We start from the raw sequence: 56,195 nt of genomic DNA on the forward strand, positions 1-56,195 counted from the left end.
GCCCACTGCTCGGCCAGAGCTGCCGCCGAGGACGGCCCGTCCGGCCGGAACGCCACGGAGCGGCCCTCGGCGGTGGCGGCGCGGGCGGTCTCGGGACCGACCACGGCCAGGCGGGGGCCGCCGGGGAGGGGCGTGGCCCCGACGGCCTCGACGCCCGCCGCACTCGTGATCAGCACCCAGTCGAACGCGCCGGCGGCGAGCGCGGCGAAGGCGTCATCGCGAGCGGCGGTGTCCACGGGGGCGGCGGTGGCGATCAGCGGAGCGATCACCGGGACCGCGCCGTGCGCGGTCAGCTGCGCGGCCACACGCTCGCCCCAGCGGCCACCACGCGGCACCAGCACGCGCCGGCCCTGCAGGGCGCCGCTCACCCGCGGGCCTGAGTCGGCATGAGCTCGTCGACACCCGCCGCCCGGAGCTCGGCGACCACGGCGGCGGCGAGGGCGTCCCGCGCGGCGTCGGAACGGACCTCCGCCGCGGGCAGTTCGGCGCGGACGGCACGGATCACCCGCGAGCCGTCCGGTGCATAGACCTCGACGGCGAGCTGGGCGGTGTCCGCCACAGCGGCGCGGATGGCGACCGGGGCCGCGCAACCGGCCTCGAGGTGGCGCAGAACGGCCCGCTCGGTGCGAGCGGCGGCGTCGGTGTCCGCATCGGAGACGGCCGCGACGGCGGCGGCCACCGCGGCGTCCGCGCTGCGCACCTCGATCGCGAGCGCGCCCTGCGCGGCCGACGTGGGCCAGTCCAGCACCTCGCCGATCCGGTCGTCGCGGCCGATCCGCCGCAGGCCCGCCTCCGCCAGCACGATCGCGTCGTACTGACCGTCGTCGAGCTTGCGCAGCCGGGTGTCCACGTTGCCGCGGATATCCAGCACGCGCAGGTCGGGTCGGCGGGAGAGGATCTGGGCGGCGCGACGCGGAGATCCGGTCCCGACGCGGGCGCCGGAGCGCAGCCCGGCGAGCGTGATCGGGGCTCCGTCCGGTCCGCACAGCGCGTCCGCGGCCGACGCGCGCACGGGCACGGCGGCGATCACGATGCCCGGCGGTTGGGCGGTCGGCAGGTCCTTCATCGAGTGCACGAGCAGATCGCACTCGCCGCCTAGCAGAGCCTCGCGCAGCGCGCTCGCGAACACGCCCGTGCCCCCGAGCTGAGCGAGGCTGCCGGTGAGGCGGTCGCCGTCGCTGGTGATCTGCACGAGCTCGACCTCCGCGCCGGATGCGGCGGTGATCGCGTCGGCGACGAGGCGCGACTGGGTGAGGGCGAGCAGACTCGCGCGAGTGCCGAGGCGCAGGGTCATGCGGACACCTCCAGGGTCGGGGCGGACAGGGGTTCCGCCGAGTGATCAAGCACCGCGCGTGCGGCGGCGCGAGCGTGCGGGATCACGGCGGCGAGGCCGGTGCCGGACGCCGCTGCACCGACCGCGACGATGCCGTGCTGTCGGCAGGCGGCGAGCACGTCGGCGTCCGGCCCGCCGAGCGCGTCCGGCCAGTGGGTCGACGTGAGCTCCCGGATCGCCGCGGATGCGACGGGGACGCCGGTCAGCGCGGCGATCTCCGCAGCGATCTGCGGTGCCCCCGTCGGTGGGTGGGCGGCGTCGCGCGCGGACAGTCGAACCAGGTGCTCGCCGGGGGTCAGGCGCTCCGCCGCCCACGCCCACTTCGCCGAGACATGGGTCAGCGCCTTGGCGCGGGTGGGGACGTCGGGCGCGACGATCACTCCGGTGCCGACCGGGTGCGTGTCCAACTCCGGGGCGCGCAGGCGCGCCGTGACGTTCTCCACGACCGCGATCGGCCGCGCGGGCGGCAACCCGAGCAGGGATCGCGCGGCCTCGGGCCCGGTGGCGAGCACGACGGTCTCGGCGGGCAGCGGGTCGGTGCCGAGCACGACACGATGCCCCTCGACGCGGTCGACGGCCGCTCCGGAGCGCAGGGTGACGCCGAGGTCGGCGAGCACGCGGCTCAGCTCGTTCGCGAGGCGCCAGACGCCGCCGACGATGCCGCGCACCGCCGCACCCGCCGTCGCATCCGGCGCGAGTGCGGCGACGGCTGCGGTCAGGGACCCGGAGCGGGTGAACGCCCGCCACAGGGCGGGGTGAACGGCGGACAGACGCACGTCGCGCGCGGAGCGGGAGTGCACGCTGAGGCAGAGCGGCTGGACGAGACGGTCGGCGACCGCGGCCCCGAAGCGCTGCGTCGCGAGCTCATAAAGGCTGGGTTCGGTCCCCGTGGGCGGCGCGGACGGCTCGAGAAGGGCACGAGCGACACCGTCCGCGCCGACGATCGCCGCGACGTCGAACGCGGCCGGATCGGCGGGAAGTCCGAGAATCGTCCGACGGGGCAGCGGGAGGCGACGGAGGGCTCCGGACGAATCGAGGTCCACCAGGTGCGCCGGAGCGGGTTCCGGCGCGACGACGGTGAGGTCCAGTCCGACGTCCGCGATGAGGTCCACGACTCCGGTGGTGCGCGTGGCGAAGGACTCCGCACCCCGGTCGAATCCGACCTCCCCGCCGGGACGGAGCTTGCCGCCGAGCACGGGCGCGGCCTCCAGCACGGTGACAGCGCGGCCGGCTCGGGCGAACTCCCACGCCGCGACCAGTCCCCCGATGCCGCCGCCGACGACGAGAACGTCGGTCACGGACGCCACGCGTGCACCGTTCGCACGACCGCGCCGAGCACGTCCGGGTCCGTCTGCATCGGCACGCCGTGACCGAGGTTGAACACGTGCGCCCGGGCCGCGAGCCCGGACCGCAGGGCCCGGTGGATCGCGGCGGTGCGCACCTCTTCCGGCGCGAACAGCATCGCCGGGTCGAGGTTGCCCTGCACCGTGACGTCCCGCCCGATGCGACGCAGCGCCTCATCCAGATCCACCCGGTGGTCCACGCCGATCGCGTCCGCGTCGACGTCCGCGAGGTCGGCCAGCAGCTCACCGGTGCCGACGCCGAAGTGGATCAGCGGCACCGTGCGCGCGGGATCGAGGGCGCGGACCGCGGACAGGGCCGCCCGCGAGTGCGGCAGCACGTGCGCGCGGTAGTCGCGTGGCGTGAGGCTGCCCGCCCACGAGTCGAAGAGCTGTCCGGCGCTCGCTCCGGCGGCCACCTGCAGAGCCAGGAAGTTCCCCGTCACGGCGGCGAGCCACTCCAGAAGTGCGGTCCAGGCCACCGGATCCGCGTGCATCAGCGACCGGGCGGCGAGGTGATCCTTGGACGGACCGCCCTCGATCAGGTACGCGGCGAGGGTGAACGGAGCGCCGGCGAACCCGATCAGCGGCAGCGGCTCACCCCGGTGCTCGGACTCCTCCGCGAGCAGCTCCACCGTGCGTGCCACACCGTCCGCGATCGCGCCGCCGGCGGAGAGCACGGTGTCCGGATCCGTCCGCGTCAACGCGGCGATGTCCGCTGAGGTGCGCGCCGGGTGCGCGAAGACCGGACCCCGGCCGGCGACGATGTCGACCTCCACCCCGATCAGCCGCAGCGGAATCACGATGTCGCTGAAGAACACCGCCGCGTCCACCCCGTGCCGGCGCACCGGCTGCATCGTGATCTCCGAGGCGAGAGCGGGGTCCCGGCACGTGTCGAGCATCGAGCCCCCACCGGCGGCGCGGAGCTCGCGGTACTCGGGCAACGAGCGGCCGGCCTGACGCATGAACCAGACCGGGGTGACCGCGGGACGATCCCCGCGCAGCGCCCGCACCAGGCGTGATTCGGCGGTGCGGTGGGCGATCAGCGGATGAGCGGACGTGAGGGTCGTCGGCACGTTTCTCCTCGAGGGCTGGAGTGGATTAATCGATATACTAACTCTCGTCCGGAAGGGATCTCACACGTGCTCGTCAGCCTCGGCGCCCACCAGCGCACCTCCTCCTTCGCCACCCTGGAGCGCCTCGCCGCACTCGGATCCGACATCGGTACGCGGATCGAAGGAGCCCATCCGGGCATCGCCGGCGTCGTGATCGTGAGCACCTGCAATCGGTTCGAGGCGCACCTGGACATCGCTGACGAGCATGCCGCCTCACCCGTACCGGCCGTCGACGCGGCCATCGAGACGATCGCGGCGGCGGCCGGGCTCCCGTTCCGCGAGGTCCGGGACGCCCTCCTCATCCGCTCCGGAAACCGCGGCGTGCACCATCTGTTCGCCACTGCTTCCGGACTCGATTCGGTCGCGCTCGGTGAGGATGAGATCGCCGGCCAGGTCGCCCGCGCGCTCAGCTCCGCCCGGGACGCCGGGGTCGCCTCAGCCCCGTTGGAGCGGTTGTTCCAACGTGCCGCGTCCGTCTCGCGAGTGGTCAAGAACGAGGTCGGACTGGCCGCGTCCGGCCGCTCTCTGGTCCGCGTCGCCGTTGCCCAGGCCGGAGCATCCGTCCGGTCCTGGCCGGACGCCACGGTGCTGCTGGTCGGCACCGGCCGGTACGCGGCCGTCAGCCTCGCCGCCCTGCGCGACGCGGGCGCGAGAAACATCGCCGTGCACTCCCCCTCCGGCCGCGCGGACTTCGCCGCGCGGCATGCACTGACCTCGATCGGCGCCGCCGACCTGACCACCGCGATCGCGCGGACCGACGTGGTGGTGTCGTGCACGAGCGCGACGGATGGCCCGGTCCTGACCGCGGACCTCTGGCCGTCCGCGCCTCACGACCAGGTGGTGCTCGATCTCGGCATGCCGCGCAACGTCGACGCCGAGGTGAGTCGGCGTCCGGGCGTCCGGCTGCTGGATCTGGACACCATCGCTTCGGCCGCCGCCGTCGACGAGCCGGCCCTGCTCGAGCGGGCGCAGCGACTGATCGCGGCCGCGGTGCGCGAGCACGCCGCGGCCGACCAGCTGCAGCGCGTGTCCGGCGCCGTGACGGACCTGCGATCCTATGTGAATGACGTTCTGGACCGTGAGCTCGCCCGCGTCGGCGGCGACCCGCGCACCGAGCCGGCACTGCGCCACTTCGCCGGTGTGCTGATGCACGGTCTCATCACCCAGGGCACGCGCGCCGCCGCACGCGGTGACGGTCCGTCCTGGCGCGCCGCGGTGGCGGCGGTCGTCCCCGGAGACCCGGCGCCGTGAGCGGCGGACCGGTCACCCTCAAGGACATCGCGACTCTGGCCGGCGTGTCCACGGCCGCCGTGAGTCAGGCGCTGAACGACACCGGAAAGCTCAGCGCCGAGACGCGCACGCGCATCCGCGCCGTCGCGGACAGTCTCGGCTACGTCCCCAATCGCGCCGCCGCGGCGCTGCGGACCGGACGCACCCGCACGATCGGGTTCGTCGTGGACGAGGACGATGAGGACGAGTTCGGCGAGCGCCGGGCCGTGCACCGCACGCGCCTTTTCAACGCGCTGCTGCGGGCGAGCGCCGCGGAGGACTACACCGTGACGGTGCTGCCGTCCTCCCGGCCGGACCTGCTGCGTGGGGCGGCCATGGACGCTCTGCTGCACACCGGGACCGACAGCCTGACGGAGATCATCGCGGAGGCGTCCCGGCTCGGCGTGCGGATGGCGGTCTGCGATGTGCACGTGGACGCACCGCGAGCGATCTCCCTGCGCACCGGCTATGACGCCGCCGTCCGCGCCGGGCTCGATCTGCTGGCCGCGGGCGGCGCCGAGCGAATCGGCTTCCTCGTCGACGCCGGCCCCGAGGCCCGGAACCGGATCGGCGAGAACGCTTACCGCTCCTGGTCGCTGGAACGCGGGCGGGACCGCCTCGTCGCCGAGGTGGATGTCCGGGGCCAGGCGCTGATCCGTCGCGTGCACGAGCTGCTGACCGCCGGCGTGGACGCACTGTTCGCGTTCAGCGAGGACGGGCCGGAGATCTACCTCCACCTGGAGGAGATCGGGCGCGTGGCGCCGCGTGACGTGCAGCTGTTCACGCTGTGCACGATCGACTGCGACCTGAACGCCCGCCTCGGCATCTCGCGAGCCTGTCTGCACCCGGACCGCGCGCCGCAGGCCCTGTTCACGGCGCTGCACGAGGACCATCCGCCGGCCCGCGAGAGCATCATCGACCTGCCCTGGGAGCTCCTGTCCGGCTCCACCACCCTCCGCTGATCCGCGAGACACCCAAGCACGTCCGAAACACCTCGCGGTGCGGGGTTTCTCCGCCACGCTTGGGTGTTTCGCGGGGTCAGTCGGTGAAGGAGCCGTAGACGGCGACGGTGTTCGCGGCGAGTCGGGCGGACAGCGCGTCGACGTCCATCGACAGCTCGGCGGCCATGAAGCGCAGCGTCACCGGAATGAGATAGCTGGCGTTGGGGCGGCCGCGGTACGGCGTCGGCGTGAGGAACGGGGCGTCGGTCTCGATCAGGATGCGATCGAGCGGCGTGACGTGCAGCGAGTCGCGCAGGTTCTGCGCGTTCTTGAACGTGATGTTCCCGGCGAAGGACAGGTAGTAGCCGGCGTCCGCGCACTCGCGTGCCATCGCGTCGTCCCCGGAGTAGCAGTGGAACACGGTCCGCTCGGGAGCTCCGACGCGGCTGAGCGTGTCCAGGACATCGCGGTGCGCGTCACGATCGTGGATCTGCATCGCGAGGTCATGCTTCTTCGCCAGCGCGATGTGCGCCTCGAAGGAGCGGAACTGGGCGGGCTTGCCCGCGTCGTCCGTGCGGAAGAAGTCCAGTCCGGTCTCGCCGATGGCGCGCACGCGCGGCTGCGCGGCGAGCTCATCGATGACCGCGATGGCCTCGTCCAGCTTGCCCGCTTCCTCGTACAGCGGCGCGTCGTTCGGGTGGATCGCCACCGCCGCGAGCACCCGCGGATGCGCGGCCGCCGCCTCCGCGCACCAGCGCGAGGACTCGATGTCGCCCCCGGCGTTGATGACACCGGCGACGCCGACGGCCGCCGCGCGGTCCAACTGCTCGTCGAGGCTCAGCGGCTCCTCGCCGTCGAGGATCTCCATGTGCGCGTGATTGTCGTAGACGGGCACGCGCAGCGGCTCGGGTGCCTCCGGATAGCGGAGGTCCCGGCCGTCGGAGCGACGCTGGGTGACATAGCTGCTGATGCCGTCCCCGGTGCCGCCGTTCCCGCGTTCGGTCACGCGGTCTCCACGCGCGGGAACAGGGGAGCGAGACCGTTCACCGAGGTGCCCGGACGAAGCTGACCCCACTCGCCGGCGGAGCGCAGCGGCTGCGCGTCCAGCGCGCCGAGCGAGTCGAACACGCCGAGCGCGGTCCACAGCTTCGCGGTGGCGACCGGCATCACCGGGCTGAGCAGGACGTCCAGGGCCCGCAGACCCTCGGCCGCCGTGTACAGCACGGTGCCGAGACGGCCGCGCTGGGCCTCGTCCTTGGCCAGGGCCCACGGCTCGTTGTCGGTGATGTAGCCGTTCAGCTCCTCCACGATGGTCCAGATCGCGGCGATGGCCTCGTCGATGCGGAACCGCTCGATCGCGGCATCCGCGTCGCGCGCGGCGTCCGCGACGACCTGCTGCACGTGCCGGTCCGCCTCGGTGCACTCCCCCGCGGGCGGGACGATGCCCTCGAAGTAGCGCTCGATCATCGCGACGGTGCGCGAGGCGAGGTTGCCGAAGCCGTTGGCGAGTTCGGCCTGGTAGCGGGCCGCGAGGTCCTCCCAGCTGAACGAGCCGTCCTGTCCGAACGCGATCGCGGAGAGGAAGTAGAAGCGGTACGCGTCCGACCCGAACACGTCGGTGATCTCGGTCGGGGCGATACCCGTGAGCTTCGACTTGGACATCTTCTCGCCGCCGACGAGCAACCAGCCGTGCGCGAAGACGCCCTTGGGCACCTCGAGGCCGGCCGCCATCAGCATGGCCGGCCAGATGACCGCGTGGAAGCGCAGGATGTCCTTGCCGACCACGTGGTACGCCGGCCACCGACGCTCGAACTCGCCGTCGTCGTCACCGAAGCCGACCGCGGTGGCGTAGTTCAGCAGCGCGTCGACCCAGACGTAGATGACGTGCGACTCGTCCCACGGCAACGGGATGCCCCAGTCGAAGGCCGACCGCGAGATCGAGAGGTCCTTCAGCCCGGATCGCACGAACGAGATGACCTCGTTGCGGGCGGACTCCGGACGGATGAAGTCGGGGCGCTCCTTGTAGAGCTCCAGGAGCTTGTCCTGGAACTCGCTGAGCTTGAAGAAGTAGTTCTTCTCCTGCAGCAGCTCGAGGGGCTTGGAGTGGATCGCGCAGACCTTCAGTCCCTCGAAGGGGCCCGTGCCGTCGACGATCTCCGACTCCGGCTTGAACTCCTCGCAGCCCACGCAGTACAGCGCCTCGTACTCCCCGGCGTAGATGTAGCCGCGGTCGTAGATGGCCTGCACGAACTTCTTGACGCGCTCCTCGTGGCGGGGCTGCGTGGTGCGGATGAAGTCGTCGTTGGCGACATCGAGCGTTTCCAGCAGCGGGAACCAGGCCTCGCTGACGAGCTTGTCGACCCACTCCTGCGGCGTGACGTTGTTGGCGGCGGCGGCGCGCAGCATCTTCTGCCCGTGCTCGTCCGTTCCGGTGAGCATCCAGGTGTCGTCCCCGGCCTGCCGGTGCCAGCGCGCGAGGGTGTCCACCGCGACCGTCGTGTACCCGTGACCGATGTGCGGCAGGTCACTCGGGTAGTAGATCGGCGTGGTGATGTAGAAGGAATCGCCAGTGCTCACCCAACGATTCTAGGCGAGACCCTCCCGCGCGTCGGACGTGTGACGGCGGCGACGGGCGTCAGTTCTTCACGGCGAGGGCGGCCTGGTAGAGCTCGCGGGCGGAGTGGCCGGTGAGGGCGGAGACCTCGGCGGTGGCATCCTTCAGCCGCGTGCCCGAGCGCGTCAGCTCCAGGACCTGGCCCACGGCGTCCGGGAAGGCCACATCGGCCGCGGCCGCACCCTCGATGACGACGGCGATCTCCCCGCGCACGCCCTCGGCCGCCCACGCTGCCAGCTCGCTCGCGGTGCCGCGGCGGACCTCCTCATGCAGCTTCGTGAGTTCGCGCGCCACCGCCACGCGCCGGCCGGCGCCGAATTCGGCGGCGACGTCCGACAGGCTCGCGGCCAGTCGCTGCGGCGACTCGAAGAAGACCATCGTCCGTCGCTCGTGCGCCAGAGCCCGCAGGACGGACCGGCGTTCGCCGCCCTTGCGCGGCAGGAACCCCTCGAAGCTGAACCGGTCCGTCGGCAACCCGGACACCGCGAGCGCGGTGATGACGGCGCTCGGACCCGGGATGGCGGTGACGGTGACACCGGCTTCGACGGCTGCGGCGACCAGCCCGTAGCCCGGGTCGCTGACGGTCGGCATCCCGGCGTCGGAGAGGACGAGCAGATCGTGATCGCGGGCGAACTCCACCAGTTCACCGGCCTTCGCCTTCTCGTTGTGATCGTGCAGCGCCACGAGTTTCGGGCGATTCGCGATCCCGAGCACGGCCAACAGCTTCTGCGTGGTGCGCGTGTCCTCGGCGGCGATCGTCTCCGCGTTCGTCAGCGCCTGCACCAGCCGGGACGACGCATCCGAGAGGTTTCCGATGGGCGTGCCCGCGAGGATGATCACCGACCCAGCATAGGCTGGGTGCCGTGATGAGCACGCCGACCGACCCCCGGGACGATCCGAACCCCGGCGCCGAGGTCTCTGGCGCCGACCAGGGATTCTCCGCCGACCTGCCGACGAGCGGCGAGCCGTCCGGTCCCGCCGCACCGGCGGAGGCCACCGCCGACGTCTCGGCACCGGTCCCGGACACCGGTGCCGCGCTTGCGGTCACGGCCCCGACCGATCGTCCCGCGATCTTCCGCGCTCCCCCGGCGCCGGTAGCCACCGCTCCCGGGCCGGACACGGCCCCGGTCGGCGTCGTCGGCGACCTTCCCGGTTACGCCCAGCACACGCCGTTCGGCGACCGCGTGCGCGCGTGGATGGACCAGCGGCGCGCCACGAGCGTGCGTCGCGACCTGCCCTCGCGCTGGTTCGGACGCCGCGAGTGGATCGTCCCGCTCATCGTCGTCATCGTCGCGGCCCTGGTGCGCTTCATCGGCCTCGGCCACCCGGCCACCCTCATCTTCGACGAGACGTACTACGTCAAGGACGCCTGGTCGCTCTGGCATCTCGGCTATGAGGGCTCCTGGCCGGATGGTGCGGATGCCAAATTCGCCGCCGGCGACACCATGATCTTCACCGACGTCGGGTCCCGCGTCGTCCACCCGCCCCTCGGCAAATGGCTGATCGCCCTGGGCATGGTCATCTTCGGCAACGGGGCCGATCCGTTCGGCTGGCGCTTCATGACCGCGCTGCTCGGTGTCGGCACCGTTCTCGTGACGTACCTCATCGCCCGTCGCCTCACCGGCTCGGTCGTGTGGGCGGGGCTGGCCGGCGGGTTCCTCGCGATCGACGGCCTGTCCATCGTGCTCAGCCGCGTCTCGTTGCTGGACGGGATCCTCACGTTCTTCGTGATGCTCGGCGTGCTGTTCATCATCTACGACCATCGGGGCGCCATGTCCCGGATCGCCAACTCGACGGACCTGTTCACCGGACCGACGATGTGGGCGCGACCCTGGCTCATCGCCGCCGGCGCGGCGTTCGGTGCCGCCGCGGCGGTGAAGTGGTCCGGCTTCTACATGCTCGCGGCGTTCGGGGTCTACCTCGTCGTGGCGGACGCGCTCGCGCGTCGTCGCGCGGGAATCCAGATGTGGGGTTCGACCGCCATCGGCCGTCAGGCTCCGGCGACCTTCGTCCTGTTCGTGCCGATCGCCGTGGTCGTGTACATGCTGTCCTGGCTCGGCTGGCTGACCACCTCGGGCGGGTACTTCCGAGACACCAGCCCCAACCCGCTCATCGCGTTCTGGAACTACCAGCTGGACACGATGAGCTTCCACGTCGGCCTGTCCACGCCGCACACCTACATGAGCCCCGCGTGGCAGTGGCCGTTCCTCATCCGCCCCACCTCGATGTACTGGAACAGTGCCGACTGCACGGATGCCGCCGGCGGCACGTACAACTGCGTGCAGGCGATCACGCCGATCCCGAACCCGCTGCTGTGGTGGGTCGGCGTCATCGCGGCGCTCGTCATCCTCTACGGCGTCGTCCGCTATCGGGACTGGCGCTACGCGATCGTCCTGGTCGGACTCGGTGCGGCCTACCTGCCGTGGCTGGCCGTCCCGGACCGCACGATCTTCCAGTTCTACACGGTCCTGATGATGCCGTTCATGATGATCGCGCTGGTGCTGGCGCTGCAGCGGGTGTGCGGTCCGGGACCACGCCCGCGCCGCTTGGATCATCGCGCCTGGCGGTCCACGACGTGGGTCCTCGCGATCGTCGCCGTGCTGATCTCGGCGTTCTTCCTGCCGCTGTGGACCGGGATGGAGATCCCGTACCAGTTCTGGCTGGTCCACATGTGGTTCCCGAGCTGGGTCTGATCCGGACCGGACCGGAGTCAGCTCCGCTCGCCGCGGAGGTGCTCCTGCACGAGGCGCTCATGCTCGTCGTCGCTGAGGTCGTCGTACCGGGCGGCCTCTGACCGGTCGGTGCGCATCCACCGGATCAGGAGGATGACGAGCACCGGGACGTCGACGACCTCAGCGATGAACCACAGCAGGTCGCCGGCGAGGTGCTGGTCGTGCAGGGGCGACGGCCACCAGGACGCCGAGCTGCTGACGGCGGGGGCGCCGTCCAGGATCGATTCGCTGAGACGCATCAGCAGACCCGGAATCGAATCGATCACGAGTTCCACGAACGCGAGCAGGAACTCGACCGTGAGGAACAGCGCGCTGTGCGCCCCGGCCAGCGCCGTCAACGGCACGACCATCACGAGCCCGAGCAGCGGCACCACGATGCCGAGCGTCGCCCCGATCCACGGGGTGTCCCGCAGCAGCCCGGCGATCGGGGTGAGGAACAGCAGGAAGACGCTCGCCATGAACAGCGTCGCGAACATCGCGTTGCCGAACAACCGGATGATCCGCCAGCGCAGCACCCGCGCGATGCGTCCCGTGGTCCGCTCGCCGCCGGCCGCGAGGGCCAGCTCCAGCGGGCGGCCGAGTGCGATGAGCCCCGGGACGACGAAGATCAGCAGCGCGATCCGTGTCGTGAACGCGTAGCGCAGCTCGACGGAGTAGACGGAGAGGAAACCGCACTCCACCACGAGGTAGGAGCCCAGACCGAGCGCGAAGAACGCGAGGGTCCGCAGCCACGGCCACTGTCCGCCGCGGCGGCGCACGGCGCGCACACCCCACAGGTACCACGCGCCCGCGACGAAAGCCGCCACGACCGCGATCGGGTCGAGGCGCCAGGACAGGAGGGCGATGCTGATCGGAGGCGTGGTGCGACGCTACGCCGTCTCGCTGTGATCCCGCCGCGGGCTCCGTCTCAGACGAGGTCGGCCGGGTCCGTGACCGGAAGCCGGCAGACGAACCCCGCGCACACGAACGCCGTGGTCTGACGGACCTCGGCGCGATCCGCGAACAGATCGAACCCGGCATCGGCGAACGCGCGCGCCTGGGCCGGCGTCACCACGGCGAGCACGTCGGCGGGCAGCGTGCGCGCGGCGTCGGCGAGCGGCCCGGGATCGCCCACCACGATGATCTGCCGCGGTGGGCGACGCAGTCCTGCCGCGACCCGCAGCAGCGTGCCATACGCTCGCGGCCCCGCCAGTGCCGCGCCGACACGGCGCCGGACCAGACCGGCGGCCCGCTCGCGATGGTCGTCCCCGGCGCCGAGCCACCACGCGAGCAGTTCCGCCTCGGCGCGAGCGGCATCGCCGGAGGGTTCGTCGCCGTCGGTCGCCCCGACGTCGGCGGGCAGCCCGATGGCGGCGAGGACGCCGTCCGGTTCCAGGCGAGCCGCCGATTCCAGCAGCTCCAGCGCCAGCGTCGCGTAGCGCACCTCGCCGGTGGCGAGGGCGAGCCGCAGCAGTCCGGTGGCGAGCTGGCCGAGGTCGGCCGGTGTCGCGCCGGCGCGGCTCGGCACGCCGTCGCGGGAGGCGCGACGCCAATGCGCGTCCGGCAGGTTGTCCTCGATGACGGCCAGTGCCGCCTCCACGGCGAGCGCGGTCAGCTCCGGACGGTTCAGCTGCACACCGGCGCGGGAGAGCGCGGCGATCGCGAGCCCGTTCCAGCCGGTCACGATCTTGTCATCGACCGCCGGCGGCGTGAGCTCGCGTCGGCGCTCCGGGTCGACCCGGTAGTACGCCCCGGCGTCGGACCGGCCGTCCACCACCGATTCGGCGTCCTGCGAGGCGCCGAACCCGCCGGAGGGCTGCTGCAGCACGTCGCGCAGGAAGCCCGCGACCCGCTGCGCGGTGTCCGCGTCCCCGGCGTCCAGCGCGACATCGATGAGCTGGGCGTTGTCGGTCAGCATGCGTTCGTAATGCGGCTCGGACCAGTCTCGGCGCGTGGCGTAGCGGAACAGGCCGCCGTCGACGCGGTCGAACAGGTCGCCGGTGCGCATCGCGGACAGCGCGCGGCGGGCCGCGGCGTGGGCCGCGTCCGGGGCATCCCGATCCAGGAGGAAGCGCAGCAGCGGGAGGACCGGGAACTGCGCCGGTCCGGAGGGGAAGCCGCCGTGGGCCGGGTCCTCCCCGGCCAGAATCCGCTCGACCACCCCGGCGAGCGCCGTCGCGTCCGGCAGGTCGCCGCCCTCCGTCGCGGCGGCATCGGTCAGCGCCGAGCGCACACCGTCCCCGATGCGTTCCGCCTCACCCCGACGGTCTCGCCACGCGACCGACGCGGCGGTGAGCACGGTGCGGAAGGCGGGCAGGCCGCCCCGATCCTCATCCGGCCAGTACGTGCCGGCGTAGAACGGCAGGCCCTCCGGCGTCGTGAACACCGTCAACGGCCAGCCCAGGTCCCGCGTGAAGGCGGCGGCCGCGGCGAGGAACGCCCGGTCGACCTCCGGGTGCTCCTCCCGGTCCACCTTGATCGCGACGAAGTCGGCGTTGATGAGCGCGGCGGTGTCCGGATCGGCGAATGATTCCCGCGCCATGACATGGCACCAGTGGCAGGACGAGTATCCGATCGACACCAGCACCGGGACGTCCCGCTCGCGGGCCGCGGCGAAGGCCTCCTCCCCCCACGGGTACCAGGAGACCGGGTTGGTCGCGTGGGCGCGCAGGTAGGGGCTCACCGCGTCCGCGAGCCGGGACGTCATGAGCGGATCAGTTCAGGTCGTTCGGGTGCGTCGCGACCCGACCGGCGTCGCCCTCGTCCAGGGCGTCGATCGCGGCCATCTCGGCATCGGTCAGCGAGAAATCGAAGATGTCGAAATTCTCCTGCAGCCGCTGCCGGTGCACGGACTTCGGGAACACGATGCGCCCCCGCTGGATGTGCCAGCGCAGCGTGACCTGCTGCACGGAGCGGTCGTGCGCGGCTGCGGCGTCCGCGATCGGGGCGAGCGAGGCGAGGTCGTACTTTCCCTGACCGAGCGGACCCCAGGCCTCGATGAGGACGCCGCGCCGTGCCGCCACGGCGGTCGTCTCGGCCTGGTGATAACGAGGGTGCAGCTCGATCTGGTCCACGGCCGGCGCCTGTCCCGTCTCCGCGATGATGCGCTCGAGGTGCGGGGCGAGGAAGTTGGACACACCCGCCGAGCGGGAGAGCCCGCGCTCGCGGATGCCGACGAGCTTCTCCCAGGCGTGGACGTAGTTGTCCTTGGCCGGAGTGGGCCAGTGCACGAGGTACAGGTCGACGTGGTCGAGACCGAGCTTGGTCAGGCTCTCCTCGATCGCCCGGTCCGGCTCGTCGCCGTCGTGGCGGTCGTTCCACAGTTTGGTGGTGACGTAGAGCTCATCGCGCGGGATACCGGAGGCGGCGATGGCGGCGCCCACGCCTCCCTCGTTGCCGTAGATCGCGGCCGTGTCGATGTGGCGATAGCCGATCTCCAGGGCCTCGCTCACGGCCCTCTCCGTCTCCTCCGCGGGCACCTTGAACGTGCCGTAACCGAGCTGGGGAATGGAGTGGCCGTCGTTGAGCTGCAGGGTGGGAACCGTCATGGCTCAACTCTCCCACTTCCGGTGGGGTGCGGCGCGCGAGCGTCGCCGGATGACACACCGGACCCCCGCATCGCCGGGCTGCGGGGGTCCGGTGCCGCGGCTCAGCGGAAGCGGCGTCCCTCATCGCGGCGGAACAGCAGCACGGCCGCGACGAAGGTGACGACGATCCAGCCGGCGAGCCCCACCCAGCTCCACCACGGCAGCGTCCCGCCCTGCACCGCCCAGATCACGAACTCACGAGCCTCGCGGGACGGGACGTAGCGCGAGGCGACCTCGAGCCAGTCCGGGAACATCTGCGGCGGCAGGAAGAGTCCACCGAGGAACGCGAAGCCGAACATCACGATCTGCACCACCGCGATCGCGGCCTTCATCGGCAGCAGGTGGCCGAGAGCCGTGCCGAGGAACATGAACGGCAGCGCGCCGACGGCCACCGCCAGCACGCCGACGATGACGCGCCAGAACGGGGCTTCCGCGGCGGTGAACAGCGCGCCGATGAGGATCACCGGCAGCAGTGACGCGATGCTCAGCAGGCCCGTGGAGAACACGTGCGCGAGCACACGGGCGGCACCGGGCGCCGGGAGCGTCCGCAGGTACGGGTCCCACGGCTTCTCCCGGTTCTCCGCGACCGTCAGGGCGAAGCTGAACAGGCATCCGCTCATGATCGCGAACACCGCCATCGAGATGACCGCCTGAGTGGCGTACTCCCGGTTGCCGCCGACCGCCGTGTTCGGTACCACGAAGAACAGCAGAGCGAGCGCGGGGAAGACCATCGTCCCGATCAGCGCCATGGGAGTGCGAGCGATCTCGATCAGGGCGTACTTCGCGTGCAGGAGCGTGGTCCCGATGAGGCCGGCCGGGCGCGCGGCCGGGGCCGTCGCGGCCACTCGTCCGGGCGCGGTGGAGCGGCTGTGCAGGGGTGCGGTGATGGACATGATCGTTTCCTCTCGTCAGCGCGTGAGCGCCGGTGCTTCGGTGAGCGCGAGGAACGCCTCTTCGAGAGTCGCGCCGCGCACGGTGAGGTCTTTGAACGTGATCCCGGACGTGACCAGCTCCGGGATCAGGGCGTCGGAGTCGGTCGTGGAGATGACGGTGATGCCACCGTCCTCCTGATCGACGCGGGTGACGCCGGGCAGCGCGAGCAACCGGTCCGTGTCGGGTGTGCGGAGCCGGATCTGGTGCGTGCTGGCGAGGGAGACCACCCGAGCCAGGCTGTCGTCGGCGACGACGCGTCCGGACCCGATCACCACGACGCGCTCGGCCAGCGCCTCGATCTCCTCGAGGTAGTGGCTGGTGACGACGATCGTGGCGCCCGCAGCGTGCCGGTCTCGCAGCGCCTGCCAGAGCGTGTGGCGGCCGTCGACGTCCAGGCCCGTGGTGGGCTCGTCCAGCAGCACGAGGTCCGGGCGTCCGGCGAAGGCCAGGGCGACCGCGAGCCGCCGCTTCTGGCCTCCGGAGAGGGAGCCGCACTGGCGCTTGAGCAGGTCCGTGAGGCCGAACATGTCGGCGAGTTCGGCACCGGGCACGCGCTCCGGGAAGTGGCGGCCGACGAAGTCGATGACCTCGCGGACCTTCAGCGGCTCGGGCAGCGCGGTCTCCTGCGGCGTGGAGCCGAGGCGGGTGCGGTTGCCCGGGTCGCGGGGGTCGCCGCCGAACAGGCGGACCATCCCGGTCGTCGGTGCGCGGAGCCCCATCAGGAGCGACAGCAGGGTGGACTTGCCTGCACCGTTCGGGCCGAGGAGCCCGAGGATCTGGCCGGGCGGAACCTCGAGGGTCACGTCATCCAGGGCCGTGAGGTCGCCGAAGCGACGGGTCACGTGATCGAGCGTTGCGAGTGTCATGATGTCCCTCCCAGGAGCTGGCGGAGTGTGTCGGTGTAGTCCTCGAACGCGGTGCGTCCGCGACGGGTGAGGCTGAGGTAGGTGACCGGCGAGCGGCCCTCGATGGTCTTCTCGACGGCGACGTAGTCAGCGTCCTCGAGCTTGCGGAGGTGGGTGGAGAGGTTTCCGGCGGTCATGTCCAGGGCCTTCTGCAGCTTCGGGAACGTCAGGGCTGCGCCGGGCTTGAGGGTGGCGAGGGCGGAGACGATCCGGAGGCGGGCCGGAGCGTGGATGACGGGGTCGAGATCCTTCATGTCACTTCGCCCGCTTCCACGACCAGGCCGCGAAGATGATTCCGGCGACGAGGAACGCTCCCCCGCCGGCGATGGAGAACACGAGGTAGTGCAGCGGGAAGGGCACGAACGGGGCGACGAGGCTGACCACGATGAGCCACCCACCGACATACGCGGGGTAGGGCGTGCGCCAGGTGGCTCCACCGAACAGGTACGTCACCCCGATGATCAACCCGTACATCGACGGGTAGTAGAGCGCGCCGACTTCAAAGGACATCCCGGCCTTGGCCAGGGCGTACCCGAGGACGCCGACGCTGATGAACCCCGCCATGCAGGCGAGGCCGAACAGCAACCCGGCCATGTTCTCCGCCTTGGTGTCGCGCGTGCCGCGTGTCGCGCGGGTGCCGAGAATCGCGGAGGCGACGACACCGAGGATCATGAGCACGGCGAACACGACCCACGCGACGGTCTCGCCGATGACACCCGGGCCGTACGCCAGCCAGAGCAGGCCGAACCCGATGAGCCAGGCCACGCCCCACGTGATCAGGATCCACGGGATCAGGGTCGCCGCGCGTCGAGCGGTGTCGAGCTGCGACCGCTTCACCAGCGCGAGCATCTCTGCCGGGTCCAGGGGCGTCTCGTCGTCCAGGTTCTCGTTCATACCTAGTTTGTACTGCAAACCTCTTTGTGGAGTCAAGAGGTTTGTTGAACTCACATGATCACTCGGGGTCGGGCCGGACAGGTACGAAGTGAACGCCCCTCCGGCACGATGGGAGACACCATGGACCCGCTCGAACGACTCGATGACCTGCTCGACCGCAGTTCCCCGGCTGTCGCCGGGCGCAGCGACGGACTGACGTCGGAGCTCAACAGCCTCGCCTCGTCCACGCGTCCGGCGCGACGCCGGCGCCTGGTTCCGCGCGTGGCGCTGGGGCTCGGGATCGCGAGCGTCCTCGTCGGCGGCGCGGCCGCGGCCGCCGCGTCCACGACCGGCCCGTCACGAGCCGTCGAAGGCCCCTGCACAATCACCGTGGCGGCCGTCGCGGACGATTCCGCCTCGGTCGACGCGGCGGCCGCGGGCGATGACGTGGTTGTGCTCCAGGTCACGGGTGACGAATCAGGCACCGCGACGTGCGGGAGCGGCGACTGATGCCGAAGGCGGGGGCCGACCACCTCACCGGCGTACTGCGAGCGAACGCACTCGATGTGCTGCGCTACCTCCAGCGCCGCGTGGGCCTGGACGACGCGGCCGATCTGCTCAGCGAGACCATGATGATCGCGTGGCGCCGTGTCACGGATCTTCCCGGCGAGGACGTGGCCGCCCGAATGTGGATGTTCGGCATCGCCCGCGGCACGCTGCTGAACCACGCACGCGGCGAACGGCGCCGGGTCGCCCTGGCCGACCGTGTCCGACACGAGGCCCGTGCCGCGACGGCCCCTCCCTCCGATACCGGGACTGAGGTGCGTGACGCCATCGCGCGCCTGGATCCGGACCTCGCGGAGCTCGTCCGCCTCGTCCATTGGGACGGGTTCTCTGTGGCGCAGGCGGCCGAGCTGTTGGGAATTCCAGCACCCACCGCCCGGGGGAGGTACGCCCGGGCGAAGGAGCAGTTGCGCGCTGCGCTCACGGAGACGGTGCCGGGAGGCGCGTCACGGGGGTGAGGTGGCTGGGTTTCCTGCGGCTTAAGACGACACGGGTTGTGTGGGTGGTTCCGTTGTCGGCTCGGCGCACGGTCTTCGGGATGGTCAGGGCGGGTGCGCTCCTGGGTGCGCGGCGGGTTCCGGCTGCGCTTCGGGGTGTCGAGGGGGCTGGGTTTTCGGCTTAAGACTGCCCGATGGGTGGTCGCGTCTCAGACGTCGGCTCACGTTCCGCCTGCGGGCCGCCTTCTCCGGTCGTTCAGCGAGCGCCAGCGAGGTGAAACGGCGCGAGGTGCTCGGCGGGATCGGGGTGAGAGAAACCTCATCTCCACAGGCTGAAATCCATCCACAGCCTGGGATATTCAACGTCCAATGTCGGTGCCCCGGCGTAAAATATGGGTTATGAACAACACGATGGAACGGACTCGGGAGACGATGGCTCACGCCGTCGCCGACCTCCGCTCCATCCTGGTTTCCGGCACCCTCGACACCGCCGACAGGGACGATGTTCTCGGGTTCCTGGTCGAGGTCGGAGACCTGTATCGGCAGGTCGAAGCCACCCTCGTGATCGGCACCGGCGTCATCGAGAAGCGCTCCGCATCTGCAGAGCGCTTCGACGTTTCCAGCGACTGCCGCAACCCGAACGAAGTGATGCAACGCACCACCGGTGCCGCACCCACCACCGTCAAGCGATGGAGCCGGCTCGCGGCCGTCGTGAAGCCGAAGCGCACGCTCGCGTCGGGTGAGGTTCGGCCGGCAGAGTTCCCGGCCCTGCGCGAAGCACTCACGACCGGGGCCATCGGCGCCGACGGGCTCGAAGCCGCGACCCGGCCCTTGCGGGAGATCAAGAACCACGTCAAGCCAGCGGACCTCGCAGAGGTCGACCAGGTTCTCGCCGCCATGACCACCACCACCGGTGCACCGGTGATGTGCGACACCCTCCGGGACCTCTCCCTCCGGCTCGCCGCAGACCTCGACATCACCGGCGCCGAGATGGAAGAGGAGAAGGCCTTCCGAGGGCGGGCCCTGAGGCTCGGGATCAAGCGGAACGGGCTCGTGCCGATCACCGGTCAACTCGTACCGGATGTCGCGGGTGCACTGTCGGTGTTGCTGGATTCGATCAACAACCCGCACGGCCAGCCCGCGGGCGTGAAGTTCCGACCCACCGACGAGTCCGACGAGGAAACGGATGTGCGGAGCATGGCGCAACGCAACCACGACGCCCTCGGCACCATCCTCGCCGCCGTCCCGAACGCCCCCGACATGCCGCTCAACGGCGGCGGGGCACCGGTGCTGGTGATCCACTCCACCGAAGACACCGCCCACGCGGGCGAGGGGTGGGCGTCGATCCCCGGCGCCGACGGCACCGGCACGGATGTTCCCGTCCCGTTCGCCGCCGCGAAGCACGTCGGATGCTGTGGCACCATCCAGCACCTCACCACCTCCGCCACCGGCCGGATCGTGAAGCTCACGATCGACAAGCGCTTCTTCTCCCCCGACCAGCGCCGAGCGATCATCGCCCGCGACCGGTCCTGCGTCATCCCCGGATGCCACACCCCCGCGAGATGGTGCGAAATCCACCACGTCACCGAATGGTCCAAAGGCGGACAGACCACCACCGACAACGGGATCCTGATCTGCTGGCACCATCACCGCTTCATCGACCGCATGAACTGGGACATCCGGATGGACAACGGCGTCCCCGAAGTCCGGCCACCGGGATGGGTGGACCCCACCCAGGCGTGGCATCCCACCGGACCACGCATCGCGGCGACCCCGAAACGGCACGCCTGATGTCCGGGGAGAGCTCCGCCCGCGGCGCGTCCACCACGCCCGTCACGACGTTCCGGCCCGCTGACGCCCGCGCAATGACCGGGAGCGGGAAGGGCGCAACCTCACGAACGCGACCCGGCGACGCGAGCCGAGCCGGGCCGGACGGTCTTAAGCCGAAAACGCGACCCCGCCGGAACCCACAGCGCCGAAGCGGCGCAACCCCGCTGGGCCCGAGCGCACCGGACGAAACCACGCCAGGATCCGTGCGCCGACGGATGAACGGGACCATCTGCAAAACCCGTGTCGTCTTAAGCGAAGAGAACGCAATCACGCTGGAACGAGAGGCGACCGAGCACCCGAGCACGCTGAAGCGCAACGGGCGCGGGGCGATCGCGGCACGGAAACGCGGGGACACCGATGAGGGGATAAACTGGAGGGCTATGTCCGCGCCCCTCATCACGTATCCCCCGGAGCTGCCGGTCTCCGCGGCGCGCGACGAGATCGCCGCGGCGATCCGCGACCACCAGGTCGTCGTCGTCGCCGGCGCGACCGGCTCGGGCAAGACCACCCAGCTCCCGAAGATCTGCCTCGAACTCGGCCGCACCTCGATCGCGCACACCCAGCCGCGCCGCCTCGCCGCCCGGACCATCGCCGAGCGCATCGCCGAAGAACTCCACGTCCCCCTCGGCGGGCTCGTCGGCTACAAGGTCCGCTTCACCGACCAGGTCAGCGACCAGACGCAGATCGCGCTGATGACCGACGGCATCCTCCTCAACGAGATCCACCGCGACCGGTTGCTCCGCCGCTACGACACGATCATCATCGACGAGGCCCACGAGCGCTCCCTCAACATCGACTTCCTGATGGGCTACCTCGTCCGCACCCTCCCGGAGCGTCCGGACCTGAAGGTCATCATCACCTCCGCCACGATCGACCCGGAGAGCTTCGCCCGCCACTTCGCCCTCGGCGGCGACCCGGCCCCCGTCGTCGAGGTCTCCGGACGCACCTACCCCGTCGAGATCCGCTACCGGGGCGTCGACGAGGACACCGAGGACGACGTCGACGCGATCGTCTCCGCCCTCAAGGAACTCGAGCGCGAGCCCGCCGGCGACGTCCTCGTCTTCCTGCCCGGCGAGGCGGAGATCCGCGACGCCGCCGACGCGGTCCGCGGTGCGTACAAGTCCACCTCCGCCCCCGTCGAGGTCCTGCCACTGTTCGGACGCCTCTCCGCCGCCGAACAGCACCGGGTGTTCGAGCCGTCCAAGGTCGCGGGGCTCCGCCGCCGCGTCGTCCTGGCCACCAACGTCGCGGAGACGAGCCTCACGGTCCCCGGCATCAAGTACGTCGTCGACACCGGCACCGCCCGCATCTCCCGCTACTCCACCCGCTCGAAGGTCCAGCGCCTCCCGATCGAGGCCATCTCCCAGGCCTCCGCCCAGCAGCGCTCCGGCCGCGCCGGCCGCACCAGCGACGGCATCGCGATCCGCCTCTACGGCGAAGAGGACTTCGACGGCCGCCCGGAATTCACCGACCCCGAGATCCTGCGCACCAACCTCGCCTCCGTCGTGCTGCAGATGCTCTCGCTCGGGTTCGGCGACATCGCGGCGTTCCCGTTCCTCACTCCCCCGGACTCGCGCAACATCAAGGCCGCGCTGGACCTCCTGGCCGAACTCGGCGCCGTCCGCGACGGCCGTGACGGACCGGAACTCACGCGCATCGGCCGCGACCTCTCCCGCCTGCCGATCGAACCCCGCTTCGCCCGCATGCTCCTGGAAGCCGCCCGCACCGGCGTCCTCGACGACGTGCTCGCGATCGTCGCCGGCCTCACGATCCAGGACGTCCGCGAGCGCCCCGAGGAACGCCGCGAGGCCGCCACCGCCGCGCACGCCCGCTACACGGACCCGACCAGCGACTTCCTCACCCTGCTCAACCTCTGGCAGCACCTGAACGAGCGCCGCGACGCCCTCGGCTCCAGTGCCTTCCGGCGCCTGTGTCGCGACGAGTTCCTGAACTACGTCCGCGTCCGCGAGTGGTTCGACGTCCACCGCCAGCTGCGTTCGCTGACCCGCGACATCGCCCGCCGGACCAAGGGCGCCGCCGAGCCGCCGAAGCCCGTCCGTGCGAAAGAACCGAAGCCCGAGGGATCCCTCGACCTCCCCGGCGCCGCCGACCCGGACGCCGTGCACCGCGCGATCCTGTCCGGCCTGCTCAGCCAGATCGGCGTCCTCGACGAACGCAGCGTGCCGAAGCAGACCGGCACCACGAAGCCGAAGGGCCGCCCGATCGCGCAGTACCGCGGCGCCCGCGGCATCACGTTCTCGATCTTCCCCGGCTCGGGGCTGAAGAAGAAGTCACCGCAGGCCGTGATGGCCGCCGAGCTCGTCGAGACCTCGCGCCTGTTCGCCCGCACCGTCGCCGCAATCGACCCGGCCTGGGCGGAATCCCTCGCCGGCGACCTCGTCAACCGCAGCATCAGCGAACCGCACTGGTCCAAGCAGTCCGGCGCCGCGATGGCCTACGAGAAGGTCACCCTGTTCGGCGTCGAGATCATCCCGCGCCGCCGCGTCCAGTTCGCCCGCATCGACCGCGCCGGCTCGCGCGAGATGTTCGTCCGGCACGCGCTCGTCGAGGGCGAGTGGGACCCGTCGAAGCTGCCGCAGAACGTCACCGCGTTCCTGCGCCAGAACCATGAGCTGCGCCGCCGCCTGGAGAAGCAGGAGGAGCGCGAGCGCCGCCGCGACATCCTCGCCGGCGACGAGGCCGTGTTCGCGTTCTACGACGCCCGCATCCCCGCCGACGTCTTCGACATCCGTTCGTTCGAGAAGTGGTGGCGCACGCAGCTCGAGACCACGCCGAAGCTGCTGACGATGCGCGAGTCGGACCTCCTCGACGGCGCCGCCGCGTCCGACCGCGACGCGTACCCGGCGCAGTGGCCGCAGGCCGACCAGACCCTGGGTCTCGCGTACCGCTTCGAGCCGGGCGCCCGTGACGACGGCGTCACCGTCGTGATCCCGCTCCCCCTGCTGGCCGGACTCCGCCCGGACGGCTTCGACTGGCAGGTTCCCGGCGCCCGCGACGAACTCATCACCGCGATGCTGCGCGCCCTGCCGAAGGCGATCCGCCGCAACGTCGTCCCCGCCGCGGACTGGGCGACGAAGTTCGCCGCGGAGATCGCCGGCGACGGACCGGAGAACCACGCCGGGCTCCCGTCCGAGACCCTCGCGCAGGCGCTCGCCAAGCGGATCCAGCGCGTCGCGAATCAGCCCGTGACGGCCGACGCGTTCGAGCTCGAGCGCGTGCCCGCACACCTCACCATGAACTTCCGTGCCGTGGACGGACGTGGCCGCGCGCTCGACTCCGACCGCGACCTCGGTGCCCTGCAGAAGCGCCTGTCCGAGCGTGCGCGCGACTCGGTCGCGTCCTCGCTGCAGCGCTCGGCACCGCAGAACGTCGCGGCGGCGCCGGTCCGGACGATCGAGCGCACCGGCATCACCGAGTGGGACTTCGACGAACTGCCCGCCCAGGTGGACACGAAGGTCGCCGGCGGCGTCGTGCGCGGCTACCCGGCGCTGACGGACGACGGCGACGCGGTCTCGATCCGCATGCTCACCGACGCCGACGAGGCCGACCGCGTCACCCGGCACGGCGTCCGCCGTCTCGTCCTGCTGCACGTCCCCTCGCCGGTGTCCTACGTCCAGGACCACCTCACCGCGAAGGAGAAGCTGTCCCTGGCCGCTTCCCCGTACAGCGGAGTACGCGCACTGATCGAGGACTGCCGTGTCGCGGTCGCCGACGCCGTCATCGCCCGGACCGTGCCGCACACGATCCGCACCCGCGCGGACTTCGAGCGCGCCCGCGACGCGGTCTCGTCCGCCGTGATCGAGGAGACCTTCCGCACCGTCGGCCTGGTCTCCCGCATCCTCGACCTGCACCGCGAAGCCACGAAGGGGCTGAAGTCCGCGACCGCCATGCAGTTGCTCGCCGCGCTCACGGACATGCGGGGACAGCTGGACGGCCTGGTCTTCTCCGGTTTCGTCTCCACCACGGGCCTCGACCGCCTCGCGCACCTGCCCCGGTATCTGGAGGGCGTGAAGGTGCGGACCGCGGGCCTGCTGGAGAACGCCGGACGCGACCGCACCTGGCTCAGCGAGTACGAGCGCGCCCGCACTCTGTACGACGACGCCGGCGGCACGATTCCGATCGCCCCCGATGCGCCGCTCGTCCACGTCCGGTGGCTGCTGGAGGAATTCCGCATCTCGCTGTTCGCGCAGCGACTCGGCACCGCCGAACCCGTCTCGATGCAACGCATCACCAAGGCGCTGCGAGGCTCGTAGGCTGGGGCCATGACCCAGGCGATCCAGTACTCCCAGACCGGCGGACCCGAGGTCCTGTCGCTGAACGAGGTCCCGACCCCGACCCCGGGACCGGGCCAGGTGCTGGTCCGCGTCGAGGCCGTCGGCGTGAACCCCGTGGACGGCAAGATCCGTTCCGGCCTTCGCGCCTCGCCGCCGTTCACCGGCCCTCGCGGACTGGGTGAGGACGGTGCCGGCACGGTCCTCGCTCTCGGCGACGGCGTCGAGGCGCTGCGTGTCGGCGATCCGGTGGCCTTCAGCGGCGCCGGTGGCGCGTACGCGACCGAGACCGTCGTGGACGCCGCGGGGGTGTACCCGCGCCCCGCTGCGGTCTCTCCCGCGCAGGGCGCGGCGATCGGCATTCCGGCGGGCACGGCGTACCAGGTGGTCCGCTCTCTCGCGGTCACCGGTGCGGACACGGTTCTCGTGCATGCCGGATCCGGCGCGGTCGGGCAGGCGGTCATCCAGTTCGCCCGGCTGCTCGGAGCCCGCGTCATCGCCACCTCCAGCGAGCGTCGCGCACACCGCGTCACGGACCTCGGTGCCACCCAGGTCGCCTACGGCGACGGCCTGCTCGAACGCGTACGTACGGCGGCCCCGGACGGCATCACGGTCGCGATCGACTGCGCCGGCACGGACGAAGCGATCGACGTCTCACTCGAGCTCGTGACCGACCGGTCCCGCATCGCCACGATCGTCCGCGGAGCGGAGGCTGCCGGCTGGGGCATCCGTGCCTGGCGCGGCGGTTCCCCCGTCCCGATGACCGATGCCGAGGTCACGCTGCGCCGCGAGGCGATCCCGGTGACACTCGCACTGCTCGCCGCCGGAGCCTTCCACGTCGAGCTCGGCCGGACGTTCCCGCTGACCGACGCCGGAAAAGCGCAAGAGGAGCTCGCCGCCGGCGCCGACGGGAAGCTGATCCTGGTACCGTGAGATCGTCCCGACGGCCCGGTGTACCGTGAGCGCATGTCGACCTTCACGGCCTCCGACGGCGCCCGTCTCGTGTACACGCGACTGGGTGCGTTCACCTCCGACCCGATCGTCGTGATCCCGGGCGGCGCCTGCCGCGGCGTCGACTACCTCGAAGACCTCGCGGGGGCCGTGGACGAGCGCGGTGCCGTGATCTTCCACCCACGCGGCACACCGACCTCCGGCGGGCTGTCGAACGGGTGGTGGAGCGACGCCGACGACGTGGTGGCGCTGCTGGACGCGCTCGGGCTCCCGTCCGCTGACGTGATCGCCCACTCAGCGGGTACCCGACTCGCCCTGTCGGTGGCGGTCCGCTTCGCACCGCGCGTGCGACGCGTCGTGCAGATCACTCCCCCGGCCACGTGGCTCACCGGAACCGAACACGACGGCGAGGCGATCGGACGCGCGCGCGGCGAGTCCGTCGTGGACGAGGCGCTGCTGTCGATGCGCACGGAGCCCGCGCCCGGTCAAGCCGCGTTCGACCACCACCGCGCCATCGAAGGCCCGGCCGGATACGCCCGCTGGACCGAGCGCGAGCAGCGTCATAACACCGTCGGCGACTGGGCCTGGGACGCCGACCTGGCCTGGTTCCGCGGCATACCTGATGACGCCGCCGCACGCGTCCTCGCCGCCGGGGTGCCGGACGTGGCCGTGATCGGGGGCGCCGACGACATCTATACAGGCCGCGAGCCCGTCCACCGCTATGCGGAGATTCTCGGGGCCCGCCTGATTGAACTCACCGCGTGCGGGCACTACCCCTGGGTCGAGCAGCCGGACGCCTTCCGCGCCGCGGTGCGGGAGTTGCTCGCCCGCTGAGATCAGTGGTCGCCGGCGAGCGCGTCGTTGATCTGCGCGAGCCGGACCTGGCGCGGACCGTCGTTGCGCTCGGTTCCGGTCGCGACCGGGCGCCCCGGCGTGTTCGACCATGCGCTCCACGAGCCCGGGTACAGCGCCACGTGGCGTCCGGCGATGTCCGCGGCGAGGGCCGCCTGCGCCGCCGTGACCCCGGAACCGCAGTACACCGCGACCGCTTCATCCTCGGTCGCGCCGACGGCGTCGAACGCGGCGGCGATCTCCTCGGCAGCGCGGAACGTGCCGTCCGGATTCAGGTAGTTCGACGCGGGCAGGTTGACGGCGCCGGGAATGTGTCCGGCGACCGGGTCCAGGGGTTCCGTCTCCCCGCGGTAGCGCTCGGCCGCGCGGACGTCGACGAGCACCCCGTGCTCGGGCCAGACGCCCGCATCGGCGATGTCGATGCCGTTGGGCGTCCCCCGCAGGGTGGCATCGCCGGGCTCCGGCGTGACTTCCCCGGTCTCCAGGTCTCCACCCGCCGCCTGCCATGCTGTCAGCCCACCGTCGAGCACCCGGACATCGATTCCGCTGCCGCGCAGCAGCCACCAGGCGCGGGCCGCGCCCATCGTGGTGCCGCCGTCGTAGACCACGACGGTGTCGCCGTGGTTCACGCCCCACCGCCGGACGGCCGTCTGCAGTGTCTCGCAGGACGGTAACGGGTGGCGTCCGTCGGAGGGCGCTCCGTGGGTGGCCAGCTCGGTGTCGTGATCGGCGTACACCGCACCGGGGATGTGTCCGGCGCGATGGTCGTCCGATCCGTCCGGCTTGTCCAGGCGGTAGCGCACGTCCACGAGGCGCGGCGGTCGCGCGCCGGCGAGCAGTTCGGCCAGGTCCGCAGCGGAGACGAGTGCGCTCATGAGTCCATCCTGCACCGATACGCTCGGGGCATGACAGCACTTCGTTGGGGAATTCTCGCCACCGGCGGCATCGCGCACGCGTTCACGGCCGACCTCCGAACCGCGGGACTGACGGTCACCGCCGTCGGGTCACGCTCCGCCGAGCGCGCTGCGGCCTTCGCCGCGGAGTTCGACATCCCCCGCGCGCACGGCTCCTACGAGGACCTCGCCGCAGAGCCCGACGTCGACATCGTCTACATCGCCACCCCGCACCCCCAGCACCTCGACCCGGCGCTGCTGATGATCGCGGCGGGCAAGCACGTCCTCGTGGAGAAGGCCTTCACCGCCAACGCCGCGGAAGCCGCACGTATCCGCGACGCGGCCGCGGCGGCCGGAGTCCTCGCCATGGAGGCGATGTGGACCCGGTACCTGCCGCACATGGTGCGCCTCCGCGAGATCGTCGCCTCCGGCGTGCTGGGCTCCGTCCGCGGACTCATCGCCGACCACACCCAGCGCCTCCCTGACGATCCGGCGCACCGCCTGAACAACCTCGAGCTCGGTGGCGGCGCGCTTCTCGACCTCGGCATCTATCCGATCTCCTTCGCGTGGGACCTCTTCGGTGCACCCGAGCGTGTGCAGGCGCTGGCGACGCTGAAGGACACCGGCGCGGATGCTGACGTCGCCGTCCAGATGCAGTTCGGCGGTGGCGCGATCGCATCGACCTTCTCCTCATCCATGGCGCGCGGACGCAACCAGGCCATCGTGCTCGGCAGCGACGCGTCCATCCACGTCGACGGCGTGTTCTACGCCGGGACCTCGTTCCGCGTCATCGCGAGCGACGGCGACGTCCTCGAGGAGTACGCCTCGGACTTCCCCGGACGGGGAATGCAGTTCCAGGCCCTCGCGGCCGAGCGACTGGTGGCGGCCGGCGACCTGCAGGGCGATGTCCTGAGCATCGATGAGACCGTGGCGATCATGGGAACCCTCGATGAGATCCGCCGCCAGATCGGGGTCGTCTACCCTGCGGACGCACGCGGCTGAGAGAATCGATCACATGTCCGATCAGACCAACGCCCGCGTCGCGGTGTACCTCGACTTCGACAACATCGTGATGAGCTGGTACGACAGCGTGCACGGCCGTAACGCGTACGCGAAGGACCGGCAGGCGATCGCCACCGACCCGCAGGCGCCGGAGATCGCCGAGCGTCTCGCCGCCGCACGCGTGGACGTCGGCGCGATCATCGACTTCGCCGCCGGCTTCGGCACCCTCGTGCTCACGCGCGCCTACGCCGATTGGTCCTCCCCCGTCAACGCCGAGTACCGCGACCAGCTCGTCGCCCGCGCCGTGGACCTCGTGCAGCTGTTCCCCGCCGCGGCCTACGCCAAGAACGGCGCCGACATCCGTCTCGCCGTCGACACGGTGGAGGACATGTTCCGCCTCCCCGACCTCACCCACGTCGTGGTGGTCGCGGGCGACTCGGACTACGTTCCGCTCGCGCAGCGCTGCAAGCGCCTGGGGCGCTACGTCGTCGGCGTCGGCGTGGCCGGGTCCACCGCCAAGTCCCTCGCCGCCGCGTGCGATGAGTTCGCCAGCTACGACACCCTGCCGGGCGTCGCCCCGGCGGTCCGGGAGGTCCCGGTCGCCGAGCCGAAACGCAAGCAGCGCCGCTCCAAGGATTCCGTCGAGGACACCGCCACCAAGCTCCTGGAGCGCGCTCTGCGTCTCGGCCAGGAGAAGGAGGACACCGAGTGGCTGCACGCCTCCGCGGTGAAGCAGCACATGCGCCGGATGGACCCGTCCTTCAGCGAGAAGGCCCTCGGATTCAAGACGTTCTCCGACTTCGTGAAGGCTCGGGACGCCGTCGCCGAGCTCGAGGAGACCGGCCACGAGCGTTTGGTCCGCCTCCGCGAGGGCTGAACCCACTCAGGCGTGATCGGGCCGGAGCTTGTAGTACCCGCAGAACGCCACGTTCTCCTTCGGGACACCGCAGCCGGACACCAGGTGGCGCCGCGCGCCCGTCGCGAGTCGGGACTCCCCCGCGGAGAACGCCCGCACGGTCGGCGCGGGCACCAGTGCGGTGACCTCCTCGAGCGCGCGAGTCCCCGGACGATCGCCGCCCGATCGGATGATCCAGCGGACGTCGACGCCGTCCGGCGCCTCGTCCGGCTGCACGTCGTCCGCGGCGGGCACCTCGATGACGGCCGTTCCCGTCGCGTTCCGGTCGAGGTCCCGGAGGATGCCGAGCACGGCCGGCATCGCACTCTCGTCACCGACGAGCAGCACGTCGGCAGCGTCCTTGTGCCGGAACCCGGCGCCCTGGTCGATGAGCCCGACGGTGTCGCCGACGGGCAGTCGCTCGGCCCAGGGACCGGCGATGCCGACACCGCCGTGGATGACGAAATCGACGTCCAGCTCCGCGGTGTCCGGGCGGAACTCGCGCACGGTGTAGTTGCGGATCACCGGACGCGTCGAGCGCGGCAGGGTGAGGTACTTGAGGTAGCCGGACACCCCGAAGCGGTCGGAGAGATTGTCGAAGCGCGCGGCGTCGGAGGTCGGCACAGCCAGGCGGAACCACTGGTCGAAGCCGACGTGCTCCCAGTCCGCGAGCGCGTCCCCGCCGAGCGTGATCCGGATCACGTGGGACGAGATCCGTTCGGCGCGGGTGACGTCGGCCACCACCAGCCCGGTGGACGCGTGCGTCACGGCGATGTTCGACGAGACCATGGCATCTCCTTCAGGTAAGGGCACCCTAACTTTATGCCACCCCCACACCCCGCACCACCGCGCCGCCCGAAGCGGCCCTCGGATTCATGAAGTGCGGTAGGCCTCCGTCTGGAGGGAGAGGCGTCCTCAGCGCTCGAAGGCAAGCTTGCCGGCGAGGCCGATCATGGCGATGCCGCCACCGGCCTTGAGGTATTTCATGCGCCGCGGTCGGCGCTGGAACCAGCCCCCGAGCGCGCCGGCGGCGAAGACCCAGATCGTCTCGATGACCACCTGCGCGACACCGCCGGTGATGCCGATGATGGCCATTTGGACGGTGGGGTGGCCGAGGTTGTGGTCAACGAACTGGGGCAGGATCGCCATGAGGGAGACGATGCTCTTGGGATTGGCGACGCCGACGATGAATCCTTGGCGGATGGCCGCGATCCCGGTCGTTTGAGACTGGCGGGTCGTTGTCCGGTGCTGGTCGGGCTCGCCACGGAACGCTGATCGCAGCGCCTGAATGCCGAGCCACAACAGGTAGCATGCACCGGCGATCTTGACGACCAGGAAGAGTTCCGCGGATGCCGCAACGATGGCTCCCAGACCGGCGAGAACCAGGGCGAGCAGGACCATGCCACCCAGGGTGTTTCCCAGCACGATCCACATCGCTGATCGCCGTCCTCGCGTGATGGCGCGGCTCGTCTCCAGGAGCACCGACGGGCCAGGTATTGCCGACAGCAGGGCGGACAGGAGAAGGAAGCCGATCACGAGAGTGGGGCTCACGAGCACCCTGCGAAGGCTAGCAACTGCTGGTCAGAAGTACACCACCTGCCCTGCTCGAGGCCTGGTGTCCCTCCCCCTTGGGAGACGCGGGTTACGGACGGGCCTCGATAGGCTCGGGGGATGGCATCAGCGCGCATCCTCGAGGACGACACCACGCAGGACGTGGACCGCAGCGACGACGACTACGAGCGCTGGCTGACCGAGGCCATCCGCGCGGTGGACGCCGACGCCGTCCGCAGCGCCGACACCCACCTGCTGCGTTTCCCCCTGCCGCCGGAGTGGAACATCGACCTCTATCTCAAGGACGAGTCCACCCACCCCACCGGGAGCCTCAAGCACCGCCTTGCGCGCTCGCTGTTCCTCTACGGCCTGGTGAACGGCTGGATCCGTCCGGGGCTGCCGGTCATCGAGGCGTCGTCCGGCTCGACGGCCGTGTCCGAGGCTTACTTCGCGCGTCTCATCGGCGTGCCGTTCATCGCCGTGGTGCCGCGGACGACGAGCGCGGAGAAGACGCGCCTGATCGAGTTCGAGGGCGGTCAATTGCACTTCGTCGACGACCCGCGGACGGTCTACGTCGAATCCGCGCGCCTCGCCGCCGAGACCGGCGGACACTTCATCGACCAGTTCACGTACGCCGAGCGCGCCACCGACTGGCGCGGCAACAACAACGTCGCGGACTCGATCTTCACGCAGATGCGCGCCGAGCGGCACCCGGTCCCGTCCTGGATCGTCACGACCGCCGGCACCGGGGGCACGTCCGCCACGATCGGCCGGTACACCCGGTACACCCGGCGCGACACACGGATCTGCGTCGCGGACCCGGAGAACTCCTGCTTCTTCGACGGCTGGAGCACCGCGGACGCCGGTGTCTCCTGCGACACCCCGTCCCGGATCGAGGGCATCGGACGCCCCCGCATGGAGCCGAGCTTCGTCGCCGGCGTCATCGATCGGATGATGAAGGTCCCGGACGCGGCCTCCATCGCCGCGATCCAGGAGCTCGCCGCGCGCACCGGCCGCCGCGCCGGCGGATCGACCGGAACCGGACTGTGGGCCGCGTTCCGCATCATCGCGGAGATGCGCGCTCGCGGCGAGTCCGGCAGCGTCCTCACTCTGCTCTGCGACTCCGGGGACCGCTACACCGATCGCTACTACTCCGACACCTGGCTCGCCCAGCAGGGCATTCAGACGGCGTCGTACCGCGAACTCATCGCGGATCTGCTGGACTGAGCCCATGCGCGTCGGCATCGTCATCCTCCCCCAGCTGCCCTGGCGTGAGCAGCGCCACCTCTGGCGACGGGCGGAGGAGTACGGCTTCGCCACCGCGTACACGTACGACCACCTGTCCTGGCGCTCGCTCACGGACGAACCCTGGGGTGCGACGATCCCGACACTGACGGCGGCGGCGACCGCGACCGAGCGCATCGGCATCGGCACGTTCGTCGCGTCGCCGAACTTCCGCCACCCGGTGCCGTTCGCGAAGGACATCGCGACCCTCGATGACATCAGCGGGGGCCGCGTCGTGCTCGGCCTCGGCGCCGGCGGCACGGGATTCGACGCGACCGTGCTCGGCGGGTCCGTCCTGGAGCCGAAGCCCCGCCACGGACGCTTCATCGACTTCGCCGAGACGCTGGACGTGCTGCTGCGCGGCGAGACGGACGGTCCGATCTCGCATCACGGTCCGTGGTTCACCGCGCATGAAACCCGGATGGTGGGTGAGCCGACGCGAACCCCACGCGTCCCGTTCCTCATCGCCGCGAACGGCCCCCGGGGCCTCCGGCTGGCCGCCCGCCTCGGCCAGGGCTGGGTCACCACCGGCGCTGACGGCGCCACGGGCGAGGACTGGTGGAACTCCGTCGCCCGGCTATCGACGCGGATGGACGAGACCCTCGCCGCCACGGGCCGCACCGAGCCGTTGGAGCGTGTGCTGTCGCTGGACTCGGGCGGGTACTCTCTGACCTCCGCCGCCCACTACCGCGATGCCGTGGCGCGCGCCGAGTCCCTCGGCTTCACCGAGGTCGTGGTGCACTGGCCCCGCCCGGACGGCATCTACGCCGGCTCCGACTCCATCCTGGACGAGATCGCCCCCAATGTCTGACCCCGGACGCCCGATCTCCTGGGTTCTGCAGGATCACGTGACGTCTGCAGGACGGGTGCCCGCGTCGTTCTCCGAACCGAGCCTCCGCCGTTCCTGCGCAACCGGAAATATCCTGCAGAACCACAAAGCCGGTGCCGGGACCGGGTTGGTCGGCGGCGCGGTGACGCACCACGCCCGATCCGGGGCGAAGGATCCCCGGGGTGTCAGTGCAGCTCGAAGCCGGGGGCGAAGACGGGAAGCTTCTCCCCCGCGCGGACGGGAGCGGGGAGGCGGTTCGACAGCGGCGGCAGCGGGCAGTTGAACTGTGTCGAGAAGCCGCAGGGCGGGATCACGGCGCGGGTGAAGTCCACCTCCACAGGCACGGACTCACCCGCGCTCAACTGCCGCCACTGCGGCGGCAGCGTGACGTAAAGGAAGCGTCCGGTCGGGTAGCTCTCCGAGCCGGTCGTGCCGTCCGCGAAGACGAGCTGCACGACGTCGTCCTCATCCGCGTTGAACGCGACCAGGCGCTGTTCGACGCCGTCGATGGTGAACACCACGTCCCCCGACGCGCCGTGGGTGCGCACGCGTCCGCCGTCGCGCATGTGCTCGAACGGGACCAGACGGTCTTCGGCGACCAGCTCGAAGCGCCCCGGGAGCACCCACCGCTCGTCGTACGGGTAGACGTCGATGCCCTGGAACGCGGACGCCGCCGGCGAATCAGCCAGCCACACCCGGACGCCCTCCTGCGGACGTCCGGTTTCCGGGTCATCGCGCTGCAGGCGGGTCACCACGGCGTCGGCCGGCAGTCCGTCCCGCGCTGCCTCGTCCGACAGCGGCTCCTCGTCCGGACGATTCCACACCGTGCGCACGAGCGCCAGCGGGCCGCGTGGCCCGGTGACCTCCGCCTCACGGTCGCGGCGGAAAGCGTCGTATTCGTCCTGCTGGATGCTCACCGCACCATTCCATCGCATCGCGGACCACGACACGAACGCGATGCCGCCGTATGACGCCCGGACGCAAGGATTCCGCACCGTCGTGACGGTGCGGAATTCGATCCGGCGCTCACTCGCCGTCGCGCGGAGCGGTGAACAGCATCGCGCTGACCCCGGCGACGATGAGGAAGGCGAGGCCGGCGAGGAGCGCGACCGCCCAGAGTTGACCGAATGCCGCGAGGCCCAGCGCCACGGAGTACAGCGCCAGCGTGACGCCGACCAGCCCGAGCGCGGCGACGTTGGTCACGAGCCGGCCGGCTCGCCGGTCCACTCCGCGGGAAAGAGTCATGGCCAAGGCCGCGAAAGCGGCAGCGAGGAGAAGGCTCGTCGCCGGCGGACCGTCCAACCGCATCGCGGCCGGAGCGATGAAGGCCGCCGCGGCGGCGCCGAACAGGGTGCCGACGGCCCACGGGCTGCGGGCGATTCGAGGTGCCTCGGTGGAGGGGTGCGGGAGTCGAGTCGTGGTGTCCATGTCTTCGACGCTAACTACGCTCTGACCGGGCCGGAAGAGCGCGGAGCCAAGACCGATCCAACGGCGGAGGGGGCCGTCATCCCCGAGATGTACGCCACCTCCGACGGACAGCGGAGAGCCCCGCCGACGCGTGTCGGCGGGGCTCTGTGCGGGTCAGGCCGCGAGCGGAACGGTGTGTCCGGAGGTCACCGCGAGCGCGTCGCCCGCGACGTCCACCGTCAGCACGGATCCGGTCGTGGCCACATCGGTGACCAGCAGGTCCGCGATGCGGTCGTCGACCTCGCGCTGGATGAGCCGACGCAGCGGCCGGGCACCGTACTCGGGCTGGTGGCCGTGCTCGGCCAACCATGCCACGGCGGCGTCCGTCACCTCGAGACTCAGACCCTGCGCGGTCACGCGCCGGCGAGTGTCCGCCAGCAGCAGCGTGACGATCTGCTCGAGCTGGGTGCGCTCGAGCTTGCGGAACAGGACGATCTCGTCGATGCGGTTCAGGAACTCCGGACGCATCTGCTCACGCAGCTTGCCCATGATCCGCTCCCGCAGCTGCTCCTGCGAGCCGAAACCGGTCTCGCCGCCACCGTCCGCGAGGAAGCCGATCGCTCCGCCGCGGGAGGCGAGCAGCTCGCCACCGATGTTGCTGGTCATGATGACCACCGTGTTGCGGAAGTCGACCGTGCGGCCCTGTCCGTCGGTCAGGCGACCGTCATCGAGCACCTGCAGCAGCAGGTTGAACACGTCCGGGTGCGCCTTCTCGATCTCGTCGAACAGCACGATCGAGTACGGGTTGCGGCGCACGCGCTCGGTGAGCTGACCGGCCTCGTCGTAGCCGACGTATCCGGGAGGGGCACCGACCAGACGGGCGACCGTGTGGCGCTCGCCGAACTCGCTCATGTCGAAGCGGATCACCGCATCGTCATCGTCGAACAGACTCTGCGCGAGTCCCTTCGCCAGCTCGGTCTTGCCCACGCCGGTGGGGCCGAGGAAGAGGAACGAACCGATCGGCCGGCGAGCGTCGCTCATGCCGGTCCGATTGCGCCGGACGGACCGAGCGACCGCGGCGACCGCGTCGTCCTGTCCGATCACGCGCTCGTGCAGCTCGGCCTCCAGCGACCCCATGCGCTCACGCTCCGTGGAGGTCAGGCGCTGGGCCGGGATCCCGGTGGCCCGGCTGACGACGGCGGCGATCTGCGCCTCGTCGACGACCGCGGCCGCGGTGATCGCACCGGGACCGGTGGCCGTGTCGAGCTCGGCCTGCACCGCGGCGATGTCGTCGCGGATCGCACTGGCCTGCTCGTACCGCTCGGCGGAGACGGCCGCGTTCTTGTCGGCCTCCAGTTCCGCGAGCCGCGCGACGAGACCGGACACGTCCGGGGTCACGCCGAGGCGCAGCCGCAGGCGGGCACCGGCCTGGTCGATCAGGTCGATGGCCTTGTCCGGCAGCACCCTGTCCACGAGGTAGCGGTCGCTGAGCTCCGCCGCCGCGCGCAGCGCGTCGTCGGTGTAGGTGACGTGGTGGTGGTCCTGGTACGCGTCGCGCAGGCCGTGCAGGATCGCGACGGCGTCCTCGATCGAGGGCTCCCCCACGCGCACGGGCTGGAAGCGGCGCTCCAGCGCCGGGTCCTTCTCGATCTTCCGGTATTCGGACAGCGTCGTGGCACCGACCAGGTGCAGCTCGCCGCGTGCGAGGCGGGGCTTGAGGATGTTGCCGGCGTCCATCGCACCGTCGCCGCCGCCACCGGCGCCGACCACGGTGTGGATCTCGTCGATGAAGGCGATGACCTCATCGCGGCGCCCGGCGATCTCCTCGAGCGTCTTGGTCAGGCGCTCCTCGAAGTCGCCGCGGTAGCGCGTCCCGGCGAGCATGGCGGGCAGGTCCAGCGCGATGACGGAGCGTCCGCGCAGCTGTTCCGGCACAGCACCGTCGACGATCGCGCGGGCGAGGCCCTCGACGACGGCCGTCTTGCCGACGCCGGCCTCACCGATCAGCACCGGGTTGTTCTTGGTGCGACGGCTGAGGATCTCGATCGTCTGCTCGATCTCGTCGGCGCGCCCGATCACGGGGTCCAGACGCCCGTCGCGCGCGAGCGCGGTGAGGTCGGTGCCGTAGGTGTCCAGCATCGGAGTCTCGCTGTCCGTCGACGGCGTGGCCGCCGTCGGAGCGGGTGCCGTCGGCGACGACACGGTCTCGCGCATGCTCTGCACGAGCGCGTCCGGGGTCACGCCGGCGTCGGCGAGGATCTGCCCGGCCGGCGTGTCCTGCGACAGGACGAGCGCGAAGAAGACGTGTTCGGGGTCGATGTACGTCGAGCCGGACGAGCGGGCCACCTGCAGTGAGTGGAACAGCGCACGGCGGACCGAGCTCGTCACGGCGGCCCCCTCGGCCTCGACCGCGTCCCCGACCTGGGGCAGCCGGGACTCGGCGGCGGTCACGATGGCGGCGGTGTCGATGCCGAGGCGGGCCACGGCGTCATGCATCGGGGCGGCGTCGACGAGGACGCGCAGAACGTGCAGCGCATCCAGTTCGCGCTGACCGCGTTCGAGCGCGTAGCGTCCAGCGGCCTGCAGGACCTCCTGGGTCCGGGCGCTGAGGAATTGGGTGAGATCGATGGACCGAGCCGCGCGAGCCTGCTCGCCGCGCACATAGCGGGCGAGGAAGTCGTCGAACGAGCCGTTCCCGTTCTCGGTGAAGTCGTCGGGCACGTGCACCTCCAGGGTCAAACTTGAGTGCCTTACGCTCAAGTTCAACGCGGTGCCGCGCGAGCTATTCCCGTTGCCGTGACTCGCGGCGATTTTCCAGCTTCGACGGACGGAGCGCCGTGAATCTGCGCACGCCCCTCTCCTCGCCCCCGATCACGTGGCGCTCGCCCCGCGTTCCGGCCGCGGCGTACCCGGCGCGCTCCGCCGTGCGGATGGACGCCGCATTCCACGGCTCGATCAGCAGATCGATGATGCGGAGCGCGGGCAGCGTCCACGCGAACGCGGTGAGTGCGGCCAGCGCATCCGCGGCGTAGCCGTTCCCGCGTGCGGAGGGTGCGATCGCATATCCGGCGCGCGCCCGCTCCGGGTCCTCCTGATCAAGCCAGAGTCCGCAGTGCCCGACGGCCACGCCGGACAGCAGCGCCACCGCGAACGAGAAGCCCACTCCCTCCGCATGTCGCGCGCGCTGCCGTTCCACCCAGGCCCGGGCCTCGGCGTCGCTCGCGTGCGGGGGCAGCGTACTGGTCTGCGGAATGTACGGGTCCTGCGCGAGCGCCACATCCTCCTCGCCGACCGCACGGAGGATCACACCGCCGTACCCCGGCGGGTCCTCCGGCCACGGCGGAAGTACACGCATCCCACCAGTCTGGGCCATCGTCCTGTTTCGGGGAGTTCCGACGCCACCGGCTGCTGTCGCACCCTTCGGCTGATGACCGAACCGTGGATGCGACCGTTCCGCGGGTCGGCGAGGATTCCGGCGACGCCGGCTGCCGGAGCGCCGCGCGTTGCGGCGTGCTCGGGTTCTTCTGGCTGAGGACGACACAGGTTGTCGGGATGGTGGCGTTCTCCTGTCGGCGCGCGGATCCGGGGGCGGTCGGGTCGGGTGCGCTCGTCACTGCGGGTTCCGTTCGTGCCGCGCTTCGAGGGTCGGGGTGGCTGAGTTTCGGCTTAAGACCGCCCGGTGGATGGTTGCGTTCCGGACGCCGTCTCGCGATCCGTGCCGGGTCAGGTTCTTCCGCTTAAGACGGCCCCGTGGATGGGGACGTTCCGCTCGCCGGCTCGCGTTCCATATCGGGGGCGCGGGTCGTTTCGGCGAGCGTCGGCGAGACGAAACGTCGTGACGAGCGCGGCGGGATCGGGGGTGAGAGAAACCTCATCTCCACAGGCTGAAATCCATACACAGCCTGGGATATTCAACGTCCAATGTCGGTGCCCCGGCGTAAAATATGGGTTATGAACACGACGATGGAACGGACCCGGGAAACGATGGCACACGCCGTCGCCGACCTCCGCTCCATCCTTACCTCCGGCACCCTCGGTGAGGCGTCGAGGGAGGACGTTCTCGGGTTCGCGATCAGCGTCGGAGACATGCTCCGGCAATCAGAAGCCGCCGCGATCGAACTGACCGGTGTCATCGAGAAGCGCTCCGCCACGGCGGAGCGCTTCGACGTCTCCTCCGACTGCCGCAGTGCAAACGAAGTCCTGCAGCGCACCACCGGTGCCGCCCCCACCACCGTCAAGCGATGGAGCCGGCTGGTCGCGACCATCAAGCCCGCACGGGTGTTGCCCTCGGGTGAGGAGAAGCCGGCCGAGTTCCCCGCCCTCCGTGAGGCACTCACCACCGGTGCCATCGGCGCGGACGGCCTGGAGGCCGCGACCCGTCCTCTGCGGGAGATCAAGGATCGCGTCGCGCCGACGGCTCTCACGGAGGTTGATGAGGTTCTCGCCGCGATGACCACGACCACCGGTGCGCCGGTGATGTGTGACACCCTCCGCGACCTCTCCCTCCGGCTCGCCACAGACCTGGACATCACCGGCGCCGACGACGACGAAGAGAAGGCCTTCCAAGGTCGGGCCCTGCGGCTCGGGATCAAGCGCAACGGGCTCGTGCCGATCACCGGTCAACTCGTCCCGGATGTCGCCGGGGCGCTCTCGGTCCTGTTGGATTCGATCAACAACCCGCACGGCCAGCCTGCGGGTGTGAAGTTCCGGCCGTCGGACGAGTCCGATGAGAACGCGGATGTGCGGACGATGGTGCAACGCAACCATGACGCCCTCGGCACGATCCTGGCCGCGGTGCCGAACGCGCCGGACATGCCAACGAACGGTGGCGGCGCACCGGTCCTCGTGATCCACGCGACTGAGGACACTGTCCGTGCCGGTGAGGGGTGGGCCACGATCCCCGGGGCCGATGCGACGGGCACGGATGTGCCGGTCCCGTTCGCGGCGGCGAAGCACGTCGGATGCTGTGGCACCATCCAGCACCTCACCACCGCCACCAACGGGCGGATCGTGAAGCTCACCATCGACAAGCGGCTCTTCAGCACCGACCAGCGGTGTGCGATCAGCGTCCGGGACCGGTCGTGCGTGATCCCGGGGTGCCACACGCCGGCCCGGTGGTGTGAGATCCACCACGTCACCGGGTGGGCGCAAGGCGGTCAGACGGACGTCGATAACGGGGTGCTGATCTGCTGGCACCACCACCGCTTCATCGACCGCATGGGCTGGGACATCCGCATGACCGACGGCGTCCCCGAAGTACGACCACCCGACTGGATCGACCCCACGAAGACCTGGCAACCCACCGGCCCACGCGCCGCAGGCCGGCCGAAGCGGGGTGCGTGATGTCCGGGGAGAACTCCGCCCACACCACACCCACCCCGCGCCCTCCGACCTTCCGCCTCGCCGACGCTCACCCAACGACCGGGACAGAGAACCACGTCGAGAACGAGACCGGCGTGATGGCAACCACCCCGCGAACGCGACCCGGCGACGAGAGACGACCCGTGACGGACGGTCTTAAGCCGAAAACCCAACCCCGCCGAAACCCGCAGCGCCCAACGGGACGCACCAACCGCACCCCCAGCGCACCCGACGCGACCACCCCGACACCCGCGCGCCGACAGACGAACAGCACCACCCCAACGACCCGTGTCGTCTTAAGCCAAAAGAACGCGACAACGCCGGAACGTGACACGACCACGTCCGCGACACACGGACCAACGATTCGTCAAGAGGGCGCTCACCCAACGCCAGCGATGGCGACCCCGCCGGATCCGAACCCGAACCCCGCCGCCAAGCCGAGCGACGTCCGCCAACACGCGGACGCGGTCCGGGGAAAGACTGCAGCTCCCGTCGCCCCGGAGCGGAGGGGTCACTCCGCGACGATCACCCGATACCCCGCCGCCTCCAACGACGACACCTGCTCAACCGTCGCCCCCGAGTCCGTGATGACCGTGTGGAAGAGTTCCGGCCCCCCGATCACAGCGAACGCCCGCTCCCCGATCTTCGACGAATCCGCGACGATCACCGCCGTCTGCGCCCGCGTCGCCATGGCGCGGTTGACCACGGCCTCGCGCTCGTCGTGTCCGGTCGCGCCCAGCACCGGATCGATGCCGACCACCCCGATGAACGCGAAATCCAACGTCATCGCGTTCAGCACCGCATCCGCGAAATTCCCCACCGCCTCGTACGAGCGCGGGTGCAGCACTCCCCCGGTCAGGACCGTCTTGATCTGCTCGCGTGGCGCCAACCCCATCGCGATGTTGACCGAATTCGTCACCATCGTCAGCCCCGGCTCCGCGGACGCCTCCTGGACGTCCGCGCGCATCGTCAACGCCTCGGCGAGCGCCGTCGTCGTCGTCCCCCCACAAATCCCCACGGTCGCGCCGCGCGGAACCATGCCCGACGCCGCCCGCGCGATCGCATCCTTCGCGTCGGCGTGCTGGCTCCGCTTGTACCGCAACGGCAGGTCGTACGCCACCGAATGCGCCACCGCACCACCGTGGGTCCGACTGAGCAACTGCCGCTCGGCGAGCGCGTCGAGGTCGCGGCGCGCGGTCGCGGGCGACACCCCGAGCTGCGCGACGATGTCCTCAACCTCCACCCGACCGGAATCGGCGAGAAGCTCGAGGATCGCGGCGTGGCGCGCTGAACGGTTCATGTCACTCCCCGCGGAACAGCGTCAGAAGCCGCGTCGCCTCGAGCGAGAGCGCCTCACGACCTGCGGCGACGTACTTCCGCGAGTCGACGACAGTGGGATTCGCGTCCAGGAACGCGCGGATCGCACCCGTGAAGGCGGCGTTCAGATGCGTCGAGACGTTGATCTTCACCAGGCCCGCTCGGATGCCCGCGACGATCGTCTCATCCGGCACCCCGGACGAGCCGTGCAGCACCAGCGGAACCGGCACCGCCTCCGCCAACCGGCCGATCAGCTCGATGTCCAGCGCCGCCGTCCGCTCCGTCATCGCGTGCGAGGACCCCACCGCCACGGCGAGGGCGTCCACACCCGTCTCGGCCACGAACGTCGCCGCCTCGGACGGGTCGGTGCGCACGCCCGGCGCATGGGCGCCGTCCTTGCCGCCGATCTCCCCGAGCTCAGCCTCCACGAGAACACCCGCGCCGTGGGCGACCGCGACCACCAGCTTGGTCGTGGCGACGTTGTCGACGAAGTCGAGCTTCGCACCGTCGTACATCACGCTCGTGAAACCGAGGTCGATCGCCTCCAGCGCGAGACTCTCGCTCTCGGCATGGTCCAGGTGCACGCCGACGGGCACCGACGCCGCCTCCGCCAGCGCGAGGGACGCCCGCGCGATCGGCGCGAGCGAACCGTGGAAGGCCACGCAGTTCTCGGAGATCTGCAGGATCACCGGCAGCCCGGCGCGCTCCGCCGCGGCGACGAGGCCCTCGGCGGTCTCCAGGTGCAGGACGTTGAACGCCCCGATCCCGACCCGCTCCGTGCGGGCGTCGGCGAGCAGGCGGGAGGTGTCGGCGCGAGTCATGCGGCTCCTTCGGTGCGCGGGGTGGGGTCCAGGGTGTCCGGCGTGATGATCACGTCGGCGGTTCGGGCGGCGAGGGCGGCGTCGAGCTCGCCCGCGAGCGGCATGGCGACGGCGGCGGCCCCCCACGCCGCCGCCCGACGCGCCGTGGCTTCCAGCGCACCGGGTTCGGCCAGGCACGGGTCCTCCGCGAGGGACACCAGGATGGCGGCGACGGTCGCATCGCCGGCCCCGGTCGCGTTGCCGTGCACGACCTCCGGGAACCGCGCCCGCACGGCCTCGCCGTTGCGGTGCGCCAGCAGCAGACCGTCCTCGCCGAGAGAGGCGAGCACGAGGGTCGCACCGCGCTCATGCAGCGCCCGGACGCCGGCGCGAAGATCGTCGAGTCCGGTCGCCGCGCGCAGCTCCTCATGATTCGGTTTCAGCGCCGTGACGCGAGCTTCGGCGGCCGCGAGCATCGCCGGGCCGCTCGTGTCCACGAGCACGGGCACGCCGGAGTGATCCAGCGCCTGAACGGCTCCGACGAGCGCGTCGCCGGACATCCCGGACGGCAGGCTGCCGCAGATCGCGACCGCACGCGCAGTGCGGCCGATCGCGACGGCCGTATCCCACAGCAGCGTCGCCTCGTGCACGGACGGAGCGACGCCGAACTCGTTGAGGACGGTCGCCTCCCCGCGATCGGCCGCGACCACCGCGACGCTGCGGCGCGTATCGGCGGCGACCGGCACCAGGCGGTGCGGCACGCCGGAGGTCTCCAGCTCGGAGCGGAACTCCTCCCCCGTCGCACCCCCGCAGGTGGTCAGTGCGAGGGTGTCGACGCCCGCCGCGTGCAGCACGCGCGCGACATTGAGCCCCTTGCCGCCGGCGCGACCCACGCCGGTCGGAACGCGATGTGTGCTCCCCGGGTGGAGGGCGTCCACGTGCCAGGTGAGATCGAGCGCCGGATTCGGAGTGACGGTGAGGATCATGCGCTCACCACTTCGCGTGCGGCCAGTGCGGCACCGAGGACGCCGGCGTCCTCACCGAGCGCGGCGCGCAGCAGCCGCGGACGACGGTGGAAGGACAGCAGACCGTCCACGCGGGCATCCAGTGGCTCGAAGAGGTCATCCCCCGCTTCGGCGAGCCCCCCGCCGATCACGACCGCTTCCGGAGCGATGGTGGCAGCCAGTCGCGCGATATGCGTGGCGAGCGCCCCGACCGCATCGTCCCAGACGGCGGACGCGACGTGATCGCCGGCACGCGACGCGGCGAGCACATCGCGCGCACCGGCCACGGTGCGGCCGGTCCGGGCCGAATAGCGGCGCGCGATCGCCCCCGCAGAGGCGATCGTCTCCAGGCATCCCACGGCACCGCACGGACACGGCTCACCGTGCGGATCGGCGAGCGTATGACCGAGCTCACCGGCGTACCCGCCGGCGGCGTGCGGGCGTCCGCCGAGAACGATCGCCCCGGCGATTCCGGTCCCGATGGCCATCACCACGACATCGGACAGTCCCCGTGCCGCCCCCAGCTCGACTTCGGCGCGTCCGGCCGACCGCACGTCGTGCCCGAAGGCGACCGGTGTGTCCAGGGCCGCGGTGAGCATGTCCAGGAACGGGACGTCACGCCAGCCGAGGTTCGCTGCGAAGACACCGGTGCCGGTCGCCTCGTCCACGAGCCCGGGCACGACCACGCCGGTCGCGGCGACGCGCACGTCCGGGTGCGCGGCACGCAACCGGGAGCTCAACTCGGCCACGGCGGAGACGACGGCGGCCGGCCGATCCGGGCCGTCGGCGGTCGGGGTGCGGACGAGTTCACGAATCGCGCCGTGCTCGTCCACGAGGGCGGATTTGGTGTCCGTCCCCCCGACGTCGAAGGCGAGGACGGCGGGGCCGGGTCCGAGCCGTGGGCCCGCGGTCATGCGTCGAGGATGACGGAGCGGGTGAGGTTGCGCGGCAGGTCGGGGTTCAGACCGCGAGCGCGGGCCCGCTCCAACGCGACGCGGTGGACACGCACCAACTCGGCCATTCCGTCGATGTCGCGGTGCTCGTAGTGTGCTCCGGTGTTCGCGACGTCCTCGGCGATCCCGTCCGGCGTCTGACCCAGCGCCCAGGTCACGCGGCCCGGAGCGGCGATCGCGATCGGACCGTGCCGGTACTCCATCGCGTAGTACGCCTCGGTCCAGGACTGCGAGGACTCGCGCATCTTCAACGCGGCCTCGTTCGCGAGACCGTACGTCCAACCGGTACCGAGGAAGCTGTACTGCTCCGCCTCGACGAGGTCCGCGTCCAGGTCCTCGGCCAGCACGGACCGCGCCTGTGCGATCGCCGCGCTGAGGTCTTCGCCGAGCGAGGCGCGCAGCAGCGCGAGCGCGGTCGTCGCGAAGCGCGTCTGCACGACGGACTGCTCATCCGCGAACGGCAGCTCGATGATGCGGTCGACGAGCCCGGGCAGCGGGGAGGTCGGGTCTCCGGTGATGCCGATGACCGGCACCGTGCCGCGGATGCGCTCCGCGATCTCCAGGATCTCGGTCGTCGTGCCGGACCGCGTCAGCAGGATGACGGCGTCGTAGTCGCGATCCAGCGGGGCCTCGGTCGCGGTGAACGCGTCGGTGACCCCCTTGCCGGCGTTCTCACGCAGCGCGGCGTACGCCTGGCCGATGAACCAACTGGTGCCGCAGCCCACGATCGCGACGCGCTCCCCGTCAGCCGGCAGCAACGACTGCGCCTCGGTCATGGCGACCGCTCGCTCCCACGTCTCCGGCTGGCTGTGCAGCTCCGCCGCCATGAATGCGCCCAGTTCGGCGTTCTCGCCCATCGTCACTCCCTTGTCCATCGGCCACCCCGATTCGGCACCCGACAGAAGTGATTGTAGTTGATTGATAACAGATCAAAACAAGCACTTTCAATCTTCCCGATTTTGCACCATCATGTCCCCGTCGGCTTTCCGCGCGCGCGGAAAGTCACCCGGTACGACGTCGTGCCCGACCCGACGCCGTGCACCACCACACAGTGAGGAACGCATTTCAATGAAGAAGAAACAGCGCATCGGCGCCGTCGTCGCCCTCGGGACGACCGCGGCACTGGCCCTGACCGGCTGCGGTTTCGGCGGGGGTTCCGACACGGGCTCCGGTTCCGGCTCCACGGGGGGATCCGGCGGCGACGTCACCCTGAACATGCTGGTCCCGAGCTATTCGGATAACACCCAGAAGCTCTGGGAGGACGTGATCGCCGGCTTCGAGAAGGAGAACAAGGGCATCACGGTCAAGCTCGAGGTGCAGTCCTGGGACAACCTCGAATCCGTCATGTCCACGAAGGTCAGCGGAAAGCAGGCTCCGGACATCTACAACGGTGGCCCGTTCGCCGGTTTCGCCAGCGACGACCTCCTGTACACCGCAGACGAGGTCACCTCGCCGGACACCCTCGCCGACTTCCAGGACTCGTTCATCAAGAACGAGCAGTTGGACGGCACGACGTACGCCCTCCCCCTGATCGCGTCCGCGCGCGCGCTGTTCGTCAACAACACGCTGCTCAAGCAGGCCGGCGTCGCCGCGGCACCGAAGACCTGGGATGAGCTGCTGGACGCGGCCACGAAGATCAGCAAGCTCGGCAACGGCATCGCCGGCTACGGCATGCCGCTGGGCTCAGAGGAGGCGCAGGCCGAGGCCGCGATCTGGCTGTGGGGCGGCGGTGGTTCCTTCGGCGACGAGAAGAGCATCACGATCGACACCCCGCAGAACCTCGTGGGCGCAGAGCAGATCAAGAAGATGATCGACGCCGGTGCGACGCAGGCCGACCCCGGGTCGACCCAGCGCACCCCGCTGATGAACATCTTCATCCAGGGCAAGATCGGCATGCAGGTCGGACTGCCGCCGACCGTCGGCCAGATCAAGAAGGACAACCCCGACCTGGACTACTCGATCGCGCCGATCCCGACCAAGGACGGCTCGCCGATGACCCTCGGTGTCGCCGACCAGCTGATGGCGTTCAAGAACGACGGGAACGCGGACAAGAAGGCCGCGATCACGAAGTTCTTCGACTACTTCTTCAGCGCTGACGTGTACACGAACTGGGTGCAGACGGAGGGCTTCCTGCCCACCACCAAGTCCGGCTCCGAGAAGCTCGCCTCGGACGAGGCGCTCAAGCCGTTCCTGGACGTGCTGCCGAACGCCAAGTTCTACCCGTCGACCAACGCGAAGTGGTCGGCTGCGGACTCGGCGTTCAAGTCGCTGTTCGGTCAGCTGCAGACCAAGCCGGCCGCGGATGTCCTGAAGGAGATCCAGGCGCAGGTCGACGCGGGCTGATGACCGCCTCGACCACACGGTCGATCACCACCGGTGCGGGGGCGGAGTTCCGTCCCCGCACCGGTGGTCGTGACCTGCTGGCCGCGCTGCCGTGGCTGGCACCCGCGCTGATCCTCGTCATCGGCGTCATCTTCTTCCCGATCGGGGTGATGTTCTACAACTCCACCCGGGACATCTCGCAGTCCGGCGTGGACAAGGGATCGGTCGGCTTCGAGAACTACGCCACGGTGTTCGCCAATCCGAATCTGCCGGCCATCATCGGCCGGACGTTCCTGTGGGTGGTGGTCGTCGTCGTGCTCACGGTCGTGATCTCGCTCGCCCTCGCACAGCTGCTGAACAAGGCGTTCCCGGGCCGGAAGATCGTCCGACTCATCGTCATCGTGCCGTGGGCCGCATCCGTCGTGATGACCACGATGGTGGTCTATTACGGCCTGGAGCCGTACTTCGGCATCATCAACAAGTTCCTCGTCGACATCGGACTGGTCGGTGATCCGGTCGGTTACGGATGGACCAAGAACCCCACCACCGCCTTCATCTGGGCGATCGTGGTGGCGATCTTCGTGTCGCTGCCGTTCACGACGTACACGATCCTCGCGGGTCTGCAGACCGTCCCCGCGGACGTGCTCGAGGCCGCCCGCATGGACGGGGCGGGCGCGTGGCGGACGTACTGGAACGTCGTCCTGCCGCAGCTGCGACCGGCACTGTCGGTCGCAGTGCTGATCAACATCATCAACGTGTTCAACTCGTTGCCGATCCTGCGCGTGATGACGGCGGGCATCCCCGGCTACGACGCCGACACCGTGATGACGATGATCTTCAAGTACCTGCAGAACCAGCACAAGGCGGACGTCGCCAGCGCGCTGTCCGTGGTCGCCTTCCTCATCGTCATCGTGATCGTCGCGGTGTACGTGCGGGTCGTCAAGCCCATGAAGGAGGTCTGAGATGACCGCGACGATAGCCGTGACCGTGCCGAAGACCGCCCGACGCAAGCGCTACACCGCGGATCAGGTGAGCCTGCCCCGCATCCTGTTGCGCATGTTCGCCGGGCTCGTGGTCGCCGTGGTCTTCCTGATCCCGTATCTGATCATGTTCTTCGGGTCCGTGAAGCCGAAGAAGGACATCCTCTCCGTCGAGCCGACCTACCTGCCCAAGACGTGGCAGTGGGACAACTACGTCACCATGTGGTCGACGCCGGAGACACCGCTGTTCGAGAACCTGATCTCCACGATCGTGATCTCCGTGTTCGCCACCGTGATCGTGCTCCTGGTGGCGCTGCCCGCGGCCTACTACACCGCGCGGTTCCGCTTCCCCGGGCGGATGGTGTTCATGTTCCTGGTGATCGTGACGCAGATGATCCAACCGGCGGTGCTCACCTCGGGTCTGTTCCGGCAGTTCGTCGCGTGGGGAATGCTCGACACCTGGGCGGCGATGATCCTCGTCAACGCCGCGTTCAACCTGTCGTTCGCCGTCTGGATCATGCACTCGTTCTTCGCGAGCGTGCCCAAGGAGGTCGACGAGGCCGCGCAGATCGACGGTGCCGGACGCTTCGCCGTCCTGTTCCGGATCAACCTGCCGCTGGTGTGGCCGGGCATCGTCACCGCGATCGTGTTCACGTTCGTGGCATGCTGGAACGAGTTCGCCGCGTCCCTCGTCATCCTGTCCACGGCCGGCAACCAGCCGCTGTCGGTGGCCCTGACGAAGTTCGTCGGTCAGTACGAGACGAGCTGGCAGTACGTGTTCGGCGTCTCGATCGTGGCGATCCTGCCCGTCGTGATCCTGTTCATGCTCATCGAGAAGCGCCTGGTCGGTGGCCTCACCGCCGGTTCGATCAAGTAGCCCCTTCCGCGAGACACCCAAGCACGTCCGAGACGCCCCGCAGTGCGGGGTTCCTCGGACGTGCTCGGGTGTTTCGGATCAGTGCTTGCCGCCGGGCGCGAGGGCACCGTCAACTGCGGATCGTCTCCCCCGCGAACTCCGCTCCCCAGTCGTTCATCATGGTCACGAGCGGCGCGAGTGAGCGTCCTCGAGCGGTCAGGCGGTATTCGACCCGCGGGGGCACCTCAGGGTGGACCGTCCGCTGGACGATTCCGTCCTCTTCGAGTTCACGCAGCTGCCGTGTCACGGTCTTCGTGTTCGCCAGCGGAACGAGACGTCCCAGTTCGTTGAATCGCTTCGTCCCCGTGAGCAGATGCTTGACGAGCGTCAGCTTCCACGTTCCACCGAGGACGGAGACGGCCACTTCGACGGGGCAGACCTCCACCGCACGCGCGACGGGTAGGCGCATCTCCTTCTCCTCACAGCGACAATATTGTCCGTACTACCGAATCGTATCCCGTTGGGCGACCATCAGGAGATGACGTTCTCCACCGACACCACGCGGACGTTCCTCTGGCTCAGTGCTCACCCGGAGCCGCGCTCGCTGAACGGCGCCCTCCGTCGCGATGCGATCGCGCACTTGCGCCAACGGGGGCACACGGTCCTCGAGTCTGACCTCTACGCCATGCGCTGGGACCCCGTGCTCGATCGCCGAGACGGGGCAGGTGGGGCGGACCACGGAAAACGCTTCATCGTGAGTTCGCACACCCGCAGCGCGTACCTCGCCCGCTCGCACCCATCCGAGGTGATCGCCGAACAGGTGAAGCTGCGCCGTGCAGATGCGATCGTGCTGCAGTTTCCGCTCTGGTGGTACGGCATGCCGGCCATCATGAAGGGCTGGTTCGATCGCGTCTTCGTCAGCGGGTTCGCCTTCGGCATCGATGCTTCCTCCGGACGGCGGCTCCGTTTCGAGCAAGGCCCGTTCGTCGGAAAACGGGCGCTGGTGGTGACGACTCTGGGCGACCGTCCGTGCGCCATCGGTCCGCGCGGGATCTCCGGCGAGCTGACCGAACTGCTCTTCGGCCTCCTGCACGGCACGCTCGCGTACACGGGTATGAGCGTCCTGCCGCCATGGGCGCTGCCGAGCGCGGATCGTGTGACGGACTACGCCGGTGCACGCGACAGCCTCGGCAGCCGCCTCGACGGGATGTTCGTCGACGCACCGATCGCGTATCGGCCGCAGTTCACGGGCGACTACACCCCGGAGTGGGAGCTCGCGCCACACGTCCAGCCCGGCGAGCACGGCCTGCGGGTGCATCTTGAACGCGGGGGGCACCGCCCCTGAGGCCGCGGCAACCGCGAGACACCCAAGCACGTCCGAGACGCCCCGCGGTGCGGGGTTTCTCGGACGTGCTCGGGTGTTTCGGATCAGTGGTTGCCGCCGGGCGGGCCGATCACGAGCAGCGCGACGTAGAGAGCGACGATCGCGACGACGATGATCAGCGCCAGGGCCCACGGTCGATTCAGGAAGAACCGCATCCACCGGTCGTACCAGCGCCGATCCCGCGGGTCATCGCCGGCGGTCAGCCGCCACGGGCCGTCCAGCCGCCCGGACCGCTGCAGCCAGATCTCGGTGGGGATCGTCGCGTACGGGATCACGGCGCTCGCGATGGCCACCACGGCGGGCCACACGCCCCAGCGCTGGTTCAGCGCCACCAGAATCGCCGTCGCGCCGTAGGACAGGAAGATGAAGCCATGGATGCCGCCGCCGATCGTGGCGACGATGGGATCGGCGCCGAGGGCCCGAGCGATGAGGGCCGCGATCAGGATCGTCCAGGTGACGACCTCGGCGAACGCGAGCACACGGAAGAGCTTCTGCGGGGTGCGGAACATGCGACTCCCTGGGAGTGGACACCGGATCTCCGGCGGTCCACGCGGACGTCATGGACACCTTCAGGCTAACTGAAGGAGCCGGTGTCACCCTGAGTGAACGCCGATACCGCTCAGCCGTGCGTCTCGTCTTCGGCCTGCTCCAGGGCCGCCGCGATCGCCGGAGCGGAGGCGTGGAACGCCCGGTCCAGCTGCGCCACCCGGGCCCCGGCCTCAACCAGGGCAGCCACGCCGGCCGCGGTCACCCGCAGGTCCGACGCGGATCCGGCGTGCGCGTTCGCGTCCTCGACCAGCCCGTCCGCCTGCAGCGCTTTGACCGCCGTATGCGCGGACTGGACGGTGATGAGACTGCGCCGCGCCAACTCGCTGAACGAGATGCCCGGGGCGCCCTGGATGTGCGCCAGCAGGCCGTACTTCCGGGTGGTCAGGTGCAGGTCGGCCAGCACCGCGCCGAGCTCCGCGTCCCACACCGCCGACAGCGTCAGCAGCGCGACGACCGGTCCGGAGCCCGAGGATTCCTCGGTCACGGCACCACGTGCCCGGCCGCGCGGAAGATCTCGTACCACTCCGGACGCGTGAGCGGAAGGGCGCTGCCGGCCGCCGATGCACGTACCCGATCGGGCCGCGTCGTGCCGAGGACCACTTGAATGTTCGCCGGGTGACGCGTGATCCAGGCGGTCGCGATCGCCTCGGCGGTCACGTCGTAGTCCGCGGCAAGGCGGTCGAGCACCGCGTTCAGCTCGGGGCGGTTCGGGTCACCGATGAACGGACCACCCGGGCCGCCCATCGGGGACCAGGCCTGCACCGCGACGCCCTCAAGACGGCAGTAGTCCAAGACCCCGCCGTCGCGGTCGGTCGCCTGATCGGTGAGCGTGTTCGCGGCGATGCCCTGCGCGATCATCGGCGCGTGGGTGACCGACAGCTGCATCTGGTTCGCCACGATCGGGCGGCGGATCCATCGCCCCAGAAGTTCCATCTGCCGGGGCGTGTGGTTGGACACGCCGAACGCACGGACCTTCCCGTCGTCGTACAGCCGATCGAACGCGCGGGCCACCTCGTCCGGTTCCATCAGGGCGTCCGGACGGTGCAGCAGGAGCACGTCGATGCGGTCGGTGTTCAGCGCCCGCAGCGACTCCTCGACGGCGGACACCAGGTGGTCGTAGGAGAAGTCGTACCCGACGCCCGGGATGATGCCGGCCTTGGTCTGAATCGTGATCTCATCGCGCTCGGCCGGGCTGAACCGCATCGCCTCCGCGAACCGGCGCTCACTGGCATGCAGTGCGGTTCCGTAGATGTCGGCGTGGTCGAAGAAGTCGATGCCGGAATCGCGAGCCGCACCGACGAGGTCCCGGATCGCGGCGTCCTCCATCTCCGAGATCCGCATGAGACCGAGCGCGATGTTGGGAACGGACAGTGCGCCGAGGGGAATGTGCTTCATGGGCCGCCTTTCTCCCGCTCCACGTTACCGGCCGGGCGGCCCGTAGTCTGAGCCGGTGGGATCCTTCTTCTCCGGTGTCGGTGACCTCGTGCGCGCGTTCGTTTGGTGGCATCGTGAGCCCGGTGCGATGGCGCTCGGCCTCGTCCCAGCCGGGATCGCCGCGCTCATCCTCATCGGTGCCCTGGTCGGGGCGGCTTTCGGCGTCCCCGTGGTGGTGGACTGGGCGACACCGTTCGCCGACCGATGGCCGGACCCCTGGCCGACGGTGCTGCGGACCGCCCTGTCCGGGGCGCTCTTCGTCGGCGCGGTCCTGCTGTGCTCGGTGGTCTTCGTCGCGCTCTCGCTGGCGCTCGGGGAGCCGTTCTTCGAGCGCATCTGGGCTGCCGTTGAACGCGCCGAGGGCGGCGACGCGGCCGACTCCGGCTACGGGTTCTGGCGCGGCGTGGGCGACGGTCTCCGGCTCGTTGCGGCGGGCGTGGGCGCGTCCCTCGTCGCGGGCGTGCTCGGACTGGTCCCGGTGATCGGCGCGGTCCTCGGCCCGGTCGTCGGCGTGCTGCTGGCGGGCCGCGTTCTCGCCGACGAGCTCACTTCGCGCGCCTTCACGCACCGCGGGTTCACCCGAGCCGAACGCAAGCGGATCACGCGGCCGTACCGCGGGCGGATGGCGGGCTTCGGTGCGGCGACCCAGCTGCTGATGCTGGTCCCGCTGCTGCCGATCATCGTGATGCCGACCGCCGTCGCCGGCGCCACCTCCCTCGCCCGGCGAATGCTCGAGACCGCCGCCGCTTCCCCTGCCCCGATCGCTCCCGATCCCGACACATCCTCGCGCTGATTCCTGCCGCGGTTGCGAGCGATCCGGGGACGCTCCCAATGCCGACACTTCCGGAGCTCCGGACCTGTCGAAGCGGGGAGCAAGACGGTCCGTCGGGACGCCGACGCTGTTCGAATCGTGATGTCACGATCAGGTTCCTGCGCTTCCGTCGCCCGCTGCGCGCTCCCTAGTTTTACCGCATGCGACATCGCCGACGAGCCGCCGCCACCGCCCTGCTGGCGGTCAGCGCCATGTACGTGCTCGCGGGGTGCACGCCGAGATTCGACGCGGCCGTGCGGGTGAACTTCGACGGCACGATCGACTACGTGACGTGCAGCGACACCGACGAGGACACGAGGTGGACCGCCCACTCGTCTTCGGCGGAGCAGTGGACGGACATCGCTCCGCTGGCCGACCTCGGACCAGCACGCGCCGGTGTCGTGGTGCATTTCGCGCGGCCCGACTCTCCGTGGGAGACCGTTTCGGTCGCTGCGTCCACGTTCTCCCCCGCGAGCATCGATTCCGACGCCGTTCCCCTCGGCCAGTGGTACTGGAATGACGAGAGAGATGGAAGCCGCGGAAAGGGCGAGCACTGCACCGTGTTCGAGTGATGTCCGATCGATCGCACTCGCAACAGATCAGAGCGGAAGGTTCTCCACGATGCGCTTGGCGTCGGCCAGGCCGATCGAGGTCTGCTCGCGAAGCAGCTTGATCGCGTGGATCTTCTGTCCGGAGCGTGCCAGGCGCAGCACCTCGTCCGACACGTCAGCGGTATCCAGCGACACGCGCTGGACCGGCGACGCCGGCGGTGCGGCCGGGGTCGGACCGGGATTGAGCACGGCGCCGGACGGCAACGTGCCCGCCGGTCGGTTGTCGCGCCGTCCGCGCGCGGTCAGCGCGACCACGATCGCGGCGAACGCCAGAATGAGAGCGGCGATCGCGATGACCAGCACCACGACCATCATCATGTTCCCCATGCCGCTCACCCTACCGGGCGGCTTCAGGACCGCGCGCGGCCGCGGGCACGCTCGCGCAGAGCCCCGATCACCATCCACGCGGCGTAGCCGAACAGGGCGATCACGACGATCGGGATGACGAACACACGCCACGGCCCGGTCAGCGCCGCGCTGACCCATCCGAGGTACGGAATTGCGTACCAGACGGTGCCGACCGCCTGGACCTCCTGCACGATGTCCGGGTCCGGCGTCGGGTTCGCATCACCCTGCGTGACCCACCGGTACTCGCCGGTGGTCAGCTGCGAGCGCTCCACGACGCGGTGCGTGACGAGTGTCGGCTCACCGCTGTGCAGTTGGTAGGTCAGGACGTCGCCCTCCCGGATGTCGGCGGCGGCAGTGGGGCGGACCACGACGAGCGTGCCGGCCGGAAGCGTCGGCTCCATCGACGAGGTCATCACCGTCAGCGCCGTGCCACCGACGGCCGCCGGCACCACGATCGCGGCGGCCGCGATTCCGAGCAGCAGCACGAGGACACCGACCAACAGACCGCGTCCGATCGCGCCGAACACGCCTCGCACGTCGGCTCGCTCCGAACGGGCGGGATCCGCGGTCCGATTGATCGGCGCCACCGAATCGGACGACAACGGCGCCTCGACCCGCTCCTCGTCGCCTGGCAGGCTCGTCGCGTCCTGTTCCTCGCGCGCCGCACGGAGCTCGCGCCGGGTGAGCGGTGGCACGGTCTCAGCCATGGGCCGACTGCCGTCGCGTGAGGCGATGGCGCAGAGCGGCGACGGTCCCCGCGCCGAGGGCGAGCGCCCCCAACGCAACCAGCGCGATCGGCGCCTCGGACCCCGTCGTCGGCAGCGGTCCGCCGGTCGCGGTGGGCGAGGGTGCCGGTGTGGGTTGCCCGCAGGGGTCGTCCGGACTCGGCGTCACGGTGGCGTCGCTGAGCGTGGCACGCAGGCCGAACGTCACCTCCCCGAGCACTCCGGCCCGCCCATCGTCACCGCTGCGGGACCCGAGCGTGGGGTCCACCACGAACGTGGTGTCCACGCGTGCCGTCTCTCCGGGCTCGAGGACGACATCGTCGCTGATGACGAAGCACTCGTGGTCAAGGGCGTCTTCGAGGGGGAAGCGCCGCACCTCGCGTCCGTCCACCGCGACCACCAGGGCCATCGTCTGCGCGAGGGCGATGTCGTCGGTGGAGGCGTTCACGAGGTCGAGGCGCAGCAGTCCCGGATCCGGTGCCAGGCTGCGCACCCACCGCGGTTCCGTGTACTCGTCGCCCGGCACGACGTGTCCGACGTCGGTGAACAGGGCCTCCGGGACATCGGTGGAGAAGTTCTCGCCGTCCGTGGACACCTCGATGAGGTCGTCCGCCGCGGACGCGGGTGCCGCGACGACGACCGGCAGCGCGAGCGAGAACAGGATCGCGAGCAGAGCCACTGTTCGGCGCGTCATCCCAGCACCCCGTTCAGCACCATGCTGGTGGCCGTCACGGTGACGCTCAGCTTGTAGATGACCTGCGTCGGGGCCGAGGCCGCGACCACCTCGACGGTGAAGGTGCCCGTCGGAACGCCGGTGCACGTCACGGTCCGGGTCGCGTCGCCGAGCTGGGCGGGTGTTGGCGTGTAGTTCAGCCCCATAGTGGTGCACGTGCCGACCGCCGTGCCGTCGGATTGGAGCACCCGAGCGGTGTACTTGACCCCGTTGACGTTGAGGCGGTGGAACCCGAGGTCGATCTTCATCTCGGTCGCGGCCACGCGCGTGATGCCGGGCTGGATCGGTGCCGAAGGGACCACCTGCACGAGGTTCGAGGAATCACACTCGGCGACGGTGATGTCCTGGCTGATGCTGGACGGAATGGCCATACAGAGACCGTTCTTCGCATTCACCAACTGGTACACCGAGCCGGATCGTTGCTGGATGTACCACTTCTCGGCGGTCTCCGTCGCGGACGTCGCCATGAGACCGACTCCCGGCCCGTTGTCGCCCACCAGCCCCAATCGCTTGTCGGGGGCGTGCGCGGGACGGATCGTCACGAGAGAGCGGTCTGAACTCCCGCTCTCCGGGATCAGCTGCCAGGCGCGGTTGGCGTTGGTGCGGTCGATGCCGGCGGCCTCGAAGCAGTTGTACGACCGGGTGATCGCTCCGACACCCTGTTGTCCGTCCCACGTGTCCACGCACATGGCCGAGTTGACTCCGGACGCGAGCATCACCCAGCGCGAACCCGACGCCGGGACGGGTGCACCGCTGAGCGGGAAGATCGCCGACGTCTTCTGGGTCGAAGCGGCGGTGGCGCTGGTGGCGACCCAGCCGTCGGCATTCAGGCTCACCGTGGCGGTGCCCGTGACCGAGGCGGTGCCGGACGTCGCGGCCGTGGCCGCGCGTTCGGCCGTCGTCAGCACGCACACCGTTGCCGTGGCACCGGCGGCGAGCGGGAACGGCGCGATCGTCGTGGACGCCCAGGTCCCGGTGCTGACGCCGCTACCGGGAACGGTCGTCCCGCACGGGGCGGCGGCGGTGCTCACCCACGCGCGGAGCGTCAGGTTCGCCCCGAGTCCGCCCGAACCGGCGATCGTGACGGTCGCAGAGCCCGCCATCTCGCCGGTGTTCGCGACGGTGAAGCTGCCCGCGTTCGCGAGCGTCGTGGCGCCGGCGGCCGTGATCGAGCTGTTCCGGTAGGTCTTGTCGAGGAGCGGGAACTTGTCCTGTGCGATGGACACCGCCGCGGTGTTCACGGCGCCGGTCGCGGCGCTCGTCGCGGTCCAGTAGGCCACGGCGGCGCCGCCGCCGAAGATGACGGCGATCGCGGCGAAGGATGCGACGAACGTCACAACGAATCGACGGGACAGGGCGAGAACGGTCTTCCGGGTCATGGTGCCGTCTGCCTCCCGTCAATCGTGAGCCGATAGGTGAGGTCCTGGCCGGCGAGGGCCGCCGAGGACCCAGGAGCGATGGACACCTCAAGGCAGTACCAGGCGGTGGCTCCCGCCGGCAGGGTCGCCAGCGTCGGGACGGTGTGTCCGTTGATCGCCGCCGGCGTTCCGGCGGGACCGGCAGCGCACGCTGCGGCGTCTGCCACCGGAGCGACGATCG

The 56,195-nt window shown here is 70.5% G+C and carries 55 protein-coding genes (1 of these 55 running past the window's edge); 20 read left to right on the plus strand and 35 right to left on the minus strand.

The window, feature by feature from the left end; genetic code table 11:
• The 4 genes from BN1193_RS17900 to hemE form a co-directional block, all read right to left on the minus strand.
• Positions 1–368: uroporphyrinogen-III synthase (locus BN1193_RS17900; RefSeq protein WP_040166744.1), on the minus strand; the 368-nt coding region annotated here is incomplete at its 3' end.
• Positions 365–1,294 carry a hydroxymethylbilane synthase gene (gene hemC / locus BN1193_RS09490; RefSeq protein WP_040165980.1) on the minus strand — a complete coding sequence of 310 codons (930 nt, stop codon included), beginning with the start codon at positions 1,292–1,294 and terminating at the stop codon, positions 365–367. The genes hemC and BN1193_RS17900, both read right to left, overlap by 4 nt.
• A complete protein-coding gene (locus tag BN1193_RS09495; RefSeq protein ID WP_040165982.1) occupies positions 1,291–2,640 on the minus strand; it encodes a protoporphyrinogen/coproporphyrinogen oxidase in 1,350 nt (449 codons plus the stop codon). Before BN1193_RS09495 ends, hemC begins: the two co-directional genes overlap by 4 nt.
• Positions 2,628–3,749 (minus strand): uroporphyrinogen decarboxylase, encoded by a 1,122-nt coding sequence (gene hemE / locus BN1193_RS09500; RefSeq protein ID WP_094770412.1) that lies wholly within the window; start codon positions 3,747–3,749, stop codon positions 2,628–2,630. Before hemE ends, BN1193_RS09495 begins: the two co-directional genes overlap by 13 nt.
• 66 nt (positions 3,750–3,815) lie before the next feature.
• Between hemE and BN1193_RS09505 the strand changes: the two genes are divergently transcribed.
• On the plus strand, positions 3,816–5,039 hold the full coding sequence (locus tag BN1193_RS09505) for a glutamyl-tRNA reductase (RefSeq protein ID WP_040165985.1): 1,224 nt from the start codon (positions 3,816–3,818) through the stop codon (positions 5,037–5,039).
• Positions 5,036–6,019, plus strand: coding sequence for a LacI family DNA-binding transcriptional regulator (locus BN1193_RS09510; protein WP_040165987.1), 984 nt, complete (start codon positions 5,036–5,038; stop codon positions 6,017–6,019). The genes BN1193_RS09505 and BN1193_RS09510 overlap by 4 nt, the downstream gene beginning before the upstream one ends.
• A gap of 76 nt (positions 6,020–6,095) precedes the next feature.
• Here BN1193_RS09510 and BN1193_RS09515 read toward each other — a convergent pair whose 3' ends face one another.
• From BN1193_RS09515 to rsmI, 3 genes are read right to left on the minus strand one after another with little or no spacing between them, the layout of a single operon-like run.
• A complete protein-coding gene (locus tag BN1193_RS09515; protein WP_407662105.1) occupies positions 6,096–7,004 on the minus strand; it encodes a TatD family hydrolase in 909 nt (302 codons plus the stop codon).
• Positions 7,001–8,575, minus strand: a complete 1,575-nt coding sequence (gene metG, locus BN1193_RS09520) for a methionine--tRNA ligase (protein ID WP_040165990.1) — start codon at positions 8,573–8,575, stop codon at positions 7,001–7,003. The genes BN1193_RS09515 and metG overlap by 4 nt, the downstream gene beginning before the upstream one ends.
• A gap of 58 nt (positions 8,576–8,633) precedes the next feature.
• Positions 8,634–9,452, minus strand: coding sequence for a 16S rRNA (cytidine(1402)-2'-O)-methyltransferase (gene rsmI, locus BN1193_RS09525; RefSeq protein ID WP_040165993.1), 819 nt, complete (start codon positions 9,450–9,452; stop codon positions 8,634–8,636).
• A gap of 26 nt (positions 9,453–9,478) precedes the next feature.
• Here rsmI and BN1193_RS09530 point away from each other — a divergent pair, with 26 nt between their 5' ends.
• Positions 9,479–11,305, plus strand: coding sequence for a dolichyl-phosphate-mannose--protein mannosyltransferase (locus tag BN1193_RS09530; protein ID WP_052460621.1), 1,827 nt, complete (start codon positions 9,479–9,481; stop codon positions 11,303–11,305).
• Positions 11,306–11,322: 17 nt separating this feature from the next.
• Here BN1193_RS09530 and BN1193_RS09535 read toward each other — a convergent pair whose 3' ends face one another.
• The 7 genes from BN1193_RS09535 to BN1193_RS09565 form a co-directional block, all read right to left on the minus strand.
• Entirely contained in the window at positions 11,323–12,150 is an 828-nt protein-coding gene (locus BN1193_RS09535; protein ID WP_230206475.1) for a cytochrome c oxidase assembly protein, read from the minus strand.
• A gap of 101 nt (positions 12,151–12,251) precedes the next feature.
• The gene (locus tag BN1193_RS09540) at positions 12,252–14,030 is read right to left on the minus strand and encodes a thioredoxin domain-containing protein (protein ID WP_040165996.1); all 1,779 of its coding nucleotides are present in this window, start codon (positions 14,028–14,030) and stop codon (positions 12,252–12,254) included.
• A gap of 7 nt (positions 14,031–14,037) precedes the next feature.
• Positions 14,038–14,871 carry an aldo/keto reductase gene (locus BN1193_RS09545; protein ID WP_040165999.1) on the minus strand — a complete coding sequence of 278 codons (834 nt, stop codon included), beginning with the start codon at positions 14,869–14,871 and terminating at the stop codon, positions 14,038–14,040.
• 101 nt (positions 14,872–14,972) lie between these two features.
• Positions 14,973–15,803 (minus strand): ABC transporter permease, encoded by an 831-nt coding sequence (locus tag BN1193_RS09550; protein ID WP_094770413.1) that lies wholly within the window; start codon positions 15,801–15,803, stop codon positions 14,973–14,975.
• 15 nt (positions 15,804–15,818) lie between these two features.
• On the minus strand, positions 15,819–16,709 hold the full coding sequence (locus BN1193_RS09555; protein ID WP_040166000.1) for an ABC transporter ATP-binding protein: 891 nt from the start codon (positions 16,707–16,709) through the stop codon (positions 15,819–15,821).
• A complete protein-coding gene (locus BN1193_RS09560; RefSeq protein WP_040166001.1) occupies positions 16,706–17,002 on the minus strand; it encodes a transcriptional regulator in 297 nt (98 codons plus the stop codon). Before BN1193_RS09560 ends, BN1193_RS09555 begins: the two co-directional genes overlap by 4 nt.
• A 1-nt stretch (position 17,003) precedes the next feature.
• Positions 17,004–17,642: a hypothetical protein gene (locus BN1193_RS09565; protein WP_040166003.1), complete on the minus strand. Its 639-nt coding sequence runs from the start codon at positions 17,640–17,642 to the stop codon at positions 17,004–17,006.
• A 120-nt stretch (positions 17,643–17,762) separates the two neighbouring features.
• Here BN1193_RS09565 and BN1193_RS09570 point away from each other — a divergent pair, with 120 nt between their 5' ends.
• From BN1193_RS09570 to BN1193_RS09595, 6 genes are all read left to right on the plus strand, one after another.
• Positions 17,763–18,131, plus strand: a complete 369-nt coding sequence (locus tag BN1193_RS09570; RefSeq protein ID WP_141396669.1) for a hypothetical protein — start codon at positions 17,763–17,765, stop codon at positions 18,129–18,131.
• On the plus strand, positions 18,131–18,643 hold the full coding sequence (locus BN1193_RS09575) for an RNA polymerase sigma factor (protein ID WP_040166007.1): 513 nt from the start codon (positions 18,131–18,133) through the stop codon (positions 18,641–18,643). Before BN1193_RS09570 ends, BN1193_RS09575 begins: the two co-directional genes overlap by 1 nt.
• 378 nt (positions 18,644–19,021) lie before the next feature.
• Entirely contained in the window at positions 19,022–20,413 is a 1,392-nt protein-coding gene (locus BN1193_RS09580; protein WP_040166009.1) for an HNH endonuclease signature motif containing protein, read from the plus strand.
• 419 nt (positions 20,414–20,832) lie between these two features.
• Positions 20,833–24,726: an ATP-dependent RNA helicase HrpA gene (gene hrpA / locus BN1193_RS09585; RefSeq protein WP_040166011.1), complete on the plus strand. Its 3,894-nt coding sequence runs from the start codon at positions 20,833–20,835 to the stop codon at positions 24,724–24,726.
• Between the two features lie 9 nt (positions 24,727–24,735).
• Complete coding sequence (locus tag BN1193_RS09590; RefSeq protein WP_040166013.1) at positions 24,736–25,677, plus strand: quinone oxidoreductase family protein; 942 nt, start codon at positions 24,736–24,738, stop codon at positions 25,675–25,677.
• A 33-nt stretch (positions 25,678–25,710) separates the two neighbouring features.
• Entirely contained in the window at positions 25,711–26,529 is an 819-nt protein-coding gene (locus BN1193_RS09595) for an alpha/beta fold hydrolase (protein ID WP_040166756.1), read from the plus strand.
• A gap of 2 nt (positions 26,530–26,531) precedes the next feature.
• Here the strand turns inward: BN1193_RS09595 and BN1193_RS09600 are convergent, their stop codons facing one another.
• The gene (locus tag BN1193_RS09600) at positions 26,532–27,422 is read right to left on the minus strand and encodes a sulfurtransferase (RefSeq protein WP_094770416.1); all 891 of its coding nucleotides are present in this window, start codon (positions 27,420–27,422) and stop codon (positions 26,532–26,534) included.
• A gap of 30 nt (positions 27,423–27,452) precedes the next feature.
• Between BN1193_RS09600 and BN1193_RS09605 the strand changes: the two genes are divergently transcribed.
• Together BN1193_RS09605 and BN1193_RS09610 are read left to right on the plus strand one after the other, a co-directional pair.
• Complete coding sequence (locus tag BN1193_RS09605; RefSeq protein ID WP_040166015.1) at positions 27,453–28,442, plus strand: Gfo/Idh/MocA family protein; 990 nt, start codon at positions 27,453–27,455, stop codon at positions 28,440–28,442.
• A 13-nt stretch (positions 28,443–28,455) separates the two neighbouring features.
• A complete protein-coding gene (locus BN1193_RS09610) occupies positions 28,456–29,319 on the plus strand; it encodes an NYN domain-containing protein (protein ID WP_040166018.1) in 864 nt (287 codons plus the stop codon).
• A 6-nt stretch (positions 29,320–29,325) separates the two neighbouring features.
• On the opposite strand, the gene BN1193_RS09615 is transcribed toward BN1193_RS09610, so the two are convergent.
• Positions 29,326–30,126, minus strand: coding sequence for a siderophore-interacting protein (locus tag BN1193_RS09615; RefSeq protein ID WP_040166020.1), 801 nt, complete (start codon positions 30,124–30,126; stop codon positions 29,326–29,328).
• Positions 30,127–30,252: 126 nt separating this feature from the next.
• Entirely contained in the window at positions 30,253–30,888 is a 636-nt protein-coding gene (locus BN1193_RS09620) for a LysE family translocator (protein WP_052460720.1), read from the minus strand.
• Between the two features lie 120 nt (positions 30,889–31,008).
• Between BN1193_RS09620 and BN1193_RS09625 the strand changes: the two genes are divergently transcribed.
• Positions 31,009–32,115: a PLP-dependent cysteine synthase family protein gene (locus tag BN1193_RS09625; protein WP_040166023.1), complete on the plus strand. Its 1,107-nt coding sequence runs from the start codon at positions 31,009–31,011 to the stop codon at positions 32,113–32,115.
• 4 nt (positions 32,116–32,119) lie between these two features.
• Positions 32,120–32,983: an LLM class flavin-dependent oxidoreductase gene (locus BN1193_RS09630; RefSeq protein ID WP_040166024.1), complete on the plus strand. Its 864-nt coding sequence runs from the start codon at positions 32,120–32,122 to the stop codon at positions 32,981–32,983.
• Positions 32,984–33,186: 203 nt separating this feature from the next.
• On the opposite strand, the gene BN1193_RS09635 is transcribed toward BN1193_RS09630, so the two are convergent.
• The 4 genes from BN1193_RS09635 to BN1193_RS09650 form a co-directional block, all read right to left on the minus strand.
• Complete coding sequence (locus BN1193_RS09635; protein WP_230206476.1) at positions 33,187–33,918, minus strand: DUF1684 domain-containing protein; 732 nt, start codon at positions 33,916–33,918, stop codon at positions 33,187–33,189.
• A gap of 109 nt (positions 33,919–34,027) precedes the next feature.
• Positions 34,028–34,429 (minus strand): hypothetical protein, encoded by a 402-nt coding sequence (locus BN1193_RS09640; protein WP_040166026.1) that lies wholly within the window; start codon positions 34,427–34,429, stop codon positions 34,028–34,030.
• Between the two features lie 153 nt (positions 34,430–34,582).
• The gene (locus BN1193_RS09645) at positions 34,583–37,129 is read right to left on the minus strand and encodes an ATP-dependent Clp protease ATP-binding subunit (RefSeq protein ID WP_040166764.1); all 2,547 of its coding nucleotides are present in this window, start codon (positions 37,127–37,129) and stop codon (positions 34,583–34,585) included.
• A gap of 61 nt (positions 37,130–37,190) precedes the next feature.
• Positions 37,191–37,763 carry a GNAT family N-acetyltransferase gene (locus BN1193_RS09650; protein ID WP_052460622.1) on the minus strand — a complete coding sequence of 191 codons (573 nt, stop codon included), beginning with the start codon at positions 37,761–37,763 and terminating at the stop codon, positions 37,191–37,193.
• A gap of 596 nt (positions 37,764–38,359) precedes the next feature.
• On the opposite strand from BN1193_RS09650, the gene BN1193_RS09655 reads away from it, so the two are divergent.
• Entirely contained in the window at positions 38,360–39,751 is a 1,392-nt protein-coding gene (locus BN1193_RS09655) for an HNH endonuclease signature motif containing protein (protein ID WP_040166028.1), read from the plus strand.
• Between the two features lie 529 nt (positions 39,752–40,280).
• On the opposite strand, the gene BN1193_RS09660 is transcribed toward BN1193_RS09655, so the two are convergent.
• The 5 genes from BN1193_RS09660 to BN1193_RS09680 are packed head-to-tail and all read right to left on the minus strand — an operon-like array spanning position 40,281 to position 44,700.
• Positions 40,281–41,069 carry a DeoR/GlpR family DNA-binding transcription regulator gene (locus BN1193_RS09660; protein WP_040166029.1) on the minus strand — a complete coding sequence of 263 codons (789 nt, stop codon included), beginning with the start codon at positions 41,067–41,069 and terminating at the stop codon, positions 40,281–40,283.
• A 1-nt stretch (position 41,070) separates the two neighbouring features.
• The gene (locus tag BN1193_RS09665) at positions 41,071–41,907 is read right to left on the minus strand and encodes a class II fructose-bisphosphate aldolase (protein ID WP_040166031.1); all 837 of its coding nucleotides are present in this window, start codon (positions 41,905–41,907) and stop codon (positions 41,071–41,073) included.
• Positions 41,904–42,872, minus strand: coding sequence for a 1-phosphofructokinase family hexose kinase (locus tag BN1193_RS09670; RefSeq protein WP_052460623.1), 969 nt, complete (start codon positions 42,870–42,872; stop codon positions 41,904–41,906). Before BN1193_RS09670 ends, BN1193_RS09665 begins: the two co-directional genes overlap by 4 nt.
• A complete protein-coding gene (locus BN1193_RS09675) occupies positions 42,869–43,804 on the minus strand; it encodes an ROK family protein (RefSeq protein WP_040166033.1) in 936 nt (311 codons plus the stop codon). Before BN1193_RS09675 ends, BN1193_RS09670 begins: the two co-directional genes overlap by 4 nt.
• Positions 43,801–44,700: an SIS domain-containing protein gene (locus tag BN1193_RS09680; protein WP_040166036.1), complete on the minus strand. Its 900-nt coding sequence runs from the start codon at positions 44,698–44,700 to the stop codon at positions 43,801–43,803. Before BN1193_RS09680 ends, BN1193_RS09675 begins: the two co-directional genes overlap by 4 nt.
• A gap of 211 nt (positions 44,701–44,911) precedes the next feature.
• Between BN1193_RS09680 and BN1193_RS09685 the strand changes: the two genes are divergently transcribed.
• From BN1193_RS09685 to BN1193_RS09695, 3 genes are read left to right on the plus strand one after another with little or no spacing between them, the layout of a single operon-like run.
• Entirely contained in the window at positions 44,912–46,186 is a 1,275-nt protein-coding gene (locus tag BN1193_RS09685; protein ID WP_040166037.1) for an extracellular solute-binding protein, read from the plus strand.
• Positions 46,186–47,127 (plus strand): carbohydrate ABC transporter permease, encoded by a 942-nt coding sequence (locus BN1193_RS09690; protein ID WP_040166039.1) that lies wholly within the window; start codon positions 46,186–46,188, stop codon positions 47,125–47,127. Before BN1193_RS09685 ends, BN1193_RS09690 begins: the two co-directional genes overlap by 1 nt.
• A gap of 1 nt (position 47,128) precedes the next feature.
• On the plus strand, positions 47,129–48,022 hold the full coding sequence (locus BN1193_RS09695; RefSeq protein WP_094770418.1) for a carbohydrate ABC transporter permease: 894 nt from the start codon (positions 47,129–47,131) through the stop codon (positions 48,020–48,022).
• A gap of 109 nt (positions 48,023–48,131) precedes the next feature.
• Here BN1193_RS09695 and BN1193_RS09700 read toward each other — a convergent pair whose 3' ends face one another.
• Positions 48,132–48,470 (minus strand): winged helix-turn-helix transcriptional regulator, encoded by a 339-nt coding sequence (locus BN1193_RS09700; protein ID WP_195907841.1) that lies wholly within the window; start codon positions 48,468–48,470, stop codon positions 48,132–48,134.
• Positions 48,471–48,539: 69 nt separating this feature from the next.
• Between BN1193_RS09700 and BN1193_RS09705 the strand changes: the two genes are divergently transcribed.
• A complete protein-coding gene (locus BN1193_RS09705; protein WP_040166042.1) occupies positions 48,540–49,346 on the plus strand; it encodes an NAD(P)H-dependent oxidoreductase in 807 nt (268 codons plus the stop codon).
• Positions 49,347–49,429: 83 nt separating this feature from the next.
• On the opposite strand, the gene BN1193_RS09710 is transcribed toward BN1193_RS09705, so the two are convergent.
• From BN1193_RS09710 to BN1193_RS09720, 3 genes are all read right to left on the minus strand, one after another.
• The gene (locus BN1193_RS09710) at positions 49,430–49,894 is read right to left on the minus strand and encodes a DUF3817 domain-containing protein (protein ID WP_040166044.1); all 465 of its coding nucleotides are present in this window, start codon (positions 49,892–49,894) and stop codon (positions 49,430–49,432) included.
• Between the two features lie 110 nt (positions 49,895–50,004).
• The gene (locus BN1193_RS09715) at positions 50,005–50,418 is read right to left on the minus strand and encodes a MarR family winged helix-turn-helix transcriptional regulator (protein WP_040166046.1); all 414 of its coding nucleotides are present in this window, start codon (positions 50,416–50,418) and stop codon (positions 50,005–50,007) included.
• Positions 50,415–51,329, minus strand: a complete 915-nt coding sequence (locus tag BN1193_RS09720) for an aldo/keto reductase (RefSeq protein WP_040166048.1) — start codon at positions 51,327–51,329, stop codon at positions 50,415–50,417. The genes BN1193_RS09715 and BN1193_RS09720 overlap by 4 nt, the downstream gene beginning before the upstream one ends.
• Positions 51,330–51,384: 55 nt before the next feature.
• Here BN1193_RS09720 and BN1193_RS09725 point away from each other — a divergent pair, with 55 nt between their 5' ends.
• Both BN1193_RS09725 and BN1193_RS09730 read left to right on the plus strand, forming a co-directional pair.
• The gene (locus tag BN1193_RS09725) at positions 51,385–52,161 is read left to right on the plus strand and encodes an EI24 domain-containing protein (RefSeq protein WP_230206477.1); all 777 of its coding nucleotides are present in this window, start codon (positions 51,385–51,387) and stop codon (positions 52,159–52,161) included.
• A 179-nt stretch (positions 52,162–52,340) separates the two neighbouring features.
• Complete coding sequence (locus BN1193_RS09730) at positions 52,341–52,751, plus strand: hypothetical protein (protein WP_141396670.1); 411 nt, start codon at positions 52,341–52,343, stop codon at positions 52,749–52,751.
• A gap of 27 nt (positions 52,752–52,778) precedes the next feature.
• On the opposite strand, the gene BN1193_RS09735 is transcribed toward BN1193_RS09730, so the two are convergent.
• The 5 genes in view from BN1193_RS09735 to BN1193_RS09755 are tightly spaced (at most 23 nt apart) and all read right to left on the minus strand, a layout consistent with a single transcriptional unit that may run on beyond the window.
• A complete protein-coding gene (locus tag BN1193_RS09735) occupies positions 52,779–53,117 on the minus strand; it encodes a ribosomal protein L7/L12 (RefSeq protein ID WP_040166051.1) in 339 nt (112 codons plus the stop codon).
• A 23-nt stretch (positions 53,118–53,140) separates the two neighbouring features.
• Positions 53,141–53,845 (minus strand): signal peptidase I, encoded by a 705-nt coding sequence (locus tag BN1193_RS09740; RefSeq protein ID WP_094770420.1) that lies wholly within the window; start codon positions 53,843–53,845, stop codon positions 53,141–53,143.
• Positions 53,838–54,557: an LPXTG cell wall anchor domain-containing protein gene (locus tag BN1193_RS09745; protein WP_141396671.1), complete on the minus strand. Its 720-nt coding sequence runs from the start codon at positions 54,555–54,557 to the stop codon at positions 53,838–53,840. The genes BN1193_RS09740 and BN1193_RS09745 overlap by 8 nt, the downstream gene beginning before the upstream one ends.
• Positions 54,554–55,975, minus strand: coding sequence for an RICIN domain-containing protein (locus tag BN1193_RS09750; protein WP_040166054.1), 1,422 nt, complete (start codon positions 55,973–55,975; stop codon positions 54,554–54,556). The genes BN1193_RS09745 and BN1193_RS09750 overlap by 4 nt, the downstream gene beginning before the upstream one ends.
• A protein-coding gene (locus BN1193_RS09755; protein ID WP_141396672.1) for a hypothetical protein crosses the window boundary here: on the minus strand, positions 55,972–56,195 show its end. 388 nt of this gene lie beyond the right edge of the window; the window shows 224 of its 612 coding nt (coding positions 389–612); its start codon lies beyond the right edge, outside the window; its stop codon occupies positions 55,972–55,974. The genes BN1193_RS09750 and BN1193_RS09755 overlap by 4 nt, the downstream gene beginning before the upstream one ends.

The sequence above is a fragment of the Microbacterium gorillae genome (genome assembly GCF_000826185.2).
GTDB lineage: Bacteria > Actinomycetota > Actinomycetes > Actinomycetales > Microbacteriaceae > Microbacterium > Microbacterium gorillae.

Bases quoted from the DNA above. Each gene is read 5' to 3' on its own strand.
- hemC (WP_040165980.1), bottom strand. From the start codon at position 1,294: ATGACCCTGCGCCTCGGCACTCGCGCGAGTCTGCTCGCCCTCACCCAG.
- BN1193_RS09530 (WP_052460621.1), top strand. From the start codon at position 9,479: ATGAGCACGCCGACCGACCCCCGGGACGATCCGAACCCCGGCGCCGAG.
- BN1193_RS09540 (WP_040165996.1), bottom strand. From the start codon at position 14,030: ATGACGTCCCGGCTCGCGGACGCGGTGAGCCCCTACCTGCGCGCCCAC.
- BN1193_RS09545 (WP_040165999.1), bottom strand. From the start codon at position 14,871: ATGACGGTTCCCACCCTGCAGCTCAACGACGGCCACTCCATTCCCCAG.
- BN1193_RS09550 (WP_094770413.1), bottom strand. From the start codon at position 15,803: ATGTCCATCACCGCACCCCTGCACAGCCGCTCCACCGCGCCCGGACGA.
- BN1193_RS09555 (WP_040166000.1), bottom strand. From the start codon at position 16,709: ATGACACTCGCAACGCTCGATCACGTGACCCGTCGCTTCGGCGACCTC.
- BN1193_RS09560 (WP_040166001.1), bottom strand. From the start codon at position 17,002: ATGAAGGATCTCGACCCCGTCATCCACGCTCCGGCCCGCCTCCGGATC.
- BN1193_RS09565 (WP_040166003.1), bottom strand. From the start codon at position 17,642: ATGAACGAGAACCTGGACGACGAGACGCCCCTGGACCCGGCAGAGATG.
- BN1193_RS09570 (WP_141396669.1), top strand. From the start codon at position 17,763: ATGGACCCGCTCGAACGACTCGATGACCTGCTCGACCGCAGTTCCCCG.
- BN1193_RS09575 (WP_040166007.1), top strand. From the start codon at position 18,131: ATGCCGAAGGCGGGGGCCGACCACCTCACCGGCGTACTGCGAGCGAAC.
- BN1193_RS09580 (WP_040166009.1), top strand. From the start codon at position 19,022: ATGAACAACACGATGGAACGGACTCGGGAGACGATGGCTCACGCCGTC.
- hrpA (WP_040166011.1), top strand. From the start codon at position 20,833: ATGTCCGCGCCCCTCATCACGTATCCCCCGGAGCTGCCGGTCTCCGCG.
- BN1193_RS09590 (WP_040166013.1), top strand. From the start codon at position 24,736: ATGACCCAGGCGATCCAGTACTCCCAGACCGGCGGACCCGAGGTCCTG.
- BN1193_RS09595 (WP_040166756.1), top strand. From the start codon at position 25,711: ATGTCGACCTTCACGGCCTCCGACGGCGCCCGTCTCGTGTACACGCGA.
- BN1193_RS09600 (WP_094770416.1), bottom strand. From the start codon at position 27,422: ATGAGCGCACTCGTCTCCGCTGCGGACCTGGCCGAACTGCTCGCCGGC.
- BN1193_RS09605 (WP_040166015.1), top strand. From the start codon at position 27,453: ATGACAGCACTTCGTTGGGGAATTCTCGCCACCGGCGGCATCGCGCAC.
- BN1193_RS09610 (WP_040166018.1), top strand. From the start codon at position 28,456: ATGTCCGATCAGACCAACGCCCGCGTCGCGGTGTACCTCGACTTCGAC.
- BN1193_RS09615 (WP_040166020.1), bottom strand. From the start codon at position 30,126: ATGGTCTCGTCGAACATCGCCGTGACGCACGCGTCCACCGGGCTGGTG.
- BN1193_RS09625 (WP_040166023.1), top strand. From the start codon at position 31,009: ATGGCATCAGCGCGCATCCTCGAGGACGACACCACGCAGGACGTGGAC.
- BN1193_RS09630 (WP_040166024.1), top strand. From the start codon at position 32,120: ATGCGCGTCGGCATCGTCATCCTCCCCCAGCTGCCCTGGCGTGAGCAG.
- BN1193_RS09640 (WP_040166026.1), bottom strand. From the start codon at position 34,429: ATGGACACCACGACTCGACTCCCGCACCCCTCCACCGAGGCACCTCGA.
- BN1193_RS09650 (WP_052460622.1), bottom strand. From the start codon at position 37,763: ATGCGTGTACTTCCGCCGTGGCCGGAGGACCCGCCGGGGTACGGCGGT.
- BN1193_RS09655 (WP_040166028.1), top strand. From the start codon at position 38,360: ATGAACACGACGATGGAACGGACCCGGGAAACGATGGCACACGCCGTC.
- BN1193_RS09660 (WP_040166029.1), bottom strand. From the start codon at position 41,069: ATGAACCGTTCAGCGCGCCACGCCGCGATCCTCGAGCTTCTCGCCGAT.
- BN1193_RS09665 (WP_040166031.1), bottom strand. From the start codon at position 41,907: ATGACTCGCGCCGACACCTCCCGCCTGCTCGCCGACGCCCGCACGGAG.
- BN1193_RS09670 (WP_052460623.1), bottom strand. From the start codon at position 42,872: ATGATCCTCACCGTCACTCCGAATCCGGCGCTCGATCTCACCTGGCAC.
- BN1193_RS09675 (WP_040166033.1), bottom strand. From the start codon at position 43,804: ATGACCGCGGGCCCACGGCTCGGACCCGGCCCCGCCGTCCTCGCCTTC.
- BN1193_RS09680 (WP_040166036.1), bottom strand. From the start codon at position 44,700: ATGGGCGAGAACGCCGAACTGGGCGCATTCATGGCGGCGGAGCTGCAC.
- BN1193_RS09685 (WP_040166037.1), top strand. From the start codon at position 44,912: ATGAAGAAGAAACAGCGCATCGGCGCCGTCGTCGCCCTCGGGACGACC.
- BN1193_RS09690 (WP_040166039.1), top strand. From the start codon at position 46,186: ATGACCGCCTCGACCACACGGTCGATCACCACCGGTGCGGGGGCGGAG.
- BN1193_RS09695 (WP_094770418.1), top strand. From the start codon at position 47,129: ATGACCGCGACGATAGCCGTGACCGTGCCGAAGACCGCCCGACGCAAG.
- BN1193_RS09700 (WP_195907841.1), bottom strand. From the start codon at position 48,470: ATGCGCCTACCCGTCGCGCGTGCGGTGGAGGTCTGCCCCGTCGAAGTG.
- BN1193_RS09705 (WP_040166042.1), top strand. From the start codon at position 48,540: ATGACGTTCTCCACCGACACCACGCGGACGTTCCTCTGGCTCAGTGCT.
- BN1193_RS09710 (WP_040166044.1), bottom strand. From the start codon at position 49,894: ATGTTCCGCACCCCGCAGAAGCTCTTCCGTGTGCTCGCGTTCGCCGAG.
- BN1193_RS09720 (WP_040166048.1), bottom strand. From the start codon at position 51,329: ATGAAGCACATTCCCCTCGGCGCACTGTCCGTTCCCAACATCGCGCTC.
- BN1193_RS09730 (WP_141396670.1), top strand. From the start codon at position 52,341: ATGCGACATCGCCGACGAGCCGCCGCCACCGCCCTGCTGGCGGTCAGC.
- BN1193_RS09735 (WP_040166051.1), bottom strand. From the start codon at position 53,117: ATGGGGAACATGATGATGGTCGTGGTGCTGGTCATCGCGATCGCCGCT.
- BN1193_RS09740 (WP_094770420.1), bottom strand. From the start codon at position 53,845: ATGGCTGAGACCGTGCCACCGCTCACCCGGCGCGAGCTCCGTGCGGCG.
- BN1193_RS09745 (WP_141396671.1), bottom strand. From the start codon at position 54,557: ATGACGCGCCGAACAGTGGCTCTGCTCGCGATCCTGTTCTCGCTCGCG.
- BN1193_RS09750 (WP_040166054.1), bottom strand. From the start codon at position 55,975: ATGACCCGGAAGACCGTTCTCGCCCTGTCCCGTCGATTCGTTGTGACG.